At 55.7% G+C, this 57,671-nt stretch carries 49 protein-coding genes and 1 riboswitch (1 of these 50 cut by a window edge); of the genes, 24 read left to right on the top strand and 25 right to left on the bottom strand.

The window, feature by feature from the left end:
• From ACOSDR_RS14275 to ACOSDR_RS14265, 3 genes are all read left to right on the top strand, one after another.
• Positions 1-434: the end of a glucose-6-phosphate isomerase gene (locus tag ACOSDR_RS14275; protein ID WP_420731688.1), read on the top strand. The gene continues 940 nt to the left of window position 1, outside the view; 434 of the gene's 1,374 nt are visible here — the last part of the coding sequence; the start codon falls outside the window, past its left edge; its stop codon occupies positions 432-434.
• Positions 431-2,302, top strand: coding sequence for a DNA mismatch repair endonuclease MutL (mutL, locus tag ACOSDR_RS14270; protein WP_420731687.1), 1,872 nt, complete (start codon positions 431-433; stop codon positions 2,300-2,302). Before ACOSDR_RS14275 ends, mutL begins: the two co-directional genes overlap by 4 nt.
• Positions 2,303-2,549: 247 nt before the next feature.
• On the top strand, positions 2,550-2,981 hold the full coding sequence (locus ACOSDR_RS14265) for a CBS domain-containing protein (protein ID WP_420725411.1): 432 nt from the start codon (positions 2,550-2,552) through the stop codon (positions 2,979-2,981).
• A 15-nt stretch (positions 2,982-2,996) separates the two neighbouring features.
• Here the strand turns inward: ACOSDR_RS14265 and ACOSDR_RS14260 are convergent, their stop codons facing one another.
• The 3 genes from ACOSDR_RS14260 to leuB all read right to left on the bottom strand — a co-directional run bounded on the left by ACOSDR_RS14260 (position 2,997) and on the right by leuB (position 5,699).
• A complete protein-coding gene (locus ACOSDR_RS14260; RefSeq protein ID WP_420731686.1) occupies positions 2,997-3,896 on the bottom strand; it encodes a 1-acyl-sn-glycerol-3-phosphate acyltransferase in 900 nt (299 codons plus the stop codon).
• 64 nt (positions 3,897-3,960) lie between these two features.
• Positions 3,961-4,587, bottom strand: a complete 627-nt coding sequence (locus ACOSDR_RS14255) for a DUF2238 domain-containing protein (protein WP_420731685.1) — start codon at positions 4,585-4,587, stop codon at positions 3,961-3,963.
• Positions 4,587-5,699: a 3-isopropylmalate dehydrogenase gene (leuB, locus tag ACOSDR_RS14250; RefSeq protein WP_420725408.1), complete on the bottom strand. Its 1,113-nt coding sequence runs from the start codon at positions 5,697-5,699 to the stop codon at positions 4,587-4,589. Before leuB ends, ACOSDR_RS14255 begins: the two co-directional genes overlap by 1 nt.
• A 212-nt stretch (positions 5,700-5,911) precedes the next feature.
• Between leuB and ACOSDR_RS14245 the strand changes: the two genes are divergently transcribed.
• The gene (locus ACOSDR_RS14245; protein WP_420725407.1) at positions 5,912-6,352 is read left to right on the top strand and encodes a GFA family protein; all 441 of its coding nucleotides are present in this window, start codon (positions 5,912-5,914) and stop codon (positions 6,350-6,352) included.
• On the opposite strand, the gene ACOSDR_RS14240 is transcribed toward ACOSDR_RS14245, so the two are convergent.
• Positions 6,343-6,624 carry a YrhK family protein gene (locus ACOSDR_RS14240; RefSeq protein WP_420725406.1) on the bottom strand — a complete coding sequence of 94 codons (282 nt, stop codon included), beginning with the start codon at positions 6,622-6,624 and terminating at the stop codon, positions 6,343-6,345. The two genes, ACOSDR_RS14245 and ACOSDR_RS14240, sit on opposite strands and share 10 nt — an antisense overlap.
• A gap of 152 nt (positions 6,625-6,776) precedes the next feature.
• On the opposite strand from ACOSDR_RS14240, the gene ACOSDR_RS14235 reads away from it, so the two are divergent.
• The gene (locus ACOSDR_RS14235) at positions 6,777-7,628 is read left to right on the top strand and encodes a TauD/TfdA dioxygenase family protein (protein WP_420731684.1); all 852 of its coding nucleotides are present in this window, start codon (positions 6,777-6,779) and stop codon (positions 7,626-7,628) included.
• 112 nt (positions 7,629-7,740) lie between these two features.
• Positions 7,741-8,493 (top strand): hypothetical protein, encoded by a 753-nt coding sequence (locus ACOSDR_RS14230; RefSeq protein ID WP_420731683.1) that lies wholly within the window; start codon positions 7,741-7,743, stop codon positions 8,491-8,493.
• Between the two features lie 36 nt (positions 8,494-8,529).
• On the opposite strand, the gene gcvP is transcribed toward ACOSDR_RS14230, so the two are convergent.
• From gcvP to ACOSDR_RS14200, 6 genes are all read right to left on the bottom strand, one after another.
• Entirely contained in the window at positions 8,530-11,454 is a 2,925-nt protein-coding gene (gcvP, locus tag ACOSDR_RS14225; RefSeq protein WP_420731682.1) for an aminomethyl-transferring glycine dehydrogenase, read from the bottom strand.
• Positions 11,455-11,514: 60 nt separating this feature from the next.
• Entirely contained in the window at positions 11,515-11,886 is a 372-nt protein-coding gene (gene gcvH, locus ACOSDR_RS14220) for a glycine cleavage system protein GcvH (protein WP_420725401.1), read from the bottom strand.
• 85 nt (positions 11,887-11,971) lie between these two features.
• Positions 11,972-13,108 carry a glycine cleavage system aminomethyltransferase GcvT gene (gene gcvT, locus ACOSDR_RS14215; RefSeq protein WP_420731681.1) on the bottom strand — a complete coding sequence of 379 codons (1,137 nt, stop codon included), beginning with the start codon at positions 13,106-13,108 and terminating at the stop codon, positions 11,972-11,974.
• Between the two features lie 194 nt (positions 13,109-13,302).
• Positions 13,303-13,393, bottom strand: a riboswitch (glycine riboswitch).
• 42 nt (positions 13,394-13,435) lie between these two features.
• Complete coding sequence (locus ACOSDR_RS14210; protein ID WP_420731814.1) at positions 13,436-14,488, bottom strand: AbrB family transcriptional regulator; 1,053 nt, start codon at positions 14,486-14,488, stop codon at positions 13,436-13,438.
• A gap of 32 nt (positions 14,489-14,520) precedes the next feature.
• Positions 14,521-15,051 (bottom strand): hypothetical protein, encoded by a 531-nt coding sequence (locus ACOSDR_RS14205; RefSeq protein ID WP_420725399.1) that lies wholly within the window; start codon positions 15,049-15,051, stop codon positions 14,521-14,523.
• A 33-nt stretch (positions 15,052-15,084) separates the two neighbouring features.
• Positions 15,085-15,324, bottom strand: a complete 240-nt coding sequence (locus ACOSDR_RS14200) for a CDGSH iron-sulfur domain-containing protein (RefSeq protein WP_420725398.1) — start codon at positions 15,322-15,324, stop codon at positions 15,085-15,087.
• A 174-nt stretch (positions 15,325-15,498) separates the two neighbouring features.
• Between ACOSDR_RS14200 and ispH the strand changes: the two genes are divergently transcribed.
• Genes ispH through rnhA form a run of 3 tightly spaced genes read left to right on the top strand, consistent with a single transcriptional unit; the run spans position 15,499 to position 17,907 of the window.
• Complete coding sequence (gene ispH / locus ACOSDR_RS14195; protein ID WP_420725397.1) at positions 15,499-16,449, top strand: 4-hydroxy-3-methylbut-2-enyl diphosphate reductase; 951 nt, start codon at positions 15,499-15,501, stop codon at positions 16,447-16,449.
• Between the two features lie 49 nt (positions 16,450-16,498).
• A complete protein-coding gene (locus ACOSDR_RS14190; RefSeq protein ID WP_420731680.1) occupies positions 16,499-17,467 on the top strand; it encodes a homoserine kinase in 969 nt (322 codons plus the stop codon).
• On the top strand, positions 17,464-17,907 hold the full coding sequence (gene rnhA / locus ACOSDR_RS14185) for a ribonuclease HI (protein WP_420725395.1): 444 nt from the start codon (positions 17,464-17,466) through the stop codon (positions 17,905-17,907). Before ACOSDR_RS14190 ends, rnhA begins: the two co-directional genes overlap by 4 nt.
• A 16-nt stretch (positions 17,908-17,923) precedes the next feature.
• On the opposite strand, the gene ACOSDR_RS14180 is transcribed toward rnhA, so the two are convergent.
• From ACOSDR_RS14180 to ACOSDR_RS14155, 6 genes are all read right to left on the bottom strand, one after another.
• Entirely contained in the window at positions 17,924-18,397 is a 474-nt protein-coding gene (locus ACOSDR_RS14180) for a MarR family winged helix-turn-helix transcriptional regulator (RefSeq protein ID WP_420731679.1), read from the bottom strand.
• 62 nt (positions 18,398-18,459) lie between these two features.
• Complete coding sequence (locus ACOSDR_RS14175; RefSeq protein WP_420731678.1) at positions 18,460-19,371, bottom strand: arginase family protein; 912 nt, start codon at positions 19,369-19,371, stop codon at positions 18,460-18,462.
• A gap of 110 nt (positions 19,372-19,481) precedes the next feature.
• Positions 19,482-19,901: a SufE family protein gene (locus tag ACOSDR_RS14170; protein ID WP_420725392.1), complete on the bottom strand. Its 420-nt coding sequence runs from the start codon at positions 19,899-19,901 to the stop codon at positions 19,482-19,484.
• A 64-nt stretch (positions 19,902-19,965) separates the two neighbouring features.
• The gene (locus ACOSDR_RS14165; RefSeq protein WP_420725391.1) at positions 19,966-20,613 is read right to left on the bottom strand and encodes a dimethylsulfonioproprionate lyase family protein; all 648 of its coding nucleotides are present in this window, start codon (positions 20,611-20,613) and stop codon (positions 19,966-19,968) included.
• Positions 20,610-21,422 carry a phytanoyl-CoA dioxygenase family protein gene (locus ACOSDR_RS14160; protein WP_420731677.1) on the bottom strand — a complete coding sequence of 271 codons (813 nt, stop codon included), beginning with the start codon at positions 21,420-21,422 and terminating at the stop codon, positions 20,610-20,612. The genes ACOSDR_RS14165 and ACOSDR_RS14160 overlap by 4 nt, the downstream gene beginning before the upstream one ends.
• Positions 21,423-21,475: 53 nt before the next feature.
• Positions 21,476-25,111 carry a DUF3971 domain-containing protein gene (locus ACOSDR_RS14155; RefSeq protein WP_420731676.1) on the bottom strand — a complete coding sequence of 1,212 codons (3,636 nt, stop codon included), beginning with the start codon at positions 25,109-25,111 and terminating at the stop codon, positions 21,476-21,478.
• Between the two features lie 105 nt (positions 25,112-25,216).
• Between ACOSDR_RS14155 and ACOSDR_RS14150 the strand changes: the two genes are divergently transcribed.
• The 9 genes from ACOSDR_RS14150 (at position 25,217) to ACOSDR_RS14110 (ending at position 39,034) form a co-directional block, all read left to right on the top strand.
• Positions 25,217-28,180 (top strand): bifunctional [glutamine synthetase] adenylyltransferase/[glutamine synthetase]-adenylyl-L-tyrosine phosphorylase, encoded by a 2,964-nt coding sequence (locus ACOSDR_RS14150; protein ID WP_420731675.1) that lies wholly within the window; start codon positions 25,217-25,219, stop codon positions 28,178-28,180.
• 34 nt (positions 28,181-28,214) lie between these two features.
• Complete coding sequence (locus ACOSDR_RS14145) at positions 28,215-28,877, top strand: glutathione S-transferase family protein (protein WP_420731674.1); 663 nt, start codon at positions 28,215-28,217, stop codon at positions 28,875-28,877.
• 6 nt (positions 28,878-28,883) lie between these two features.
• Positions 28,884-30,209, top strand: a complete 1,326-nt coding sequence (locus ACOSDR_RS14140) for an NAD(P)/FAD-dependent oxidoreductase (RefSeq protein WP_420731673.1) — start codon at positions 28,884-28,886, stop codon at positions 30,207-30,209.
• A 719-nt stretch (positions 30,210-30,928) separates the two neighbouring features.
• Positions 30,929-33,601: a type VI secretion system ATPase TssH gene (gene tssH, locus ACOSDR_RS14135; protein WP_420731672.1), complete on the top strand. Its 2,673-nt coding sequence runs from the start codon at positions 30,929-30,931 to the stop codon at positions 33,599-33,601.
• A gap of 179 nt (positions 33,602-33,780) precedes the next feature.
• Positions 33,781-34,137: an endonuclease domain-containing protein gene (locus ACOSDR_RS14130; protein WP_420731671.1), complete on the top strand. Its 357-nt coding sequence runs from the start codon at positions 33,781-33,783 to the stop codon at positions 34,135-34,137.
• Positions 34,138-34,257: 120 nt separating this feature from the next.
• Positions 34,258-36,417 carry a type VI secretion system Vgr family protein gene (locus ACOSDR_RS14125; protein ID WP_420731670.1) on the top strand — a complete coding sequence of 720 codons (2,160 nt, stop codon included), beginning with the start codon at positions 34,258-34,260 and terminating at the stop codon, positions 36,415-36,417.
• Positions 36,418-36,429: 12 nt separating this feature from the next.
• On the top strand, positions 36,430-37,317 hold the full coding sequence (locus ACOSDR_RS14120) for a toxin-antitoxin system YwqK family antitoxin (protein WP_420725378.1): 888 nt from the start codon (positions 36,430-36,432) through the stop codon (positions 37,315-37,317).
• A 79-nt stretch (positions 37,318-37,396) separates the two neighbouring features.
• The gene (locus ACOSDR_RS14115; protein WP_420731669.1) at positions 37,397-38,650 is read left to right on the top strand and encodes a sensor histidine kinase; all 1,254 of its coding nucleotides are present in this window, start codon (positions 37,397-37,399) and stop codon (positions 38,648-38,650) included.
• 90 nt (positions 38,651-38,740) lie between these two features.
• Complete coding sequence (locus ACOSDR_RS14110; protein WP_420725376.1) at positions 38,741-39,034, top strand: PAAR domain-containing protein; 294 nt, start codon at positions 38,741-38,743, stop codon at positions 39,032-39,034.
• A 3-nt stretch (positions 39,035-39,037) separates the two neighbouring features.
• Here ACOSDR_RS14110 and ACOSDR_RS14105 read toward each other — a convergent pair whose 3' ends face one another.
• Complete coding sequence (locus ACOSDR_RS14105; RefSeq protein ID WP_420731668.1) at positions 39,038-40,243, bottom strand: NADH:flavin oxidoreductase/NADH oxidase family protein; 1,206 nt, start codon at positions 40,241-40,243, stop codon at positions 39,038-39,040.
• Between the two features lie 376 nt (positions 40,244-40,619).
• Between ACOSDR_RS14105 and ACOSDR_RS14100 the strand changes: the two genes are divergently transcribed.
• The 6 genes from ACOSDR_RS14100 (at position 40,620) to tssA (ending at position 50,131) form a co-directional block, all read left to right on the top strand.
• Entirely contained in the window at positions 40,620-41,750 is a 1,131-nt protein-coding gene (locus ACOSDR_RS14100; protein ID WP_420731667.1) for an SPOR domain-containing protein, read from the top strand.
• Between the two features lie 2 nt (positions 41,751-41,752).
• Positions 41,753-42,277, top strand: a complete 525-nt coding sequence (locus ACOSDR_RS14095; RefSeq protein WP_420725373.1) for a hypothetical protein — start codon at positions 41,753-41,755, stop codon at positions 42,275-42,277.
• A 114-nt stretch (positions 42,278-42,391) separates the two neighbouring features.
• Complete coding sequence (tssK, locus tag ACOSDR_RS14090) at positions 42,392-43,744, top strand: type VI secretion system baseplate subunit TssK (RefSeq protein WP_420725372.1); 1,353 nt, start codon at positions 42,392-42,394, stop codon at positions 43,742-43,744.
• Positions 43,745-43,753: 9 nt separating this feature from the next.
• Positions 43,754-44,746 (top strand): DotU family type IV/VI secretion system protein, encoded by a 993-nt coding sequence (locus ACOSDR_RS14085; RefSeq protein WP_420725371.1) that lies wholly within the window; start codon positions 43,754-43,756, stop codon positions 44,744-44,746.
• Positions 44,747-44,757: 11 nt separating this feature from the next.
• Complete coding sequence (locus tag ACOSDR_RS14080; protein WP_420731666.1) at positions 44,758-48,900, top strand: type VI secretion protein IcmF/TssM N-terminal domain-containing protein; 4,143 nt, start codon at positions 44,758-44,760, stop codon at positions 48,898-48,900.
• A gap of 4 nt (positions 48,901-48,904) precedes the next feature.
• On the top strand, positions 48,905-50,131 hold the full coding sequence (tssA, locus tag ACOSDR_RS14075) for a type VI secretion system protein TssA (protein WP_420731665.1): 1,227 nt from the start codon (positions 48,905-48,907) through the stop codon (positions 50,129-50,131).
• A 110-nt stretch (positions 50,132-50,241) separates the two neighbouring features.
• Here the strand turns inward: tssA and speB are convergent, their stop codons facing one another.
• The 8 genes from speB to ACOSDR_RS14035 form a co-directional block, all read right to left on the bottom strand.
• Entirely contained in the window at positions 50,242-51,207 is a 966-nt protein-coding gene (speB, locus tag ACOSDR_RS14070) for an agmatinase (RefSeq protein ID WP_420731664.1), read from the bottom strand.
• 70 nt (positions 51,208-51,277) lie between these two features.
• Positions 51,278-52,015 (bottom strand): RNA methyltransferase, encoded by a 738-nt coding sequence (locus ACOSDR_RS14065; RefSeq protein ID WP_420731663.1) that lies wholly within the window; start codon positions 52,013-52,015, stop codon positions 51,278-51,280.
• Positions 52,015-52,962 (bottom strand): GTPase Era, encoded by a 948-nt coding sequence (gene era, locus ACOSDR_RS14060; protein ID WP_420725365.1) that lies wholly within the window; start codon positions 52,960-52,962, stop codon positions 52,015-52,017. The genes ACOSDR_RS14065 and era overlap by 1 nt, the downstream gene beginning before the upstream one ends.
• Positions 52,952-53,638: a ribonuclease III gene (rnc, locus tag ACOSDR_RS14055; protein ID WP_420725364.1), complete on the bottom strand. Its 687-nt coding sequence runs from the start codon at positions 53,636-53,638 to the stop codon at positions 52,952-52,954. Before rnc ends, era begins: the two co-directional genes overlap by 11 nt.
• Positions 53,625-54,362: a signal peptidase I gene (gene lepB / locus ACOSDR_RS14050; protein WP_420725363.1), complete on the bottom strand. Its 738-nt coding sequence runs from the start codon at positions 54,360-54,362 to the stop codon at positions 53,625-53,627. Before lepB ends, rnc begins: the two co-directional genes overlap by 14 nt.
• A gap of 99 nt (positions 54,363-54,461) precedes the next feature.
• A complete protein-coding gene (acpS, locus tag ACOSDR_RS14045) occupies positions 54,462-54,899 on the bottom strand; it encodes a holo-ACP synthase (RefSeq protein ID WP_420725362.1) in 438 nt (145 codons plus the stop codon).
• Positions 54,896-55,462: a DUF2062 domain-containing protein gene (locus ACOSDR_RS14040; RefSeq protein WP_420725361.1), complete on the bottom strand. Its 567-nt coding sequence runs from the start codon at positions 55,460-55,462 to the stop codon at positions 54,896-54,898. Before ACOSDR_RS14040 ends, acpS begins: the two co-directional genes overlap by 4 nt.
• A gap of 7 nt (positions 55,463-55,469) precedes the next feature.
• Positions 55,470-57,641, bottom strand: coding sequence for a RelA/SpoT family protein (locus ACOSDR_RS14035; RefSeq protein ID WP_420731662.1), 2,172 nt, complete (start codon positions 57,639-57,641; stop codon positions 55,470-55,472).
• Positions 57,642-57,671: the final 30 nt, after the last annotated feature.

The following is a 57,671-nucleotide window of genomic DNA, read 5'->3' as shown; positions in this document are numbered from 1 at the left end:
AGGGCACAACGCCGGTCTATGCAACAGGACCGGTCGATCAACACAGCCAGTTACAGCTTTGGCTGGATGGGCCTTCTGACAAGATGTTCACGGTTCTAGGGGGCCCAAAAGATCAGGACGGCTATGGCATCGACGCTTCTTTGGCTGATGATCCCAGGCTGGCCTATATGGTAGGCCGGTCGATGGGGGATCTGATGGATGCGTCGCGCAGGGCGACAGCAGAGACCCTGGCACGTCATGGACGCCCGGTGCGCCATATTGAAATGACGCGCATTGATGAAGGATCGATGGGGGCCCTGATGATGCATTTCATGCTGGAAACGGTCCTGGCCGCCGATTTGATGGGGGTTGATCCATTCGATCAGCCCGCTGTTGAGGGCGGCAAAATTCTGATCCGCAAATATCTATCAGAGCAGGGCGGTGGCGCGAAATGACCCCTGCGCCGTCACAAGACAAAGTGGCAGGAACCTCAGTCATCCGCCGTTTGCCTGATACATTGGTCAACCAGATTGCCGCTGGGGAGGTTGTGGAACGCCCGGCGTCTGCGGTGAAGGAATTGGTGGAAAATGCCCTGGATGCTGGGGCAATGCGGGTGGATGTGACCATTCGCGATGGCGGGCGGGCCTTGTTGTCGATCGCAGATAATGGGCGCGGGATGACCCCCGACGAACTCAGCCTTGCGGTGGAACGGCACGCGACTTCCAAGCTGCCAGATGGGGATCTGTTTCATATTTCGACCCTGGGATTCCGGGGGGAGGCATTGCCTTCCATCGGATCCGTTAGCCGCATGTCCATTGTCAGCCGGGCGCGCGACGCGCAAGAGGCTTGGCGGATAGAGATTGAAGGGGGCCGCGTCTTTGACCCTAAGCCCGCCCCAGGTGGCCCTGGAACAACTGTCGAGGTTCGCGATCTTTTCTTCAGTACCCCGGCAAGATTGAAATTCCTGCGCAGCGCCAGGGCGGAAAGCGGGGCAATTCAGGACGTCTTGAACCGCCTGGCCATGGCGCATCCTGATATCGGATTCAGCCTGACCGAAGATGGCCGCGAAAAGCTGCGCCTGAATGCGGCCCAGGGCGAATTACTGGACCTGCGCCTGAAGCGCCTGGGGTCGATTATGGGCCGGGAATTTCAGGAAAATGCCCTGCCGATTGATGCTGAACGCGAAGGGTTTCGCCTGACCGGCTTTGCGGGGGTGCCAACCCTGAACCGTGGTAATGCGGCGATGCAATTCCTGTTCGTCAATGGCCGCCCGGTGCGGGACAAACAATTGATCGGTGCGGTGCGCGGGGCCTATCAGGATTTTCTAGCCAGGGATCGCCATCCCTTGTTGGCGCTGTTTCTGGAATGTGAACCCCGCTCAGTGGATGTGAATGTGCATCCGGCAAAAACGGAAGTGCGTTTTCAGGAACCGGGGCTGGTGCGCGGGTTGATCGTCAGTGCCCTCAAGCATGCCCTGGCGGAGGCCGGGCACCGTGCCTCCACCTCTGTATCCCATGCGGCTTTGGGGGCGTTTCGCCCCGGGAGTCTGCCTGATACGCGCCAGGCCAGCTTCAGCGGCGGTGGATATGCCTATCGTCCCCCCAGCCCACCATCGCCGGGTCTTGCTGCATCGACCTATGCGTTTCAGGGGCCGGAGGGATTTGCGCCTTCCGCGCGGGATGAAACTGTCAGTCAGGTGGATCCTGCCACTGGGGAGGTCACACAGGCCCCGCCCTTAACATCCTATCCGCTGGGTGCGGCGCGGGCGCAGGTGCATGCCACCTATGTTGTATCCCAGACGGAGGATGGCATCGTCATCGTTGATCAACACGCCGCCCATGAACGGCTGGTCTATGAACAGATGAAGGCAGCAATGGCAGCAGGCGGCGTCCCGCGACAGGGATTGCTGATTCCTGAGATTGTGGAGCTTGGGGAACGGGCCGCGGATCGTGTGCTGGACCGGTCCGTAGAATTGGCACAGTTGGGTCTGGTGCTGGAAAGCTTTGGTCCCGGTGCCGTTGCGGTGCGTGAAACCCCTGCACTGTTGGGTGAAGTTGATGCTCAGGCCCTGGTGCGCGACCTGGCCGACGAACTGGAAGCGTTGGGAAACACGTTCTCGCTGAAGGAAAAACTGGAGGATGTTTGTGGCACCATGGCCTGTCATGGCTCAGTTCGTGCCGGCCGGCGATTGAATACGGAAGAAATGAACGCCCTGTTACGCCAGATGGAGGCGACCCCCCATTCCGGTCAATGCAATCATGGTCGGCCCACCTATGTGGAATTAAAGCTGGCTGATATTGAAAAGCTGTTTGGTCGTCGCTGATCGGGCGTGAAATGCTGCACCGCACAGTGACGGGATTGAACCGAATCGCGAAGACAGGGATACTGGTTCCTATATAGCCTTGGTGGCAGCCGCGTCGCTGCCTGATCGGTGCCTCCAACCAGTGCCATATTTGGTCTCTGGATCGGTTTTATCTCTTTTGGCTCCGGCGCGGATCTGCCCCATAGACAGGGGCGGTCGGCAGTTTGATGACCGATACGCCCCCTCTAGACAGAGGAAGGGTTTAGCCATGAGCGTCGCTACATTGCTTGCCAAGAAACAGGGCAGCACCATCACAATTCACGCAGAGACTATAATTGCAGAAGCCGTCAGCATTCTTGCGGATCATAAGATTGGCGCGCTGGTGGTTGTAGATGATGGGAACAAGGTTATCGGCATATTGTCAGAACGGGATGTCGTGCGCGGTCTGGCGGCAAAGGGAGCTTCTGTTCTGACCCAGAATGTCAGCGACCTTATGACGGCGCCGGTCAAGACCTGTACCCGGTCAGAAAGTGCGGATGATGTAATGCGCCGCATGAGCAAGGGTCGATTCCGCCACATGCCCGTCGTAGAGGGGGATAAGCTGGTCGGTGTCGTCTCGATCGGTGATGTGGTTCAAAATCGGATCAACGCGTTGGAACAGGAAGCCGGCGCGATGCGCGATTACATCATGACCGGCTGATCTCGCCCGGTCGCCTTATCGATCATTACTGCCTGGCAACTGACTGGAAAGGCTGTAGACATGGGCGCGCAATGCATCCATCAGCGCATCGCGGTCGCCCGCCATGGCCTGTAACTGTGAATAACGCAGCGGTTCCCCGACACAGATATCCAGCGGTCGATTCAACTGGCGGCTGGCCGCGCCGATGAACAGGGATATCCGCAACCGGATGCTGATCCGACTGACCGCCTGAAAGACAAAGCCGTTCTGGCCCGGAAAATACAGGGGCAGCACCGTTGCCTGGGCTTCTCGGATCAGGCGGGCGGTGAAGCGTTTCCAGGGCAGGTCTTCTGCCGGACCCAGAACTTTAGGCGCGGTTGATACGCCCCCGGCCGGAAATATGACAATGGTTTCCCCAGCCGCCAGGGCAGCCAACGCATCCTTGCGCAATTGCAGGTTTTTCTGCATTGCCTCCCGGGTTTCTGAGAAATCGACAGGCAAAAGATAGGGCTGGGGTTCCGGCACCCTTAACAGGGCCTCATGCACCAGAACTTTGAAATTCCTCCCCAATCTTTCGGCAAGGGCGGCTGCGGCGACACCGTCCAGCAATCCATAGGGATGGTTGGCGATGATGATGCGCGGTTCGTCTGTAGCCACCAAGGGGGGCCATGGCGCCCCGTGCAGACGCAGTTCGACCCCCAGCATCTCAAGCGCTGAGTCCCAGAAGGGAGCGCCTTGGGCATATTTTTCCACCCGCCAACGCTGATACAACCGGTGTATTTTCTTGGATCCGGTCAGGCGTTCAATGACCTTGATCACAGCGCGCATGGCCCGCGAATCACTGGGCAGCGCATAGCTTAGTTCACCACTGGGCTGCAACAGGCGCGGTGTCTTGGGGAGTGCTTCTGACGCGGGGGTTTCAAGGGCTTGGGACACAATCCCTCCTGAATAATGAATAAGCCCTTTTGTATATCAAAGAATTGTTACAAATGCGCGGTTGTCACAGTATTTTGATCGCCCGATCCTGATGTTTGGCGAACATAAACTGTCCGATGATTGCCCCGATAAGGGCGATTGCCATATCTTTCTGGGCGTCCCAGACATCGCCCTGCTGACCCAGGAAGCTTTCGGCATCCCCATCCAGAATTTCGACGCTGAGCCATTCAATCAATTCATATCCAGCACTGATGCCCAGTGTTGATAAAGTGACAATGGAAAACAGCCATGCCCCTGGACGCAAAGGGGTCAGGCGGATCAAAAGTTCCCGCGCGACAAGGGCGGGGACCAATCCCTGCACCAAATGCCCCAGGCGGTCATAGGGATTCCGGCTGAGACCCAGACTGTCGCGCGCCCAATCACCGATCGGGACCAGAGCATAGGTATAATGTGCGCCTACCAACAGGATCACGCAGTGGACCCAGATCAGACAATACAACAGGGGCGTGAGCGGAAAGCGCTGGATCGTCAATGCCAGAAGCGGCACTGCGATCAAGACGGGCAGCGCTTCCATCCACCAGGTCAGGCGTTCATGGGGCGCAATCCAGGACCAGATCAGAACCGGCAACAGCGCTGCGGCTAACCCGATTGGCAGCCGCAGATCTGTGCCGTCCTGATTGTTCTGGGACATTACGCTGACAGCTTGTCCAGTTCCGCCAGCAGGGCATCGCCCATCTGGGCTGTGGACAGGGCCTGGCAACCGGGGCTCATGATATCCAGGGTGCGCTTGCCGGATTTCAGCACCGCCTGTGCGGCCTGTTCCAGCAGGTCAGCCTCATCGCCCATGTCAAAGCTGTAGCGCAGGCTCATTGCGAAGCTCAACAGCATGGCCAGCGGGTTGGCCTTGCCCTGGCCCGCGATGTCGGGGGCGGAGCCATGCACGGGCTCGTACAAGGCCTTGCGGCGACCCGTTTCGTCGACGGAGCCCAGTGAGGCGGATGGCAACATGCCCAGCGATCCGGTCAACATCGCGGCGCAATCTGACAGCATATCGCCGAACAGATTGTCGGTGACGATGACGTCAAATTGTTTCGGATTGCGTACCAACTGCATGGCACAGTTATCGGCATACATATGACCCAGTTCCAGATCGTCATAACCGCCGGATTTGTGCAGTTCGGTAACCGTCTGACGCCAGAAGACGCCGGTCTTCATGACATTGGCTTTTTCAACCGATGTCACCTTGCCCCGGCGTTTGCGGGCCAGGTCAAAGGCAACTTCAGCAACGCGGACCACTTCGTCCTTGGTATAGGATTGGGTATCGATGCAGCGTTCCTTGCCTTCATACATCTGCATGCCGCGCGGTTCGCCGAAATAGACGCCCGCGGTCAGTTCGCGCACGATCATGATGTCCAGACCCTGAATGACTTCAGGTTTCAGAGTAGAGGCATCCAGCAGCGCATCAAAGGTGACGGCGGGGCGCAGATTGGCAAACAGGTCCATTTCCTTGCGCAGGCGCAACAGACCGGCCTCAGGACGCGCATCCCATCCCAGATTGTCATATTGCGGGCCACCGACGGCACCAAAGATCACGGCATCGCAGTTTTGCGCCTTGTCCATCGCTTCATCAGTCAATGGCGTACCATACGCATCATAGGCGGCCCCGCCGACCAGATCTTCTGCAATGTCGAAAGACACCGCGCGGCGCTTGTCCATCCAATCGACGACTTTTCGGATTTCGGTGCAGACTTCGGGGCCAATGCCATCGCCGGGCAGCATGAGCAGTGTCTTATTGGACGCCATAGAATATTCCCTCGCCATTGTGCTTATAGAGTAGGGAAGCGTTTTAGCCCCGCCCATAGGGGGAGAAAAGAAGATTTTCCTGAAATCGCCCGGTCACCACTGGCTGACAGTTGGGAATTGGGGGCAAAAGTTTCTGGCCGGACCCTAAGCGTATTTCCAGATTGACTTTGGAAGTCCCCCGGACAGAGACTTTACGATGAAGGGAGCATGCGATGACGGATACAAATAAGACCGATGGTAAGCCTTTGACCGGGCATTGTCTGTGCGGGGCCGTTCAGATTGAAATAACCGACCCTCAGGGCCCGGCCATTGCCTGTCACTGCACCCAGTGCCGCCGACAAAGCGGAAACTATATCGTCAGCACCTATCATCCCATTGAGACTGTAAAGATCACTGGGGCACAGCACTTGACGTGGTTCCATTCGTCGCCTGACAGACCCAGGATACGGCGTGGCTTTTGTGCCACCTGTGGGTCAAACATGTTTTGGGAAAATGAGGACGGCTGGATCAGTGTGAATTTGGGATGCCTGGATACGCCCACCGGGTTGACCACCGCCTATCACATCTTTTGCGCTGATAAGGGCGATTACTACGAAATTGCGGACGGCCTGCCGCAATATGCAAAAGACGACTACCCTGAGCGTCAGGAGTGAAGGCGGTCGGCCAGATCATCAATTTGCCCGATGCGCCATAAGTGAATCTCTCGACTGAGTTTCAGCGTCGGCTTTATCAGGAAGAAGATCGAGCCTATCACAAAGAACCAGATTGCAGCAGTTTCCAGCGACGCCCAAAAGAACAGCACAGACCCGATGGTAAAACAGATCGCTGCGGCAAAATCGACAGCGGTATGGGCGATTTCGTACAGTGCATAGATACGGCGCGTATCTGCATTCTGTTCCTGATTTTCGCGGTAAAACAGGCGCATTGTGATCTCCAATAGGGTCTTAGCACGGGGAATTCGAAGACCAAGGCTTGCAAATAATGCATGATGATCCAAGCGCTTTTTCCGCGAAAGCGTGATGTCGCAAATTTGTTTTCAGGGTATGCTGATCGCGGGTTCGTATTAGGAGGCTTTGTATGAAAGAACATCCCATCACTGGTGGCATAGCAGCCGAATTGTCCGGCATTGATTTGAAACAGCCGATTTCCGATGATCTGGCGGAGGCATTGCGCGATTCCCTTGCGCGTAATCTTGTGTTGGTGATCCGCGATCAGTTCCTGGATGTCGATCAGCATCGCCGCCTGGCGGAGGTTTTTGGCCCCCCTGCGATCAACCCCTATGCGCCGGGTAAGGGCGATCATCCGGAAATGACCAGCGTGATTAAGGAAGCGTCTGAGCGCACGGGGGTTTTTGGGGGTGGCTGGCATTCGGATCTGACATTCCTGGAAAAACCACCCGGCGGATCAGTTCTGTGTGCCATCCAGATTCCCCCTTATGGCGGGGATACGCTGTATGCCAGTCAACAGGCGGCCTGGGACGCTTTGCCCGAACCCTTGAAGCAATTGCTGGATGGGCGTGACGCCATTCATGTCGGCAAACCCTATGGCGTGAAATGGGCGCCGCCCGTTGAAGAGCAATCCATGAAGGGCTCCACCAAGCGCAATGACCCCGAAGCAGATAAGGAACGCTTTCACCCAGCCGTGCTGACCCATCCAGTGACCGGTCGCAAGGGTTTGTATATCAATGAAACCTATACAATGCGCCTGGACGGCCTCAGCGAGGCCGACAGCGCGCCCATCCTGCGCCAGATTTTCCAGCACAGCACCTTACCTGAATTCTGCTGTCGCCTGCGTTGGTCGCCCGGAATGATCACAATCTGGGACAATTACTCAACCCAGCACTATGCCATCAACGACTATCACGGCCACCGCCGCGAAATGCGCCGCACGACCTTTGAGGGCGACCGCCCCATTCGGGAGTGGGCTTAAAGATTAGGCACAAATCACTAATGCATGTTTGGGTTCTTTTATGCTGTGAATTATCATTGATGGTGGTGTAAAAACATCTACTATTCCTCCGTAATATTGATAGGGGGAAAAAATGGCTATAATTTCAATCAATGATGTGAGGGGCTGTATACTCAAGAGCATTGAGCAAGCAGCAATGAATTTTGAGAAATGGACCCGGAATTATTGGGTTACCGATTACGGTGCAGAAGGTTTGATTCAAGCGCGGGTTGCGGAGAATCTCTTTAACCTTCAAAAAAATAATAAAAATCAAGAGCTGGCGGTTGGCATTGAGATGTCAGTCAGTGATCTCATGTATTACGAGATATCATCATCTCATAAGCGAAAATTAGCATCTGCTGTTATACAGGAAAACAGTCGTCCTGATGTTTGCATGTGGGATAAGAACGGAAATGTTCCCTATATAATTGAAATTAAACGGCGCTGGGAAAACGGCCCTGCTGAACGGGATGTTAAAAGATGTGGGGATTTCCTTCGTATTTTTGCGGGTGAAGGTGGTGCAGGAACCCGAGCTGCCTTTTTTGGGGTGATTTTACACAGAAGCGCTCGAAACCAAGGACGTATGTTCTTTGATTTAGAAGAAGATTTAGAAATTGGCAAAAGGGAAGGCGATCAACTTCTGAAGAAAAGAACGGAACAATTTTTGAAAGAAAAGGCCGAGACGTTCTTGGGGGATGGTCGTCGCGCAACGCTAAAAGTCACAGCCGAAGTTTCAAAATCCCATGACTTTGAACATGATAAAAACTGGCCATACGGCGAAGGCTCTGAAGACTTTGCGGATCAATGGAAATGGCGCGCCGCTGTGGTGCAGATTCAGCGCGCTTAACTCAGAGCATGGCTATAGCCGGATGTTGACCCTATTTCACTCGGCCGCCTCCTGATAGGCCTCCATTGGGGGGCAGGTGCAGACCAGGTTTCTATCGCCTGCCACATTGTCGATGCGCGCGACGGGGGGCCAGTATTTGTCGTCGCGGGTGGCGGGCAGGGGGAAATAGGCGACTTCCTTGCTGTAGGGTTTGGGCCAGGGGTCTGACATCAGCAGGTGATGGGTGTGGGGCGCATCGGTCAGCGGGTTGATATCCCGGTCTGATGCACCGCTTTCCACATCGCGGATTTCCTGGCGGATCTGGATCATTGCGTCACAGAACCGGTCCAATTCCCGTTTCGCCTCGCTTTCGGTCGGCTCAATCATCATGGTTTCCGGCACGGGCCAGGACATGGTCGGCGCGTGGAAGCCATAATCGACCAAACGCTTGGCGATGTCTTCCACGGTGATGCCGCAACTGTCCTTAAACGCGCGACAATCAACGATGCATTCGTGGGCCACCGTACCATTGCGGCCCTTATAGAGGATCGGGTAATGATCCTCCAACCGCTTGGCGATGTAGTTCGCATTCAGAATGGCGATTTCCGTCGCTTGGCGCAGACCCTTGGGTCCCATCATGCGGATATAGGCCCAGACGATGGGTAGAATGCTGGCCGATCCCCAGGGCGCGGCAGAAACGGGGCCAATCGGCTCCCCCTCATGGGCATAGGGGTTCAGGCCTTCAACCATGGGATGGGACGGCAAGAAGGGGGCCAGATGCCGTTTCACGCCAATTGGTCCCATGCCGGGACCACCGCCACCATGGGGGATGCAGAAGGTCTTATGCAGGTTCAAATGGCTGACATCTGCCCCGAATTTGCCGGGCTTACAGATGCCGACCATGGCATTCAGATTGGCCCCATCGACATAGACTTGACCGCCATGGGAATGGATCAGGGCGCAGATATCCTCAATAGTTTCTTCAAACACGCCATGGGTGGACGGATAAGTGACCATGATCGCCGCCAGCGTGTCGGAGTATTGTTCCGCTTTGGCCTTCAGGTCTTCCAGATCGACATTGCCGTGATCGTCACATTTGACGACCTTGACCTCCATGCCCGCCATGATCGCGCTGGCCGGATTGGTGCCATGGGCGGAAGAGGGGATCAGGCAGATCGTGCGCTGGGTATCGCCGCGGGTTTCGTGATATTTGCGGATTGTCAGCAGGCCCGCATATTCCCCCTGACTGCCCGCATTGGGCATCAGGGACAGCGCGTCATAGCCGGTGATTTCGCACAGCCATTCTTCCAGATCTTCAAACAGTTGCTGATAGCCCTGGGCCTGTTCCAGTGGAGCAAAAGGATGCAAATGCGCGAAATGCCGCCAGGTGACGGGGATCATCTCCGTCGTTGCATTCAGTTTCATGGTGCAGGACCCCAGCGGGATCATCGACCGATCCAGCGCGATATCCTTCGCTGCCAGCCAGCGGATATAGCGCAGCATTTCCGTTTCGCCATGATACATGTTGAAAACGGGATGGGTCATAAAGCTGTCTGGCACGCGGCGCATCGCATGGGGGATGATGTCGTCGCCCGCATCCTTGTCCAGGGTGGAGACATTGAAAAGGCTGTCGGCCTTGGATGAAAACACCCTTAACAGGTCTTGGATATTGGCCTTCTTGGTGACTTCATCGACGGAAATTCCGATTGTATCCGCATCGACAAAGCGCAGATTAATGCGGGCTTCTTTCGCCTTTGCCAAAATGCGCGGGGCCTGGCCTGGTATGCGCACCTGGATCGTGTCAAAGAACTGATCATGCACGATTTCATGGTCCATGCGCCGCAGCCCTTCGGCCACGATCTGGGCCTTGCGGTGAATGCGACGCGCGATGCGGTACAGACCGTCTGGACCGTGATAGACCCCGAAGAATCCGGCGATAACGGCCAGCAGGACCTGTGCCGTGCAGATATTACTGGTCGCCTTTTCTCGTCGGATATGCTGTTCACGGGTTTGCAGCGCCATACGCAGGGCTTTCTTGCCTTCGGCATCCACCGACACGCCAATGATGCGTCCGGGGCATTGGCGCTTATAGACATCCTTGGTCGCAAAGAAGGCTGCATGCGGGCCGCCATAGCCCATGGGGACGCCAAATCTCTGGGCGGATCCCACCACGATATCGGCCCCGAACTCGCCAGGGGATTTCAGCATCACCATGGCCATCAGGTCACTGGCAATGACGGCAAGCCCGCCCTTGGCCTGAATCTGTTCGATGGGCTGCGTAATGTCACGCACCTGTCCCGATGATCCTGGATATTGCACCAAGGCACCGAAAACATCGGCTGCTTCCAGATCGGTGAAGGCGTCCCCCTGCACAATCGTCATGCCCATCGCTTGTGCGCGGGTTTTCAGGACCGCTAAAGTCTGGGGATGCACGTCATTATCGACAAAGAAGGCATCGGATTTCGTCTTACCCACCCGATGGGCCATGGCCATGGCTTCGGCTGCGGCGGTTCCCTCATCCAACAGGGATGCATTGGCGATTTCCATGCCGGTCAGGTCGATGATCATCTGTTGATAGTTCAACAGAGCTTCCAGGCGACCCTGGCTCACCTCCGCCTGATAGGGTGTATAGGCCGTGTACCAGCCGGGGTTTTCCAGAACATTGCGCAGGATGACCGGTGGCGTGACGGTGCCGTAATAGCCCATGCCGATCATGGTGGTGAACACCTCGTTCCGCTCAGATATGCGGCGCAGGTCTGACAGGGTGCGGCGCTCGCTGGTGGCCGGGGGCAGGTTCAGCGGCTCGTCCAATCGGATGGAGGCGGGAACCGTTGCCTGCAGCAGGGCCTCAATCGACGGATAGCCCAGTGTCGTCAGCATTTCGCGGATCTGGGACTGACCCGGCCCAATATGGCGACGAATGAAATCCTCCCGGATTTCCAAATCGTCCAGGGTCAGACGATCAAACTGGCTATTGGTCATAAAGACTCTCCTGCAGGGCTTTTGGCAAATGCGGGCCGGAATGGCCCAGTCTTTTAAGGTTTAGTCTTCTATGAAGTCGCCGTATTCGCTCTCCGTCATCAGATCGTCCAGTTCCCCGGCATCTTCGATCTTCATCTTGAAGAACCAGCCGTCCCCTTCTGCATCTTCATTGACCAGGGCCGGATTGTCGGTCAGGGCGTCATTTACTTCCAGGATTTCCCCGCCGATTGGCGCATAGACTTCACTGGCGGCCTTTACCGATTCGACGACGCCGGCTTCATCATCCTTGTTAAAGACGGCGCCGACTTCCGGCAGGTCGACAAAGACGATATCCCCCAATTGCTCTTGCGCGTGAATGGTAATGCCTATGGTGGCGGTATCGCCGTCGATTTCGATCCATTCATGCTCTTCAGAAAATTTGCGTTCGGCCATGACGACTATAGCTCCCCTATTCTCAGGTTGGGTCATTGGTTGTTTGGTAGGCTTGGTTTACCCGATGAACTGTACCTTGAAATTGTTAACCCCGAAAGAATCCGGGCGGTACGAAAGGCATTTTTGTGATGGTGGCGGGCAGGGATTTTCCCCGAACCGACAAGAAAACAGGCGTTCCCGGTTTTGCATAGTCAATGGGGACATAGCCCATGGCAACGGGACCGCCGACCGTCGGGCCAAAACCGCCACTGGTGATCTGTCCAATTTCCGTCCCACCGTCCGCATCCAGAATAAGGGTTCCTTCGCGGGCCGGGGCGCGACCATCGGGCAGAATGCCAACCCGTTTGCGCGTTGCGCCTTCTGCGATTTGTTTTTGCACAATTTCTGCGCCAGGAAAGCCGCCTTCTGCGCGGCGGCGCTTGCCGATAGACCACAGCAGCCCCGCTTCGATGGGGCTGGTGGTCGTATCGATGTCATGACCATACAGGCATAGGCCTGCTTCCAGTCTCAGCGAATCGCGGGCGCCCAGCCCTATCGGTTCGACGGCGGGATCCCCCAGCAGCAGGCGGGCCAACGCCTCGGCCTGGTCATTAGGAACGGATATCTCATACCCATCTTCGCCGGTATAGCCGGATCGGCTGATCCACAGATCGATGCCATCAAATTCGACCACGGTTTGGCTCATGAATGGCATCGTTGCCAGGGCCGGACCAAACAATCGCGCGGCAACACCCGACGCTTTTGGTCCCTGAAGCGCGATCAAGGCGCGGTCTTCCAGGGGCTCTACACGGATGCGGCCTTTCAAGGCCTTGGCAATATGGGGCAGGTCCTGATCCTTGCAGGCCGCGTTCACGACCAGATACAAACGGTCACGGCCCAAGGCGGCGATGGGGCGGGTCACCATTAAATCATCCAGAATGCCGCCTGCTTCATTCAGCAATTGGGAATAGCGTTGTTGCCCTGGCTCCAGGGATTGAACATCCGCTGGCACCAGGCTTTCAAAAGCGATTGCGGGATCGGACCCATCTTCGGCGATCAGCCAGGCCTGGCCCATATGGGAAACATCAAATAATCCAGCCGCGTTGCGGGTATGTAGATGTTCTTTCAGGATGCCAGCTGGGAATTGTACCGGCATATCATAACCGGCAAAGGGAACCATCTTGCCGCCCAATTCCCGGTGCAAGGCGTTCAACGGCGTGATCGCCAATTCCTGATCAGACATACAATCGGCCCCTTCCAAGGTCCAAAACAAAAAGGCGCGTCCCGAAATCAATCGGTGGCGCGCCCCCTCTGTCATGGAACCTGAGAGTGTGACCGATCCCGACATGATGAAGAGGGTGATCCCTCTATCAGTCGGGGTGGCTTACCCCTTCGGTGGATAGGGTCTGAACAGACCGCATCACTTTCCAGATTGTCCTAACCCGCGCGGTCCAGGGGCCTGAGAGATTCCGGGGCGGTTGCTCCTTCGGCGGCGACCCATCGGGTCACACTCTCCCACGCAGGTATAACGAACTATAGCGCGGCGAGAGTACCTGATCCCTTTGCCGTGTCAAGGCGGTGGGGAGGATGCTGGATCGGACTGCTGCGCGACCTTCGCTTTGCCCAGCAAGAAGGGCACGATCAGGCTGATGGCCAGGAATCGGATAATCTGGTGCCCTGCCACAAAAGCCGGGTCCGTATCCAAAGTGAAGGCCAGAACTGTCATGGCTTCCAGCCCGCCCGGCGCAAAGGCCAGCCAGACCTGCATGAAGGGCAGATCCAGAAAGGCCGCTGTTGGCCAGGCAAATAGGCTGGTGATCGCAAGCCCTAAACCGGTCGCGCCGATTCCGGCTTTGGTGCAGGAAATCAGGAATTTTTTTGTGCTGCCTGCGAATCGCGTGCCGATGGTCGCACCACAAATGATCAGCGGCGGATACAGGACGTAGGCAGGAATAGCACCTTCCACCGTGCCTGTCATGAACAGGGCGCCACTGATAACCATTGGGCCTGTAAAATAGGGGGCGGGAATTCGGAGCAAGCTTCCTAATGGAACCCCTAAGTAGGAGAGTGCCAGGACCATCGCAATTTCTGGCCAGCCCAACATTTCCTTAGGAATCGCTGTGGGCAGCGGCGAATGCACATTCGTATAGCCTACAACAATTGGGATCAGCACCATAACGGTTGCCAGCCGCACGGTTTGGATGACGGCAACCCGACGTGTATCGGCGCCGATCTCTGTCGCGACAGCGACAACAAAACTCATCGCCCCTGGGACGGAACACAAGATCGCCGTGTTGCGATCATAATGATGAACCCGGCGCAGATACAGGCGAACCAGCGCCAACAGGATAATCATGCTGATGCCGAGCATGATCAGGGATACAGGCCAGTCTGGGATAGAAGACAGGCTGTTTCGGTCAATACCAGCCCCCAGCAAGGATCCCGTCGCGATAAAGCTGAGATTGCTTAACGGGTTCGGTAATTCCGCCTTGCGCCCGGCGATGACCCATATTGCGACGGCCAGCATGGATCCGCTGAGATAGGCGGCGGGAAGGTCCAAAAAGTCAAAGACGCAGCCCCCCAAAGAGCCGATCAACAGCGTGATAAGGAGGGTCCATGTCAGGTCTGAAAACGGGTTCTTATATTGGAATTGGGTCAGCGACGGCTTTCCTCGCGATTGTACTGTAATTCTTCCTCAGACAGGACCAGACCGATGAAGAGGATGAACGACTTGGCGGATTGTTCTTCTTTCTTCGGGATCACGACAGTCACCGTATCTGCCGAGACAGTCGTGGTGCGATTGCCGTCAAAATTCAGGGTCATATCCATTTCACGCCGGTTCAGGATCTGACGATCTGGCGTTGATACCGCCAGAAACAGACTGATGGGCTCTATACCTGATTTCTGGGCCGGGCCACGCACACCGCGCACCGCGATAGGAAAGGTCATTTCAACTTCCTCATCCTTTACGGTGCATTCCCCAGACAGGAATCGAATTTCCCCACGCATCACAACGTCCGTGATGTCACGCCCGGATCCAGGGGCAAAGCGCGTCACCCGCTCCGTATCCAGTGGGATCAGAATGGGGGGGCAGGGAATAATCTTTGTCGGTTCCGCGCAGGCCGTAAGGACAGTCAGACAAATCCCGAGAAGCAAAAGCCGCATATTCAGTTTAACTCCCTGCATACTGAAAAATCCCATTGTAAACTTCGTGGCATGTTAGAATTTTGAATGCGTACCGTCACACAGTGGTCCGCGATCACTATGCTTGCAGCCACAGAAAAATATCGTGCGTGACTTATCTGCGGTATAGATTTGTGGTGTCATTTTTGTCCCTGTGTGGCTTCCGTCGCAAAAGGGCTGGGATGCAGAACGCCCGCAGGCGCACCAGAAGTACTTTTGTCCCGCCACAACTTCAATGGGGAAGGGTTGTTTCGCCGCGATCAAAGGATCGGTCATCGTGATGTTCCACCATCATGCGGGGCGCGTTGGATGCGCAATTTCACTGTAGGGGGAGACTAATCGACAGGCCCGCCTGGAACAAGCGCCGCGCGGGAATAACTCCTTCTCTGTTGACGGAATTGCCGGAACACGCGACGTAAGGGAATGCAGTGTGGAATGAAAGAATGAAACATGGCTGATGTGAAACCAGATTTGGCGATAAAACTGGCAGGCCCCCGCGGTTTCTGTGCCGGTGTGGACCGGGCTATCCTGATCGTTGAAAAGGCGCTGGAAAAATTCGGCGCCCCTGTTTATGTGCGCCACGAGATTGTCCATAACCGTTTTGTTGTCGAATCACTGGAAAGCAAGGGGGCAATCTTTGTTGAAGAACTGGACGAGGCCCCAACCGACCGGCCGGTGATTTTTTCTGCCCATGGTGTGCCGAAATCCGTTCCTGCCGCCGCACAGGCGCGGGAGATGATTTATGTCGATGCGACCTGTCCCCTGGTCAGCAAGGTCCACCGGGAAGTGGAACGCTATCACGATGGCGGGCATACGATCATTCTGATTGGCCATGTCGGTCATCCGGAAGTGGTTGGCACAATGGGGCAATTGCCAGACGGGGCGGTCGTTTTGGTCGAAACCCTGGCGGATGTGGCGAAACTGGATTTCCCCCCTGATGCGCCATTGGCTTTTGCGACTCAGACCACATTGTCGGTGGACGATACGGCGGAAATCATTGATGCGTTGCGGGTACGCTATCCAGACATTGCCGGGCCAAAGCGCGAAGATATCTGTTATGCCACGACCAATCGTCAGGCGGCAGTGCGGGCCCTGGCGGCAGAGGTTGAGGCCGTGCTGGTCATCGGTGCCCCAAATTCGTCAAATTCCCGTCGGTTGGTTGAAGTCGCGCGGGTTGCGGGCTGCCCAAAGGCTGCTTTGGTTCAACGGGCCACCGACATTGATTGGGACTGGATGCAGGGTGTTTCCCGGCTTGGCATATCCGCCGGTGCCTCCGCCCCGGAAGTACTGGTGGAAGAGGTGATCAATGCATGTCGTGATCATTATGCGGTCACGGTCAGCCAGATCTCCATTGCGCAGGAAGATGTGGAATTCAAGCTTCCCCGTCTTTTAACCCAGTAAACTTTTAACCCAGTAAACTTTAACCAAATCGATAAGCGACGGATTCAGTATGGCGGTTTACACGGATGTATCCGACGAAGATATGTCGGCCTTTATCGCACAATACGGCATTGGCGACTTGGTGTCGGCAAAAGGCATTGCGGAAGGGGTGGAGAATTCCAATTACCTGATCCGGACCACCCAGGACACCTTTATCCTGACCTTATATGAAAAGCGCGTGAAGCGTGAAGATCTGCCGTTCTTCATCGGTTTGATGAACCATCTGGCGGAAAAAGGCCTGCCCTGTCCGCGTCCGATTGAAATGCCGGACGGCACGGCGCTGCGGGATCTGAATGACAGGCCTGCAGCGGTCACCAGCTTTCTGGAAGGCATGTGGGCGCGGCGCATCCGCAAGGAACATTGTGCGCAATTGGGGGCGGCCCTGGCGGATCTGCATGCGGCTGGTGCGGATTTTCCAATGCAGCGCCGCAATGGTCTGACGCTTGGGGATTGGCGTCCCTTATTTGAGAAGTCAGAAGCCCGCGCCCATGAAGTTCATAAGGATATGGCACCGCTGATCCGCGCAGAACTGGATTTTCTGGAGGCGAATTGGCCAAAGGACCTGCCCATAGGGGTGTGTCATGCCGATATGTTTCCCGACAATGTGTTTTTCATCGGGGATCGGCTGTCTGGCGTGATCGACTTCTATTTCGCCTGCACGGATTTCCTGGCCTATGATTTGGCAATCTGTTTGAACGCCTGGTGTTTTGAGCGGGATCGCAGTTTCAACGTCACCAAGGCCCGGGCCTTGCTGTCCAACTATGCGCAGCATCGTCCGCTGACATCGGCGGAAATTGAGGCATTGCCCATTCTGGCGCGAGGGTCGGCGATGCGATTCTTGCTAACGCGATTATATGACTGGTTGAATTGCCCACCAGGAGCCTTGGTGCGTCCCCATGACCCAATGGACTATTTTGACAGGCTGCGATTCCATCAGGGTGTCTCCGCCGCCAGCGCATACGGATTTGATGGGTCATGAGCGAAAAGACCCTGGTTGAGATTTTCACTGATGGTGCCTGCAGCGGCAATCCTGGTCCCGGCGGATGGGGCGCGGTCATCCGTTGGGGTGCCCATGAAAAGGAAATCTGTGGCGGCGAGTTGGACACAACGAACAACCGTATGGAATTAATGGCCGCGATTGCCGGGCTGGAGGCGCTGACGCGCCCCATGGCTGTACGCCTGACGACAGACAGTACCTATGTCAAAGACGGCATTACCAAATGGATCCATGGCTGGAAAAAGAATGGCTGGAAGACGGCGGCGAAAAAACCTGTGAAGAATGCGGATTTATGGCAGCGACTGGAACTTGCCGTGGCCCGGCACAAGATCGAATGGGCCTGGGTCAAGGGGCATGCCGGACATCCAGAAAATGAACGAGCCGATGAATTAGCCCGTCAGGGCATTCCAGGGCGTGGTTAACGGGTATGTAACATTTCTAGCGTTCTTTTGACGCCGCACCGCGTTCAACCGGACAGTCCAAGTCATCACCACAACATTCCTCACGACACAGTCTGCACATTGGATAGGCGTCTTTCGGGTGATGCACCAGGTCAACCAATATGGTTTCGACCATCCGTTCCAACTGGGAGCGTTGCGTGCCGGTAAGGGGCGTCAGCGCATTGGTGATCAGGGCTTCGCGCGCGTTGAGAATTGACTCGGCACAAGCAGTTCCAGACTCGGTCAGTATTAGCTGCATGGTCCGCCGGTCCGAACCGGCCCTCTTTGCCACCAGTTTGCGTTGCTCTAATTGCTGTATGGCCCGAACAATTGTGGATTGGCTTTTATTCTGTTGTTTGGCGAGATGCTCAATCAATAATCCAGGCTCGCTGCGAATTGCGATCAGGATGGAGGAACCGATTCCGCCAATCCCGGTAACTTCTTCAGCTTCTGCCGTTATTCTGTCGGCCAAAGTGAGCGCCAGTGCGCCCAGTATATTTTCAAGCCTGGAGTCTTGTGGATTTTGAATGGGAATTACTCCTCAAAGGCGCATCTTAGAACATCGATGATGCGTCTTCCATCGCGAAAGTCCTGATCCTTATCTGGATTGTAACATGCCGTCGTCATGCCGACGAGCATGGGCGATTGAACGAGAGGCCGCAGGAGTGCTGAGAGTTGCGCCCAGGTCAATCCGTTAGGCATAGGATAATCAGACGATGGAAAGTCCACTTCATCGAGAACATCCCAATCAAGATGAAGCCAGAATTTTGATGCGACACCTTGCTGATAGCGGAGAATTTTCTGCGCGATGACCGCAGGTGTCGATTGGTGAATTGCGTCCGCGTCAATGAGCTGGGGCGGGATAGGGAAATCTTCTGGCATTAGGGCGCTTTGGCGCAGGGCGATATCCCGATCCCGGAAGCCGACCAATGAAACAGTGTGCGGTGCCAAGCCGGGCCAGCAATCCATTTCAGGCCCCAGGGAGGCGTTGCCTTTGCCCAGAATGAAGTTCATTGGCATGTCAGCGAAATCCCCGGTTGGCGAGGTTTTGCCATCATAAAGATCAAGATGCCCATCGATATAAACTAAGCCGATTTGGCTGGACTCCTGATCCGAAACTTGGGCGGCAGCGGCAATAGCCCCGACAATATTGGTGCAGCAGCCACCGATCAAAATCGGAAAAGTACCCTCGTTCAAAAGACGTGTAACCTGCTTATGGGTTTCGCCAATCACATGCCGGACATCGTCTAGCGCTTTGATGCCGGAGATTGGGTCTCTCTGTGTTCCGTTGATTTCGACGGGAAGATCGTTTGAATCCTTGAGTTCCGGCAGCGCTTGGAGAAGTCCCAGACGCCTAAGGATGGTTGGGGCGCGCGCTGTGCCACCGGGTATTCCTTCGCAATCAACCGGCACGCCGAGAAGAGTTATGTTTAAAGGGTCGCGCATGATAGACATCTATATTAGATCGATGATGCATTAATCTATTTGAATTTTAGAAAGTGTCAATTCGCAAAATCTGTTCATCGAAAATGCGCTAGTACTAGTATAAGGGGATCTTAGCTGTGTGCCTGTGCTTCTGACTTGATGCGCCCGACCATGGCGACAAAACCGTTGCGGCGGTTTGGCGACAGATGGCTCTCCAGGCCCAGGCGCGTCAGGGCTTCGGTCGCGTCCAGTTCCGTGATTTCCTGCGGGGTGCGCCCGGAATACAGTTCCAGCAGGATTGCAATCAACCCCTTGACGATAAAGGCATCGCTGTCGGCGCGAAAGGACAGGGTGCTTGGCTCTGTGCTGTCATCGACCTGGCTGGTCATCCAGACTTGCGACATGCAGCCCCGCACCTTGTTGTCTTCGATCTTCTCGTCTTCCGGCATTGGCGGCAGTTTTTTGCCCAGATCCACGATATAGCGATAGCGCTCTTCCCAATCTTCGAAGAGTTCAAAATCCTCTACCAAATCATCAATGCTGCGCGCCATTTCGACCTCTGTTTTTATCTATGCCTTCCCGCGATATAGGCGGCCTGGGCTTCAGGGTAAAGGTCTAGCTATGATACAGGAACGGGCCACGGATATCGCCCAGCCAGGCCCAGGCCAAGAGAATCATATGGTCGCCCGTCCAGATCGCATGGGGGGTATCACCTGGAATCAACAGGCATTTGCCGGGATCGCGCACCTTTGGTGGGGTTGATCCAATCTGCATGGTCGCGGTTCCGGACACGGGCAGGTAAATCTCATCTGCCGCATGGGCGTGCAGGGGATAGAAGCAATGAGCATCGATCAACAGCAGGCCGACGCGCAGCCGTGTCGTTGGAACCCGCGCATCCTCCCCCACCAGGGTGCAGAAGGCGTGGCGATAGTGAAAGTCGGTCTGTCCATTATTAACATTCGGGTTCCCCGGTGCGCGCTGCCACGACAGTAAGGGCTTCATGGCTGCAATTGCGCCCCTCAGATAGGCGGTTTCCTGAGGGCCTTTCGCCAGGCAGGCGTCCAGTCGGGCGACGACGGGTTCGCTGGATGGATCCCAACTGCGCCGGGCGGGCCCCAAAGCATCCAGTTCAGACACAAGCGTATTGCACAGACGCCGCCCATCCCGGCGCAGCGTTTCCATAAAGGTGGTCAGAAAGGCATCTTCGGGCCTTTTGTTGGTGCTGCTCCATCCTGCAGAGAGAAAGGGTCTGTTTAGTGTCACGCTGCACCAACCGATGGACGGGGCCAAAGCACGGGAAACCAATCGTCCCGAAGGCGCTGGCCCGCCTGCATGCTATGCCCCGGATAGGGCGGAGAGGTACGCCCTGGACGCTCCACATATCGGGCATCATCTCCAACCCAGCGCATGGAAAATGCTCTGCGTCGATGGGGACCCTGATTGGCAGGCGCACCATGGACGGTGCGGTAATCAAACAGGATGGCGTCGCCCGGCTGCATGGTCCACGACAGCAGGGTATAGCGGTCGGGCTCTGCATCCGGATTTGGAACGGGTAGATAATCGTCCTTGTCTGGATAAAAGCCACTGTCATCCAGCCAGCGCACCGGCAGGACCAACTTGTCCCATAAATGCGAACCCTTGATGAATTGAGGACAGGCATCAAGACCAACCGGATCGACGGGTACCCAAATGCTGACGGTCTGACGGCCTTCGACAAAGTAATAGGGGCTGTCCTGATGCCAGGGTGTCTTTTTTGACGTACCGGGCTCTTTCACCAGAACATGATCATGGAAGAATTGCGCTGTCCGACTTTGCATAATCTGTGCGGCGGACTGACCAGCTGGCGAGTCCCGGATGATTTTTTCAAAAGCGGGTATTCGCGGCCAGTTGCAGTAATCGTCAAAAAACCGGCCGGTATCGGTCGCAGTTGTGTTTTCCGCTGCATAGGGGCCAGGCTCTGCCATGTTCTGGTCGATGCCCTGTGCAATGATATCCACCCAGTCGCGCAATAGTCCGCGCACCAGAACCACCCCGTCGGCAGCATAGGCATCAATGTGATTTTGCGTGATCATGGGAAAAATTTATCCTGCAGTGGGGGGCCTGACAAACGCAAAACAGCAGGGCTTCAGTTCCCCCGCTGGCTTTGAGGAGTATCGGCATTGGGTCCGGTTTCCTCCGTCACTCCGGTTGCGCCAAAAACCTTGCGCAGGAAACCCGGAGCAATAACAGACAGGGGATTCACATTGACATCCGGATCATCTACTGGCCCGGTCATTCGGTAGGTTACCCCAAATAAACCATCCCCCAGCAATAGATTAATCCCCGGAATAGCGCCGATGGTATTGGAGAAAATGCCAGCCACGGCAATGTCACCGCCGATATTCAGGGTATCTTCCGTGCGGTTGATCGCACCCGTTGCGGTCACGCCCATGGCATTGCCCCGCGCAACACCGTCCAGAATATCGAAGCTGTCAGGGGTCAGGCTGAAATCCACGGTCATCGTGTCAAAGGCCAGGCCTTCATTGTTCAAGGCCGCCAAAATGCCGGTTACAGAAATAACCTCCAGGATTTTGGTCAGGCGCGGCGCATCCAACAGTTTGAAATTGCGCATCTCAATGCGCCCCAGCATGGGATCATCGGCAGTCTGGCGCAGGCCCGTAATTGTCAGCTTTCCGCCTTCCAGTCGACCGGTGATGTCTGCAATGGCCAGGGCCAGACCGGTATCGTCCGCAGTTACATCCAGACTGTGTCCTCCATTGGGCGTTGGCAGATATTGGATGTTCACACTTTTATCTGCCCCCAAGGATCCCAGGACATTCAGGCGGTCGACCTGTTCCCCTTGCAAATCCAGCCTAAAATCGACGTTGTCGACAGACCGATCAGCACTTAGGAAGACTGACTCAACGCTACCTGATATCTGTATCGCAGGTTCCAGAACCGGTGGCGCATCCCTGTCCGTTGTATCGGTTTCATCCAGATCAACAAACGGGGTGATATCCATGCTGGGCCCATTCAAGGTGACCTGATAGATGCCATTAACATCTTTCACCGTGCCGGAAATATTGGTGTTGCCATAGCGCAGGGTTTCGATGGTCGCATTGGTAATACGCTTAAAATCCGCGTTCGCTTGCATTTGACCAACCAGCCGGTGATCCTGACCGCCATCCAGTACGATGTTATCAATGCGATAGCCATTGGTTGGATCAATTCCGATCTTCAACGCCAGGGAACTGGGCGTACCCGGTTCTTTACGCCAATCGACCATATCCACCATCAATGTCGAATGTGTCAGATCGGCCGCCAGATCAATAGTCTGACTGCCTGACTTGAAGGTCGTATAGGTGGCAGACAGGCTGGCCGGGCCTTCCGCTATACCAGCCAGCGGCAGGTTAAAACGACGCAATTCTGAAAGATCCGCAGTGGTGGTGATGGCCAATTGGGTTTGTTGATCCCCCTCGTCTGCAAAGTTTTCATTCCAGATAACACGCGCGGGCGTGGTATCGATGCGAACATCACCTTCCAATACAAGCTTGCCCGGTCGCAGGCCAAGCGCGACGCTTTCTGCAGTAACAACAGCGTCCAATTCCGGACGGGGAACAGAAATCTTTCGCAGCACGGCATCGGTTTCATAAACGATATCATCTGCGTTCAGGTCTGCCAGAAGGGGGAATCGAAACCGCACATCTGCCACTGCGTTCCCGGTAATCCCAGCAGGATTAAGACCAATCCGGGAAATATAGTTGCGGGGACTGGTGTCCAATAGCTGCAAGGCGGTAGAGAGGGGAGTCGCAATCGACAGTCCGATATCAATGGCTTCATTATCGCCGTCCAACCCGGATATCAGGATCTTTCCATCGGTTAACTTTGCATCTTTCAGCACCCCGGCGGTGATATCGATATCAAATGAGGTATCGGTAAATTCAGCCAGTCCGGCAACGCCTGTCGCGGGCGGCAGGGGGCGCAGGTAATGCACCTGCGCCTGATCAAATTCTATCCCGCCGCTCAGGCTGTTTATCGTTATCTGTTGGGGATCCATATCGGGAATGGACAGGGACGCGGCTATTCCGGCCTGATGCACATCGGCTTCAGGAATATTGTCCGTTACCCATTCGCGGGGATTTGGGGCCAGTGTTTCCGGCCAAAAAGCGGGCAGCCGGTTCATCGGCAGGTCCAGCACAAGCCCATTCAGGTCGATATCCATTCCGGTCTCAGCCGGTCGCGCGGATCCGGTCAGTGAGATACTGGGTCCGGATATGTTTTCCTCTGGATTGCTGAAATCCAGGGTCAGATTTTCCAATGTGATGACATTGTCATCCGGGGACAGGCGGGCTGCCAACCGACCCCACAACAGGTCCGGCACAGTTTCCATCACATCCGGGATGCCTGGCAGTTGCCCGGACCCGAAATTGATATCAACGCGCCCGGATAGGGGCTTCATTTGGGGGTCCAGCGCGAAATCGGCACTGCCATCAACCCGCACCGTCACACCATCCAGCAGGCCCAGTTTAGGGGCGGTTTGAGAGATCGTATCCGCGTCCAGGCCGGTAAATAGGATGGATCCCGTCAAGCCGCCGGTTTCCTCGGACGGCTGTGCTGTCAGGGAAATATCGCCAATGCGCGATGTCAGTTCGGCGGTGATATCACGGGGCAGTCCTTGATCGTTTAATTGTGTCGTGGCCGTGCCCGAAATTGGAACGCGCGGCATATAGGCGACGACATTTTCCACATCGTATAATCCCCCTAACCAGACGGCGGCATCAAATGCATCAAATGTTGCATTCAGGGTTGCAGCGGGCAGGGCGCCGTTTGGCGTTGCGTCCAATTCGATCGATCCTGCCGCGCTGTTCAATCTGGAGGTTGCCCGGATGGGCTGGCCCTGGAAATTGAAATCGACACCCAATTGGCCGCTGATGGTCATATCCGGAAGGTAGAATACCAGATCCGGCAAATAGCGGATTGGCAGGTTGGTATCCAAAGGTCCGAAATTTAGTTTTGTTTCAATCCGTTCCGTGTCCCGAAAGACGGAAACCGATCCTGAAATATCGGTATTTTCCGTAGGCGTTTCCAGGGTGCCATACAGCGTTGCCAACAGCCCCGCTGGGGATCGTGACACCCCTAAATTGGCATTATGCAGCATTAGGGACTCCGCAATGGCATGATCGCGAATTTGGATTTCGGCATCAATAATGCTGAAGGATTGCAGGCCAGCCAGAAATGTCTGGGGCTGGGTTTTGCCTGTCAGGGCATTCAGGATCGGCTCTGGAATAAGGGTATTACTGGCTTTTTGAGGGAGGGCGATTTGCGTGCCGGGTTTTGACCCGTCATCCGCGCTGTCGCCGTCCAGCCCGTCCATGGATAAAACCAATTGTCCATCTGGATGGCGGTCCAGTTTTAGGGAAGGGCGGATTAAGTCCAGTTTCCTGACCCGGATGTCACCGGATAACAGGGCGGAGAAGGATACTTCCACAGAAACCTGGGGCAAAACCGCCAGCGGGGCCTTGTCCGCCTCCACCACGGTGACATTGGTTGCGATAACGTCGACCGCCCGGTCCCATCCGCCCCAGATTATTTGCGTATTCTCAACCTTGACCCTGTAGGGCGAACCTTCGACATTAAGCGCATCTTCAAGGATAGGGGTCAGCGCAGATATTGAGAGTGGGCCCCGCGATAGGATATAGACCCCTGCGGCACTTAAAAGGACGGTGCCCAGGAGAAGGCCGATTGTGGCCTCTAAAACAATACGCTTGGCTCGCTTATTCATAGTGTCCTTGGTTCAGGAGTACAGCGACTGCCATAAGGGAAGTCGAAGGGTCATAATAATCGGTTCGCACGGCATTTAAACGCCGCTTTAAGGAATAGTTTGAAAATGGGGATGGTATCCTTTCTTAGCCACATAAATCCGGATGATTTACCGATCCCGGAGGGCGCACGACCTGCTGATAAACCTGTTCTGGCGCAAGACCACCCTGATCATGCGCTTGTGGAAGATTTCTATGCAGACCCCCGTGGGCGTCATTTTCTGAATTTCATCTCAGCCCACAGCGATTTTCTAAGCGCCCTTATTCGACGGGATACAGATGTGTTTGCAGACATTTTGCGGTGCGGGCCGGATGAGGCCGTCGCCCGTCGGATGGCGGCATTACCCAATTTGGATCAGACGGCGACCAATGACAAAACCCTGATGGTAGAGCTGCGCCGGGCAAAGCGTGCGGTTGCCCTGGGCGTTGCAATTGCCGATTTGCTGGGCTTGTGGTCATTGGAGAAAGTGACAGGCACGCTGGCAGATTTAGCCGACAGCGCGCTGGAACGGGCCAGTCGGTTTGCGCTGCGCACCTGGCGGGGCGGCGCAGACGGCACCGTGGGAAATGATACTGATGGTTTTGTTATCCTGGGGATGGGGAAACATGGTTCGCGTGAGCTGAATTATTCATCGGATATTGATTTGATCGTCTTATACGATACCCAGCGCCTGGCGCCGGATGATCCAGATCAGTTGCGCCAGGATATGGTGCGGGTCACCCGTCAGATTATCCGCCTGATGGAGGAGCGCACGGGGGAAGGGTATGTATTCCGCACGGATTTGAGGCTGCGCCCGGATCCCAGTGTCACCCCGTTGGCAATGTCTGTCCGTGCAGCGGAAACCTACTACGAAAGCGTCGGTCAGAATTGGGAGCGCGCCGCGATGATCAAGGCGCGACCTGTTGCCGGTGATCACGTCCTGGGGGAGGAATTCCTGACCCATATCCGGCCTTTCATCTGGCGAAAATTTCTGGATTTCGCGGCCATCCAGGATATTCATTCCATCAAGCGCCAGATCAATGCCTATCGCGGGGGTGCAGAGATTGCCGTTGATGGTCACAATATCAAAATCGGTCGCGGCGGCATTCGGGAGATCGAATTCTTTGTTCAGACACAGCAATTGATCTGGGGCGGGCGTCAGGTTGAATTGCGGGAGAAGCCGACCTGCCTGATGCTGGATCGACTGGCAGAATTTGGCCATGTTCTACCGGAAACCGCCGCAGAGATGAAGCAGTCCTATCACTACCTGCGCCGCCTGGAACACCGGTTGCAGATGGTGAATGACCAGCAGACCCAGACCATGCCAAAAACGCCAGAGGGCATGGCGGCAATCGCCCAGTTCATGGGCCATGCTGACCTGGATGCATTCCGCACGACACTGCGAGAGACCCTGACCACAGTTGCTGGTCATTATGCACGGTTATTTGAGGAATCGCCGGACTTGGGGGGCGATGGTTCTCTGGTCTTTACCGGCAGTGAAGATGATCCAGACACCTTGGACACCTTGTCGCGGATGGGCTTTGAAAATCCATCCCATGTCGCAGAGCGGATCAGGGTGTGGCATCGCGGGCGCTATCGTGCGACCCGCAGCGAACGCAGTCGGCAAATCCTGACGGAGTTGATGCCCCGCATATTAAAGGCTTTTGGTGACACGGCCAGCCCGGACGAAGCGCTTCAGCGGTTTGATAATTTTCTTTCCGGCTTGCCGTCTGGTGTTCAGCTTTTTTCACTGTTTCAGGCGCATCCAGTCCTGTTGAACCTGGTTTCTGAAATATTGGGGGAAGCGCCGCGCCTGGCCGACTGGTTGTCGCGCAAACCGATCCTTCTGGATTCCGTGTTGGGCGAGGACTTCTTTGATCCAATCGTGTCTGATGCTCCCTTTGCTGTGTCTGACGATGATGATTTATCCTCAGCATTGGCGCTGTGTCGCGATTTTCAGGATATCCTGGATGCGGTGCGGCGTTGGGCCAATGATCAGAAATTCCGGATCGGTGTTCAGTTGTTGCGTGGCGTTGCCGACGGGGATCGCATTGGCCCTGCCTATAGCGCCATTGCCTTGCGGGCGCTGCATGCGATCCTGCCCGCCGCATCGGAAGAGTTTGCAGAGCAACATGGCCATATTGACGGTATGGGGATGGCGGTCATCGCCTTTGGTAAATTGGGCGGTGGTGAATTGCTGCCCATGTCTGATTTGGATCTGGTCTTTGTCTATGATTTTGCAGAGGGCGTGACCCAATCGGATGGTGCAAAACCGCTGGGACCACAGGTCTATTATCTGCGCCTGTGCCAACGCCTTGTGACCGCGATTACCACAGAAACCGGGGAAGGGTCCTTGTACGAGGTCGATACGCGGTTGCGTCCATCGGGCAAGGCCGGGGCTCTGGCGACACAATTGGCGGGTTTTGCCAATTACTACAATTTGCCGGACGGGGAGGCCTGGACATGGGAGCATATGGCCCTGACGCGTGCCCGGCCGGTTTATGGCAGTGCAGCGCTGCAGGCGCGCCTGACGGACGCCATTCATACCGCCCTGGTCCAGCCGCGCGATCCAAAGAAATTGTTGGTTGATGTAGACACAATGCACAATCGAATCGCGCGGGAATTTGCGCCGAAATCAGAATGGGATGTGAAGTATCGCCAGGGCGGTCTGGTCGATGTCGAATTTACTGTCCAGGCATTGCAGTTGGCGCATGCAGCGGAAAATCCTTCTGTTCTGTCCACCAATACCGCAGATGCACTGGAGCGATTGCACGCCGCAGGATACCTTACCGAACCCGCTTTCACGGCATTACGCGAGGGGTTGCGCCTGTGGCGGCAGGTTCAGGCGGCAATCCGGTTGACCGCACCGGGGGGTGGGTTCGATGCAGCCAATGCGCTGGAAGGACAGAAGCGGGCTTTGGCGCGGGCTGCGGGGGTAGACGCATTTGAAGATTTAGCACCGCGGATGGAAAAAGTGGCGCAGGCAGTACGGGACCAGTATGAGGCATTGATCGCCACCCCCGCTGCGGGCTACCGTAAAGACCTGACCTGATCAAAGTCTTATCTATCCAAAGGAATTGTCGATCATGCTGACCATATGGGGACGCAAGAATTCCAGTAATGTCATGCCGGTCTTATGGACGGCGGATGAATTGAGCCTTACTTATGACCATAAAATGGTGGGGGGTTCCTTCGGTGGCATCAATACGGATACCTTCAAGGCGATGAATCCGAATATGCGCGTGCCTGTACTGCAAGATGGGGATTTTACGCTGTACGAGTCAAACGCCATTGTCCGCCACCTTGCACGGGCTCATGGTCAGGGCAGTTTGTTGCCTGACAATCTGCAAGAACAGGCACATGCGGATCAGTGGTTGGATTGGCACAAAACGACCCTGACCGGACCCATGATCGATTTGTTCTGGCGCACGGTGCGATGTGAACCGGATCAGCGAAACCCGGATTTGATTGCCCAGGCAAAGGTTGCGACGGAAAAGGCGCTGGCACTTCTGGATGCGCATTTGGCCGGTCGCGACTTTATGGTCATGGATCGTCTGACCATCGCGGATATCCCCTTGGGAACGCTGATCTATCGCTATTACAACATTCAGGTTGATCATCAGGATTTCAAGAATATCAAGGCATGGTATGCCCGCTTACAGGACCGCCCTGCCTATCGGAAAAATATCATGATTCCGTTCGGAACGACCCTTGCGGAATGGGATAAACTCGAACGGTCTTTGGTGTAATCAAACATGTCTCCTCCTGTTGATCCCGTCGCAGCGACACAGGTCCTGCCAAAGAAAGTGGATGTCGTTGTGATTGGCGGCGGCATCATTGGTGTCTCTGCCGTCTGGCATTTGGTGAAAAAGGGCTACAGCGTCGCCCTGTGCGAAAAGGGCGTGATCGGGGGGGAGCAATCTTCTCGCAATTGGGGCTATTGCCGTCAGCAGGGACGTGACCCAAAGGAAATGCCGCTGATCCAGGAAGCCCTTAGGATATGGCGCGGTCTTGATAAGGAGATCGAGGCTGAAACCGGCTTTGCGCAGGCGGGCGTCATTTATGTTGCCAAGACTGAAAAGCAGATGGCCTCTTATGAGCGCTGGGTGGATATTGCAAAACAGTATCAATTGGATACCAGAACCGTTACCCCTCAGGGGTTACGCGATTTGTTGCCAGGCTATGAAACGGGTTATCCAGGGGCGCTGTGGACGCCCAGCGACGGGCGCGCAGAACCGCATAAGGCCGCCCCAGCCATTGCAACATCGGCACAGAAGAAGGGCGCAGCGATTCTGACAGGCTGTGCCGTGCGCGGTCTGGAAACATCGGGCGGGCGTGTGTCTGCTGTGGTCACGGAAAAAGGTGTGATCGCCTGTGACTCCGTCATCCTGGCCGGGGGTGCGTGGTCGTCCCTGTTCCTGAAGCGCCATGACATTGCGTTCCCGCAATTACAGGTCAAATCATCTGTGTTGCGCACAACGGCTGGACCGGAAGTGACGCCTGGGGGGCTTTCCACCCCCGATTTCGCGATCAGACGCCGGAATGATGGCAAATATTCCCTGTCGCGAGGATTTGATTCGACCTTTTATCTGGTTCCAGATGCGTTTCGCTGGATGGATAAATTCTGGAAATCCTTCATGGCGGAACGCGATACGATCAAGCTGCGCCTGGACGGTCGTTTCTTCGAACAGCTTATGCAAAACACCTCCTGGGATCTGAATTCGGAAAGCCCGTTTGAACGAACACGCATTCTGGACCCGGCGGCGGATCGCAAAATTCTGGACAAGGGCTTCGCCAGCTTCAAGGCGGCCTTTCCTGTCCTGAAGGATTTGCAGGTGGAGGAATATTGGGCCGGCATGATCGATACGACTCCCGATGCCGTTCCCTGCATCGCCCCGTTGGAGGCATTGCCCGGCCTGACGCTGGCGTCAGGTTTTTCCGGACATGGCTTTGGCATTGGTCCAGGGGCTGGCAAGCTGGCGGCCCAATTGACGGTTGGGGAACCGCCCTGTGTTGATCCAGAACCCTTCCGGTATACGCGCTTCTTCGACGGCACATCCCTGGCCCCGGCGGAGATTTAGGGGTCGGTTTTGTTATGTTGGGTTTGATCTGAGAGTCAGTGCGACAGGCGCGTTTGGCACGTTTGGCCCTGGATTCCCGCCTGCGCGGGAATGACGAGAGTTATAGGCTAGCGTCACCCCGGACTTGAGGCGGGTTCGATTGGCATGGGTGGTGCAGAATTACCACCTGGGCGCTCCTCAAATTGTTCCATTCTCATCCTGAGGAGGTGCGGTAGCGCCGTCTCGAAGGAGGGGCTGTAAGTAGGGTGCTTGCAGAGGGCCCACCCTTCGAGACGCTACGCCCCTCAGGGTGAGGAGACACTTGCTTAATGCACCGTCACCCCGGACTTGATCCGGGGTCCAGGGCGGCGGGCGCGATTCGCGTGGGTGGTGCAGGAATACCACCTGGGCGTTCCTCAAATTGTTCCATTCTCATCCTGATGAGGCGCCAATGCGCCGTCTCGAAGGAGGGGCTGTAAGTAGGGCGCTTTCAGAGGGCCCACCCTTCGAGACGCTTCGCTCCTCAGGGTGAGGAGACACTTGCCTAATGCACCGTCACCCCGGACTTGATCCGGGGTCCAGAGCGGCGGGCGCGATTCGCGTGGGTGGTGCTGGATTCCCGCCCTCGTGGGAATGACAGTATAAGCATTTCGGTTCCGCATGTCTGAATCCCGTCCCTTGCGCGAAATCTCGAATCGCGACGGAGTCTTATCCGTTGATCGGGAAGGAGCGCCGCGCGCATGCAGTTGGATATGAAAACCCTTGTGGGGAAGCTGAACCCCGCCTGTAAAAAGGCGTTGGAAGGGGCGGCCCAGTTGTGTGTGCAGCAGACCAATTTTAATGTCGAAGTCGAGCATGTCCTGCTGAAATTGCTGGATCAGACGGACACGGATGCGGTGCAGGGTCTGAAGGCCCATGGTGTTGAACTGTCCGACCTGATTGCCGATTTGCAAGGCGCTGTCGAAGGATTCCGACGCGGCAACACCAGAACCCCCGCCTTGTCGCCCCAAATTGCTGATCTTTTGCAGGAAGCCTGGGTCTATTCCTCACTCAGCCTGGGCCAGAATGCGACGCGCTCTGCGGCTTTGCTGCAGGCCGCGCTGGACACGGAATCAATTCGTGCTCCCCTATTCGATGGCGCCCCTGCCTTTAAGGCGATCCCTGCTGCGGGCCTGCGCGACAGTTGGTCTGAAATTCTGCGCCAATCGCCAGAGGTAATGCCCAGTGCGATTGAGGCCAGCAAGGCCGATGCAAAGGCGGCGAAGGAACGGCGCAAAGAGGTCCAACAGGCGAAAGCCGGTGCACCAACGGAAGAAGAACAGGCGGCACAGGCTGCCGCCACCGCCAAGGCGGATGCGCTGGAGCTTTATACGATCTCCCTGACGGATCAGGCGCTGATTGGTGCAATTGATCCGATTGTCGGGCGTGATGGAGAGATACGGCAAATGGTCGATATCCTGATGCGCCGCCGCCAGAACAATCCCATCCTGACCGGTGAAGCCGGGGTCGGGAAGACAGCCGTGGTCGAAGGGCTTGCCCAGCGGATTGCTGATGGCGATGTGCCAGAACCTTTGCGGGATGTGGATTTGCGTGTTCTGGACCTGGCCCTGCTGCAAGCGGGCGCATCGATGAAGGGGGAGTTTGAAGATCGCTTGAAAACCGTCATCGATGCGGTGAAATCCTCCCCCCGTCCGATCATTCTGTTCATTGATGAGGCTCATACGCTGATTGGTGCTGGTGGCGCTGCGGGGCAGGGAGATGCGGCCAATCTGCTGAAGCCTGCCTTGGCACGGGGTGAATTGCGCACCGTCGCTGCGACAACATGGGCGGAATACAAAAAGTATATTGAGAAAGACCCCGCGTTGGCCCGGCGCTTCCAGGTCGTTAAAGTGGACGAGCCTGATCCAGAACGCGCAGTCGCGATGGTGCGAGGCCTGGCACGGCGTCTGGAAGAACATCACAAGGTGCGCATTCTGGACGAGGCGATTGCAGAGGCTGTTTCGCTGTCGGCCCGTTATATCACCGGGCGGCAATTGCCTGATAAGGCGATTGGCGTTTTGGACACGGCCTGCGCCCGGGTCGCGGTCGCACAAGGGGATCGTCCGCCCCAGGTGGAAGCGGCCATTCGTCAGGTTGAACGCCTGTCGGTGGAGCGTGACATTCTGCATCGCGAAAGGGTGCTGGAAGGGGATCACGCCGCCCGGTTGGCCAAACTGGATGCCGCGCTTGCGGAGGCTGAAACCCAACGCGATACCCTGACCGCCCGCTGGGAAGAAGAGCGCGCCGTTGTTGAGGAGATGATGGCGGTCCTGGCAAAGCGCTTGCAGGGCGAACCGCCGGGTCAGGCCTATGCAGATCTGAACGCCAAACTGGTGGCGCTGCAAGGTGATACGCCGATGGTCCCGGTGGAGGTTAATGGCGATACCGTCGCCAGTGTGGTTGCCGGATGGACGGGCATCCCCGTTGGCCGCATGATGCGCGATGACATTCAGGGCGTGATTGATCTGGAAAGCCGGATGAAAGCCCGCATTGTTGGGCAGGATCACGCGCTGGATGTGGTGGCCCGACGCATTCGCACCTATCGCGCGGGTCTGGATGATCCCAGCAAGCCAGTTGGGGTCTTTATGTTCGTTGGCCCCAGCGGTGTCGGGAAGACGGAAACGGCTCTAACCCTTGCGGAATTGTTGTTTGGGGGGGAGCGTAATCTGATCTCCGTCAATATGTCGGAGTTTCAGGAGGCCCATACGGTGTCCGGCCTGAAAGGCGCACCGCCAGGCTATGTCGGCTATGGCACGGGCGGCGTTTTGACGGAGGCCGTGCGCCGCAACCCCTATTCAGTTGTGCTATTGGATGAGGTGGAGAAGGCCCATCCCGATGTGATGGAACTGTTCTTTCAGGTGTTCGACAAGGGCATGATGGAAGATGGTGAAGGCATCGAAGTCGATTTCAAAAATACGGTGATCATCCTGACCTCCAATCTGGGGGATCGGGTCATCATGGATGCGGCTTTCAGTGGAGAGCCAATGTCGCTGGATGGCCTGGTTGCCAAGGTGCGCCCGGACCTGCTGAGCCGCTTCAAGCCAGCCTTCTTGGGTCGCATGGTCATTGTTCCGTACCTACCGCTAGGTCAGGAAGAGATTGCCAATATCGTCCAGTTGAAACTGGATCGCATTGCCAAGCGGTTTAGTGAAAACAATGGTGCCACTCTGGTACTGGACCCTGCCATTGCGCCAACCATCGCAGCGCGATCTGCAGAGGTGGAAAGCGGCGCGCGGGCGATCGACAATGTGGTAACCCAAAACCTGCTGCCAACCCTGGCCGAAGCCGTTCTGTCGCAAATGGCAGAGGGTAAGAGCTTTCAACAGGCCCATGTCTCCCTGGACGGCATGGGCTTTTCCGTGCGGTTTGAATGATCGTGGGTGTGGAATGAGGATTACAGCGATCACCCCCCTCCCAACCTCCCCCCCTCAAGGGGGGAGGGGTAAAATATGGGGCTCCCCGTTGAAGCGTTTCGCTCCCTCCCCCTTGAGGGGGGAGGGTCGGGGTGGGGGTGATCTTTCCACCGGCAGCATAACTGCGCTACGCTCATCGTATGAAACCAAGAACCCTTCGGGCCAATCCAACGAAAGCAGAACACCTGCTTTGGCAGATGTTACGGCAACGCCAGGTCGATGGTCGGAAGTTCCGTCGGCAGCAATTGATCGGTCGTTACATCGTCGACTTTGTGTGTCTGGAATTCAGACTGGTTGTAGAAGTCGATGGCGGGCAACATGCGGATTCACAGTCGGATGTAAGTCGAGATGCCTGGCTGAAATCCGAGGGTTATCGGGTTTTGAGATTATGGAACAACGACGTGTTGCAGAATTTGGAAGGGTGTGTCGAAGCCATTCGATTGGCGCTTGCATCTCTCCCCCCTCCCAACCTCCCCCCCTCAAGGGGGGAGGGGTAAAATATGGGGCTCCCCCCCTCAAGGGGGGAGGGGTAAGAGATAGATCTCCCTCCCCCTTGAGGGGGGAGGGTCGGGGTGGGGGTGATCTCTCGTCTCGCACAACTGGGGGGGGGCGATTCCATGGCTGATCCGGTCGGTTTCTCCCAGGAGAACCAATATCTGGCTGTGACGACGCCATTGGGGGATGATGTCCTGATCCTGCAGGCGGTGCGCGGGACGGAAGGGTTATCGTCGCTGTTCCGATATGAATTGGAGATGGTGTCGGAAGACCCGGAGATCGACTTTACTGCCATTGTTGGCAAGACCGTCACAGCAGCGATTTATTCCGCTGATGGACAGACCAGTCGCTATGTTGATGGTCTTGTGACAGATTTTTCTCAGCATGATTCAGATCCGCGCTTGTGGACCTATCGCGCCATCATTCGTCCGAAATTCTGGTTGGGGACGCGCAAGACAGATTGCCGCATTTTTCAGGATGTGTCGGTTACGGAAATCATCGAGCAACTGCTGGGGGAAATCGGGGTTACGGATTATGCGTTGGAAACAACGTCTGCCTATCAGAGCCGAACCTATTGTGTTCAGTATAACGAAACGGTGTTCGATTTCCTGAACCGGTTGATGGAGGACGAAGGGATCTTCTATTTCCATCGGCATGAAGAGGGTAAACATACATTGGTTCTGGCCGATGATGCTGATGCCCATGCGACCTGTCCCGGAATAAATCGTGCCACCTACCGCCCGACCGGACAGTCCGGGCGCGAGGATGAAGATGCGGTGCATCAATTATCCTATTCGGAACGGGTGGTCAGCGACCATTACGCCACCGATGACTATAATTTTCAGACCCCTTCTACGGAATTGATGGCCAGCGCCGATGGCGATGGCAGTGGGTCTGATATGGAAGTGTATGAATATCCGGGCGGTTACATGGCGAAAAGCAATGGCGACAGTCGCGCCAGCCTGCGCATTCAGGAATTCGAAGCCCTGTCTAAGTCGCTGGAGGGGCGGTCCTCCATGAAATCCTTTATTGCGGGTTATGCCTTCTCCTTGATCTGGCATGGGCGCGATTCCCTGAATGCCGATTACGTGTTGGGGGAACTTTCCATTCGCGCCGACAAGGACCGGTATGAGAATGGCTTTGTTGCCTTTCCCAAGTCGCTTGCTTATCGCCCGCAGCGTAAAACCCAACGCCCGCGCATTCACGGGACGCAAACTGCGCTGGTGACCGGCAAAGCGGGTGAAGAAATATGGACCGATGAATTTGGCCGCGTGAAGGTGCAGTTTCATTGGGACCGGGAAGGCCAGAAGGACGAGAACACGTCCTGTTGGGTCCGGGTTGCCCAGGGCTGGGCTGGGAAAAGCTGGGGAACCTGGTTCCTGCCGCGGATCGGGATGGAAGTCGTGGTGACCTTCCTGGAGGGAGACCCGGACCGCCCGCTGATCACAGGCTGTGTCTATAACGGCGAACAGGTGCAGCCCTATACACTGCCCGACGATCAAACCAAGGCGACGATGAAATCCAATTCATCCAAAGGGGGCAATGGCTATAACGAGTTCCGTTTCGAGGATCTGGCCGGCAAGGAGGAAATATTCCTGCATGCCCAGAAGGACTGGAATTCTGTTGTGGAAAATGCCCGCACCACGACTGTGAAAGATGACGATGATACTGTCACCATTGAAAAGGGAAACCGCATCTTTGAGGTTCAGACCGGGGATGAGACTCATTCGGTGAAGGGGGATCGCAAACTGACGGTGAATGGCTCTCAGACCCATAAGACAGATAACGGCTTCACCCATACCGTGACCAAGGATTACAAGCTGACAATTTCTGGCGACCTGATCATTGATGTGGGCGGCGATATAAAAATTACGGCGGGCAAGAATATCAACAGCGAGGCCGCTCAGAGCATTACCAATGATGCCGGGATGAATTATGAAACGACGGCTGGTCAGAATATTACAAATTCAGCTGGCACCAATATTGATAACGAAGCCAAGATGAACCTGACCAATAAGGGCGGCATGAATGTCACCGATGATGCGGGAACGAAGCTGACTTTGAAGTCTGGCATGACCACGGAATCCACGGCGGGCATGTCCCTTAAGGAAGAAGGCGGAGTTTCAATGGAGATGAAGGGCGGTATGAGCCTGACAGAAGAAGGGGGGCTGACACTGGAGTCTAAGGGCGGGCTGTCAGGCACCTATGAAGGGGGTACGACGGGCACGTTCAAAGGGGGCGTGATGGCAATCCTGCAAGGTGCCATTGCCAAGATCAATTAAGGATCGCATCTGATGACCGACGCAGCTGCTGCGCAAAAAACCGGCCCGCAACCCAAGGACGGGATTTACATTGATCGCGACAAGGCCGGGAATCCCAAGGCGGAATATACTATTGCCGATGGTAAAATTGATGGCGAGGCGCGGTTCTATCAGGACGGTGTTATAACGCAGCAGGGCACCTTCAAAGCCGGTGTGCTGCATGGCGAAAACCGCTTCTATAAAGACGGCGAGTTGTCGCAACTGTCGACCCATCACAATGGCAAACTACACGGCGAATATACCGAATACAATCAAGGGCAGGTCACGGCACGGCACCATTTTACCCATGGTGTTCTAAATGGTCCGACTGAATTCTATAAGAATGGACAGTTAAAGCAGCGCACGATCTATGTGGATGGCTATGTCCATGGTGAAACGGTGTTTTTTGACGAAAATGGGGATGTTCAGCAAACCGTTCCGTTTCACCGTGGACGAAAAGAAGGCTTGTCCACCTTCTACGAAAAGGGCCGCCGCCTGATGGATGTAGAATTTCACAATGATCTGCAGAATGGCTGGCTGACCACCTATTCACCCACCAATAAACCGATGGCAAAAATTCCTTATAAGGATGGCAAAAAACACGGCGAAGCCCGCTATTATGATATGGAAGGCAATGTCGTACGACGTGAGACTTTTTTTGCAGGGAAACTGGACGGTGTTGCCGTGGACATGATGCCAAATGGTACGATTTTAAAAGAAAGTCCCTTTAAGGGTGATCTGTTGCATGGCTGGACCATTGAATACAACCATAAGGGTAAGGAAGTGGCGCGCCAACAGTTCCAGGAAGGGGAGCCGGTTTCTGCAAAGCTGGAAAAAACCCGGTTTGGACATCGTGAGAAAGATGAGTCAAACGACGATTGATTTAAGCATTAAGTAAAATTTAACCAGTTAAACATATAAGCTATTAGCGCCTTGGTTGTTGCTTGAGGGCTAAAAGCCTATGTGGGATCTCTTTTCGATAGATCGTTATCTGCCGCATTCTATCTGCTTGGCAGAAAACTCGTCATTGTTGGCAACGATGGCGGGGTCAGACGCCGTTATAGCCTTCTCGTATTTTTCGATTCCGCTGGGCATTATGTATTTTGTTAAAGAGCGTCAGGACCTGGAATTTAAATGGGTCGCGAATCTATTCATTCTCTTTATCCTTTGGTGTGGCATTACACATGTCACGGATCTTGTGACATTATGGATCCCGATTTACGAATTGCAGGCGACCGCGAAATTTGTGACGGCGCTGGTATCGGTTTTAACCGCCGTGATGATCTGGGTCGTAATTCCCAAGGCATTGGCGCTGCCGTCACCGGAGACCCATCGGCGTGCCAATGAATCCTTGCGGCGTGAGGTCGAAGAGCGGCGGGAGGCGGAGCAGAATCTTCGGCTGGCCCGGGATGATTTGGAACAGCGCGTCGCTGATCGTACAGCGGAATTGATTCAGTTAAACCATCAACTAACTGAAGAAATCAGAATGCGCGAACGCGCACAGCAAGACCAGGCTGACTACGCAAAACGTTTGGAAATAAGCAACAAGGAGCTGGATTCTTTTGCCGGGACGGTATCGCATGATCTGCGCAATCCGATTAATTATGTAAAAGGATACAGTGAGTTACTTCTGACGGATGCAGTTGAATCCAGTGAAAAGAGAGCCGCTTATATGACCATAATTGTAGACGGCATTGATCGTTTGGATCACATGATTCAGGATTTGTATGAATTTTCCAAGCTGCACCAGAATGTTGCGTGTTCCGATATTGTCTCTCTGCAATCGATTATCGTTGATCTACGCACGACCATGGCGGCTGAATTGCAGGATTTGGGGGCATCGCTGCATTATCAGGATACCTCTACCCAGATCGTTGGGAACCGAACGCTGTTGTTGCTGCTATTCCAGAACCTGATTGAAAATGCCCTGAAATATCGATCAGAAAAAGCACCGGAAATTTGTATCACGGCGGAACAGTCGGGCGCGCAAACCACGGTGTCGATTGCTGATAATGGACGGGGTATCCCTGAAGGTCAGTATTCCAGGGTTTTTGAAATCTTTTATCGCATTGACCCGACCGTTGATATCGAAGGCAGTGGTATCGGCCTGGCCACATGCCGACGCATTGTTGAACGGCATAATGGCAAAATCTGGTGTGAGGCTAATCCGGATGGCGGAACCACATTCCGATTCACGTTGCCCACGGCTGTGTGAGGTCTGTCCATGGCAGACGGTGAGCAGACCTTTCCGTACGAGGCGAAGCGGTTTAATCTAAATCAGTTCTGATCAACTGGGGTATCTATCATGGGAATGCCCGCCGCTGCATTAAGTGCCATGCATGTTTGCCCGATGGTGACGCCGCCGGGGATTCCCCATGTGGGCGGTCCCGTTTCTGCGCCGTCCTGTCCGACCGTTCTGGTTGGTGGTTTGCCTGCGATTGGACCGGGCAGCATGGCTGTGTGTGTCGGTCCGCCCGATGCTGTTGCGATGGGGTCGCCGACGGTTCTGGGCGGGGGGATCCCTATGTCGCGGGTTGGCGATACCTGTTCCCATGGCGGGGCGATTGTGGTCCCTGTGCCGACGGTTCTGTTGGCCTGATCCCTATTTAGGGGTGGTCTGATGGAAATGAGAATTCCACAACGCGGTGCGGGCAGTGTCTCTGGCCTCATAGGCGCGAATGGCCGATGGCAGGTCGGTTTCCATCTCGGCTTCCCGATCCTCTCCCAGGGCGGTCAGTCGCATCGTGTACCATGCCGTGACACCGCCTTCGGGGGGATTGGAAAATCTTGGAAATTCGGGTGTTTCTAGTGTCTCGTCGCGCCATTTGTTAGGCAGGGTGGGCGCCAGAACCAAGGCACGGGCCAGGCCAATGACATCAACTTTTGATTCAGAAACAGCGGCTTTGGCCTGTTGCAGGGTTTTAAACCCGCCGGTCACCATCAGGGGCTTGTGCGTTAAGGGCCTGGCACTGGTGGCAAAATCCAGGAAATAGGGGCCACGTGCGGGTGCATCGGATGCCGATCGCGCGCCTGGAAAATAGGTCCCGCCGCTGATTTCAATCAGGTCAATGCTGGTCTGGTCAAGTGCGGTGATGACGCTAAGCGCGTCATCGGTATCCAGGCCCCCTTCAAGCTGATCTGTCGCATTCAGCTTAATGCCGATTGGAAAGCGAGGGCCAACCTTGCTGCGGACCGCCTCAAGGATTTCCAGGATCAAACGGACCCTGTTTTCAATCTTGCCGCCATAGCGATCGGTACGCTTGTTGAAAAGCGGGGATAGAAACTGGCTGAGCAGAAATCCGTGGGCCGCATGGATCTCAACCCCGCCAAACCCAACTTTTTGCGCCAGTTGCGCGGTGCGTGCGAACGTCTCTGGCAGCCGCGCAATCTCCTCAAGTGTCAGGGCCTCACAGGACAGGCCGGGAATATTAAGCGCGCTGGGGCCTTTGGGCGCGCTGATCGGTGGGTGTGCCATGGCGCCCGCATGGCCAAGCTGTATCCACAATTTTGCGCCGTTGGCAGATCCTTGGGCAGCGAGCGTTGCGAAATTGTCCAGATGTGAGTTTGGGTCAAGAACAAGGTTTCCTGGTTTCTCTGCATAATCCGGGGTGGGCTGTACCTCCCCAATTATGGCCAGGCCCAGTCCCCCTTTTGCCCAACGGTTATACAAATGGATCTGTTCCTTGGTTGGATTGCCCTGACCGTCGCCAAGGGAGTCAGACATCGCAGCCTTTGCGATGCGGTTCTTGAGAATTTCCCCACAGGGTAATTCAAGCGGTCGGAACAGCGCGTCCTGAGTGTTCGGCATGGGAGATCCTTGATGGGGGCTGGCAGGGGATTTTTCTATGCAGGCATACTAGCGGGTGTTGCGCCATTTGCGAAGGCATCAAGGACAGCCTCTTTCTTAAGTATTGTTAGATGAATCCTGCCGAAATGATTTATCGTCAGGACGACTCTATTTTGTTCTCTTTGGGCTCTTTTTATGGATCGGATATACTGTACTCAGTCTTAAACCAAACACTATATATTGATCTATAAATACTTGTTTTTTCTTGCATTTCCTTTCTTGATCCTTGAATCCACTGGATGTTACAATGGATGGTGTGCGGGGGGTATTTTGTATGCCCTGCACGATCTTGTACAAAATGTTGTAGTTGTTTGGGTTTCAGCGTGAAAGGTCGTCCATGACCGGCAGATATGGTGGCAGACAAATCGGACGCACGGGGCCCCGCATTGGGTTGCCTGTGGACGTAGACGGACGGGGACGTACAAGCCCCGTGATGCGTCATGCTGGGTTGCGTCCGGCCGCCGATGCGCCTGCGTCAGGTACCGTTCTTCAACAGACCTGGACGATTGACCCTGCCAATGGTCCCGATCATCGTCGGGCAGAGGCTTCTGTTTGGCGCAAGCCGTCCCATGAGCGTCTGAGCATTTCAAAACTGTTTGAGCACATGGATCCCCAGCCCCGCAGCTATCGGGATGATGCGTATGAAGATGCGCACAAGATCACCCATACCGCGCCACCGCGGCTGGTGATTTCTCCCGGTACAGTAAGCGCCCTTGTTGCTGGCAGCATTGCCACTTTGTTTATTATATTTGTTGCGGGGTTCCTGTCTGCGGTGCTGATATTCGGGGAACCAAATGCCGGTGGGGAATTGGCGATTTTGCCCAGCCAGCCGCAACAATCCAGCCAACCAGTGCCATCGGTACCGCAAGATGGTGCCGCTATTGGCGATACCGCGGCCCAATCGGTGCAGGAAACACGCGCGACGATCCCACAACAAACGACCCGCGTTTCGGAAGGGTTGGTGACATCAGCAACGGCAAATCGGGATCAGCAGCTTGCGCCTTCGCCGGAAATCGCGGCTGCAGAATCCGCACGTGATACGGCCCTGCAAAGTCCTCAGCCAGTTTTTACTGCGCCGCAAACACCATTACAGCCCTCTGTCAGCCAGCCGGGACCTATGGCGACCATCGCGACGGATACGATTATCTATCCTGGTGCAAAGCCATCCCAGCCCGCCCGGTCTGATGTGGCATCGGCGGAGACATCGGTCCTTGGTGGCCCAGGGGGGAACTACTCCCTGCAATTCGGGGCATTTCGCGATAAATCAAATGCCGCTGCCTTGGTTCGTGAATTGCAATCGGCTGCAAAGGCCGGGATCGTGGCAGAGCAAGGGGCGACTGGCGCACCGCTTTTCTATGTGCGGGCCGGGGCTTTTCAAACACGGGCCGAAGCGCTGGAGGCGGTTAAGTCTCTGCGTGGTTCGGCTGGCATTGTCACCTTTGTTCACGCCAATCGTGGGACGGGTTGATTGTGATGGGGGCAATGGTGGGGGCGGCCCAGTCGCGGTTGTTGAGCTTTGGCGCAGTGCTTTCTGTAATGGTAATGTTGACCTTGACGGCCTGTGGACTGGTCGGCGGCAGTGGCGCACCTGTATTTCAGTTGGAAACCGTTCAAGTGCGGGCATCTGCGGATGCTAATACGTCTTCTGCGACCGCAGTGGATATGGTTTTTGTCTATGACCCCACGGTTATAGACGTTTTGCAGGCGGTGCCCGCATCGGACTGGTTCAATCGCAAGCGTCAGTTCTTGCTGGATTACCCAAAGGGCATCAGCGTGATGAGTTGGGAGATTGTGCCAAGCTCAGTTTTGCCGCCCTGGACGGTGCCCGATGACATGCTGTCAAATGACGCCGGGGATGATGCGACGGCTGCTTTTGTATTTGCGGATTATCTGTCACCGGGCGCACATCGGGCACGGCTGGAAAGTGGTGTCGGCATCCGGATTGACCTGGCCCGTGACGATTTTACGCTCAGTCCTTTTAATACGGACAATTAACCCCGACTCCTGCACTGGAGCGGGGGTGGATTCCTTGACCTTGATACAGGAATCTAGGACTGCTTAACTGTCTGACTTGGACGTCAGGCTAGGGGAGCCAGAAAGGACATCGAAATGCCGCGATCCGCCCGAGAATTGCCGGATGCCATTCAGTGGCATGAGGGCATGCTGTTGGCACCGCAGCATTTCCAGCAGTTGGGAGTGCGTGGTGAGGAACTGATTGCCTATCACACCGCGACCAGCAGCCCATTCCATTGGGGTATTCGCCATCTGAAGGTTGATCCGGTGCAGTTGGTCAGCGGCATCTTCCGGGTGCTGGAATTGGAAGCTGTGCTACCAGATGGTCTGATCGTCAGTCATGTTCAAGGCGATGACGTGCCCCTGGAACTGGATCTGTCTGAGCAACAGGGGCAATTGATGGGCAAGCCTGTGCCGATCTACCTGGCCGTGCCGGTGCGCCGCCTGGGCGGGCGTGCAACACGGGGGGATTTGCCCCGCTATCAGGAAGTGCCAGGGCTGCCGATTTCTGATGAGCATACCGGCGAGGGGGAAATGACAATCCCGCGCCTGAAGCCCCGCTTGTCGTTGCATCTGACAGACAGTCTGGCCCAGAAATATGTTGGCTTTCCCATCGCGCGTCTGATGCTGCGCGAAGAAGCCTTCACAATGACGAATTTTGTCCCGGCGCAACTGAGCATAACGCGGGTTTCCGCCATTGGGGAAATGTGCCAGGCAGTGGCAACGCGCCTGCGCGAAAAGGCGATGTTCCTTGCAGAACGGGCGCGTACCCCGCTGGGCCAGACCGACAAGCCAATGTTGCAGCAATCCCAGACCGCGATCCATGGTTTGGTCGCTGGTCTGCCGATGTTCGAAGCGATCTTAAAGACGGATCGCTGTCATCCGTTTCCGTTGTATCTGAGCTTGTGCCAGATCGTCGGGCATATGACCGCCGTGGGCGGGGCCCTGGTGCCGCCGATGCTGCCATCCTATGATCATAATGACCCAAAGGCGGCGTTTTCGGCCGCCTGTGATTTTGTCATTCAGATGCTGGACCGTGTGTCTGAAGCCTATACCGCCATTCCGTTTGAAGAAGCCGATGGCGTGTTTAGCCTGAAGATTGATCCGGCATGGTGTGATGATGACCTGACGATTGGCGTGCGGGCCCGGGCTGAAATGACCGAAGCCGATGTGATCGCCTGGATGGATGTCGCGCTGGTCGGATCGGACTCTGTGATCAAGCCAATGCGGGAACGCCGCGTCCTTGGTGCGCCACGCCATCGTATCGATCGGGAACAGGCGCTGGATGTGGTTCCGACACGGGGTGTGGTGCTATTTAAAATCGAGGTGAATTTCGACGACATCGTTCCGGGCGAAAAACTGTCCATCCTGTCTGGTGACCGGGGTCGGCGGGAACCGCCGCAGGAAATCGTCCTGTATGTCCGAAATCCATCCGGCGACGATAGGTAAGGCCAGGCGATGGCTGTTCAGCCTGTTTCTCCCATGACAAAGGCGCATCGCAATGCGGGCGTTGGCGGTAGCAGTGTGGGTGGTGGTCCGTCCGCCGGGGGGGCCGGTGCCTATATTCTGGATCAGTTTCGAGAGTTTTATGATGAGGTTCTAACCCTGCGGGAAGAAGCCTTGTTAAGTGGTCATGCAAGAACCGCTGCGCTGCCCAGTTTTGATGAGGCCATGGCCTATGATCCAAACAGGCCGAAGCCACCGCCTCTGCCAGGGTTCAATGCACCTCCTCCATTGCCGGGGGAGGCAGCGCCGCCAGACTATGATCTGGAGGATCATCCGGTAGACGATGACGACGCACTGTCTGGATCAAAAAGGGATCACCATGGCGTCGGATTAAAAGCGGAAGAGGCGCTGAGACGCTTGCAGACTCTGTTGGAGATGCAAGCCTTGGAGGCAGGTCGTCGCGGCGGGGAATACGGCGTTTTGTATTATCGCGAAGCGCAATATGTCATGGCGGCGCTGGCGGATGAGATTTTTTTAACGCTGGATTGGCCCGGGCGCGATTTCTGGCGCAATGACTTGCTGGAGACCCGGTTGTTTGAAACCTACAATGCCGGGGATGCTTTCTTTAAGCGCATGGAAAAGCTGCTGAAAACCGGGGATCGGGTGCAAGCTGAAATCGCCATTGTATATCTGCTGGCGCTGACATTTGGGTTTCGGGGGCGCTATGCCGGAGGGCGGGATGAAGCCCGGATCTCGGAATATCGCAAGCAGCTTTACTATTACATCTATCAAAAACGCCCAAACCTACCAGATCCCAGCCATCGTCTGGCACCAGAAGCCTATCAGCACACACAGATGAGCACCCTGGCGCGCTTGTTGCCCTCACCGGGTCGATGGGTCTGGCTGTTTGTTGGTGTTGTCGCGCTGTACAGCATCACCGCCCATTTCATTTTCAACGATGCGCTAGCGCCTTTGCTTGAGGCGCTTGATCGCGCCGGTGGTTAGGGGCGGGGCAGATGAGCTGGCTGGATTTCATCCGCGACTTACTCTATCGACTGACGCCTTATTTGCCGGGGATCGTCGGGTTCCTGATCGTAATATCCTTTATCCTGATCGGCGCCCTGCTGTTTGTGGTTCGCAAGACGCGCAATTCCAAAAAGGCGGCTGGCGCAGAGGAGGATTCGCCCCGGCATCTGGATGAAGATCCGGATTATCAGCCTTTCGCCGCAGAGCCGGAAGACCTGCCGCTTCTGCCAATGCGAAAAAGCTTCAAACATGCGCTAAAAATTCTGCGCAATCACGTTTCTGGCCGTGATTGGCGTTATGCGATCCCCTGGTATCTGATGCTGGGGCCGGAAGGATCGGGAAAATCCACCCTGATCGCCCATACCGGCATGGACCTGCCTGTAGGTCAGCCCGCAGAAGATTTCGAAGATCTGCGCCCGGCCTGTAAATGGTGGTTTTTTGACCGCGGTGTCGTGCTGGATATGGCAGGAACCCTGGTGCGGCAACGCGATGGGCGTGGATCCAATTCTAAGGCATGGCGCAATTTTCTGGGGTTTCTGGATCGGTATCGACCCCGCCGTCCGGCAGATGGTATCATCCTGACCATTCCGATAGAAGATTTCCTGGATGACCAGGGCGCGGTGCGACCGCCGGAGGATATCACCCAGCGCGCCGATGCGATTTACAAGAAATTGTGGCAGGCACAGGCCCGTCTTGGTCTTGCCTTCCCGGTCTATGTGATTGTCACGAAGATGGATCGTCTGCCGGGGTTTCAGGCCTTGGTATCAGAACTGCCGGATCACAGCCTGGCTGATATGCTGGGGTGGGCCAGCCCGTACAGTTTCGATACAGAATTTCGTGAAAGCTGGGTCGACGAGGCGGTCGAAACGGTCGGGCAGGGGTTACAGGCGGCGCAGATGGAAATCTTTGCCATGACGGGCGACCCTGCGGCCGCCGAAGATATCTACCAATTGCCGGCTTCCTTTGAAGGGCTGCGGGAGCCGATGCGGCTGTACTTGCGGCAATTGTTCAAGCCCAGCACGTATCACGAAAGTTTTTCTCCCCGCGGGATCTGGTTCACCGGGGATAGCGGCATGGAAGATTTGGTCGTTGATCGCCCGGTACCTGTTTTGTCCGGGGTCTATGGCGGCCCCCGGGCGCGGGCGGCTTATCCGGTATTTTTGCAGGACTTGTTCGAGACCAAGATTTTTCCTGAAAAGAACATGGCGCGCCCGGTTAAACGGACTCTGATTCACAGCAATAAAATAGCGACGACAGCGCAAGCGGCCTCAATCGCCGTTGTTGTCTTAGGGGCATTTTCACTGTGGTTGCTGCACACGGATATGCATCAGGATGTTGCAACCGTCACACCGTTTATTGAACAGGTTGGACAGGATATAGACAGCGTTCAAGCCGCAAACCGAGCCAATCCGTCTGATAATCCTGTGGGCAGCTTTAACCGTGAACGTGCCTTGCGTTTGTTGGAGGGAATGGCAGCCCTTAAAACCGGGTCTTTCTTCTCTATTCTGATGCCGTCGTCTTTCCTCGCGGATGTTGATAGCCGCGTGACCAACGTCACCACAACCGCATTTAATTTATTCATACTACAGTCAATGGGGGCTGCTCTGGACGAGCGGGGCCAGTCTATCGGCAATGGTCGTTTGCCGCCGGAAGGCGCGTCTACGGGCACTCTGCAAATGCGATCTAATCTGCCGTCAGGGGCTTCCGCGCTGTTAAACAATGAAACACCGCGCAGTGAAGAATTTGAGCTATTGCGGCGGTATGTTGGATCCGTTCGCGATTTTGAATCGGCGATCAATCGTTACAACCAACTCAGTGAAACCAATGATCTGGAAGATGTGCGCCGGTTGGTATCGTACCTATTCCAGGTGCGTCTGCCGGAAAGCTTCCTGGAGAATTCAGACTTTTATTCTGAAGCGCTGAGTGGCGCAAATTATCGGACAATTCCGCTGGATGCCTATCAACGTGATATGCAGGCAAAGTATCGGGAATTGATGGATAAGGCTGTGGTTTCGCTGTATTCGAAAAATGCCCTGATGATCAAGTTGCGGGACCTTGCCCAGACATTGGACGATGCCGCAAACAGCAGAACCGCGGGTCTGGGCGAATTGGATCGTGTTTTTAATCAGATTAAGACAATCCGCGCCTGGTTAGATGATCCGAAATATACTTGGATGGATGACCCGGCATTTGACCCAACCATTGCCTATGCTGATTTGCAGGAACGCATTGGGGGATCTCAGGTTCTGGGGGCCGATCTGGCAGCGGCGTTTGATGCGGCGAACAAAAGCGGATTGAAGACATTACAGCAGGAATTGCCAGATCTGAGATCCGTTTCTATTGGGCCTATTCTGGCACGGGATGGTGACAGAACCGTGCTGCGGTTGTCTCCGACAATCCTGGACTTCTACAGCGTTCTGGAAAGCCTGTATCAGCAACCGTTTATGCGGGACGGGCGGTTCCAGGCGATGCCCGCTCCGCCGTCACTTGGCAGCGCCATTGAATGGGATGCGGGCGCGCTGGAGGAGGGGATAGCCTTCATTGATGACTATGATAAATTCATAGCATCAGAAATGGATCGTGTCCCACGGGCGTTGCACCCGCTGTTGCGCACGGCCGGTGGGCATAGTCTGGAACGCCATGTAAATGATCGGATCGCGGCGGCAATGGTGGTGCCGCGTGGTCGGTCCAGCACCTCACTGCAATCCGAGGAATCTTTGCGGCGGGCGGTCGTTACCTTCAATTCAGCAGGGTCGGCCTTGCGGCAGATATTGGGCGTCTATGACGACCTGGGGCTGGAAGACAGTTATCTGGACTTGCTGGATCTCAGCACCAGCAGCGCTATTGCATTGATACAGGCGGCGGATTCTTTGTTTAATTCCAGTTCGCTATACGTGCCGCAGGGGGGAGACTTTGATTGGTGGCGTGGGGATCCCAATATGGCGTTACAGGCCTTCCGGGCGCGCGACGTCTTTGGCTTACGCGATATCCTGGCGCAACAGCGGGGTCGGATTTCCATCATTGCGACTGGCTATGTGAAACCAGTTGCCGATTTCCTGAATGCATTGAATGCCAATCTGTCGGATCAGGAACAGGGGCTTCTGTCCCGCTGGACAGGCATCATTGATGAATTGACCAAGTATGACCTGCAGCAGGCAGATAATACCGTCTCGGATCTTGAACGTTTCATCACGGGCCCAATGATGGATGTCACCTTCGCCAATTGCAGTGAGACATTGGACGGCGCGACGATCAATGCGCGTCAGGCTGATTTCTTTGTCGAACGCATCAATATGCTAAGTCGGGGCATCCGTGCCCGGTGTCTGACCCTGGCCGGGGTGCAGGCGCAAAGCGCCTATACCGCCATTGCTGATAGTTTCGATGATGGATTGGCCGGGCGATATCCGTTCACATTGACCCCGTTTGAATCGGATATGCGGGAAGCCAGCCCCAGGGATTTGCGTACATTCTTTTCGGCCTATGACAGGGATGTCCAGAATGCCCGTTTGGCGTTGGAACAGGCCGATGACCTGGGGTTTGGACGAGATCAAGCGCTGGAGTTCATTACTCGGATGGATCGCATCCGTGCTTTCTTCGACCCCTGGCTGTCTTCGGCCAATCGGGAAGACTCCCCGTCCTTTAATCTGGATGTCGCGTTCCGGGTCAACCGGGACCGTGAAGTCGGCGGCGATCAGATTATTGATTGGCAGTTCGCGGTAGGCCCGGACGCAACCACTTTGCGCGGTGAGAAGAAGACACTACGATGGTCCTTGGGGGAGCCGATTTCTCTGACCTTGCGCTGGGCAGAAAATTCAACGCGCATTCCGGCGGCCGCGGTTGGGCGCCCCCAAATTCAAGTTCAGGGGCGGACGGTTACGATAACCTATGCTAATATCTGGTCCTTGATAGATTTGGTGCGGCGTCACCGCTCAGGTTCAAATGATTTTGCAGACTTTATCGACCCGCGCCCGCATACCCTCAGGATCGATATTCCCACCCGCCCGACGGCCGGGGGGGCGATTGAAACGGCAACGGTGTTTTTGCGGGTTGAGATTTCCGGTCTGAAAGAAGGACAGCCCGTGCCGCTGTTGATTACGCCATTTCCTTTTGAAGCCCCGCAGTTGGAGCCCTGATGCGATGACTGGAACGCCTGCCTTGGAAGAACAGGACGCTTTGGATGATGAGGGTGCCGGGACAGACAAGCCGGTGACCCCGCCGCCTGCTGTCGTTGAAGATGGCCCTGCAGAAGATCTGCTGGCGCCGCTGGCGGGGGATGACCCGTGTGGGCCCAGCCTGCGGTATGAGGGGACTTTTGATGCTGTGCGGGACGCCCGGCGGGATGAGGATCCAAACCTGCCGCAGGGTGTTTGGGAAACAGATGTTAAACGCGCAGACTGGCCCGCGGTCGCAAGACTGTGCGAAGACGCGCTGGCGACAAAAAGCAAGGATCTGCATCTCGCATTGTGGCTAACGGAAGCCTGGACCCATATTGAGGGACTGCGCGGATTCAGGCGGGGCCTGGATCTGACATCCAGCCTGTGTGAGGAGTATTGGCGCGATATTCATCCTAAAATCGATGAAGATGGGGATTTGGACTATCGCCTTGGACCGCTGCGCTGGGCGTCGGATCAATTTGCAATCCTGCTGCGCCTTGTGCCGGTGACCGCGCCGACATCCGGGGATGTTCACCCCATGCGCCTGAAGGATTGGGAAGATGTGCTGCGGCTGGAAAACCTGCATCAGCGCGATGCAAAAGCAGCGGCACGGGAACAGAAACGCTATGCGACGCGGGCTCAGTTCGATGCGGCTGTCGATTCAACGCTGGTAGACTATTACATCGATCTGGTTCCCGTGACCGAGGCCTGTCTGGGGGAGTTGGAGCGGCTGGACCTGTTCCTGGAGGAACATTGCCCCAAGGATGCGCCATCTCTGACACGCATTCGCACCGTATTGCAGGATATTGAGACCCGCGCGCGCAATTGGATGGAAGCCAAGGGCGGCACTCTGCCGGGCGATCCTGAAGATATGCCAGAAATGCCAGACGACGCTGTTGAAATCCAGGACACGGATGTCCTGGCGCAGGAGGGAAATATCATGACCCAGGCCCCACAGGCTGCCGCCCGGCAAGTGTCGGCAGGACCGATTCAAAGCCGCGCAGAGGCCTATAAACGCCTTGGGGAGGCGGCGGACTATCTGATAAAGGCGGAACCGCACAGCCCCGTTCCCTATCTCGTGAAACGCGCCGTCGCCTGGGGAAATATGAGCTTTGGCGAATTGCTGGTCGAACTGGTCGAAGGTGGGGGGGATCACCAGCGGGTGCTGCGCCTGCTGGGATTGGATGCGATGGGGAAGAAGAAAGAGTAAAGGTAAATTAGAGCATCATGCGTTCGCATGAGCTCACACATAATACTCTAACCATACCTTTTTTCAGCAAATACGTCGTCGCAAACGATTCCGTTTGCTCGGGATTTGCTCTAAGCGGACTTCCCTTTGGCGTGGAAAATGAAGCCCAGTACATTCATCAGCAGCTGGGCGGCCAGAAAGGCGGTCGATCCGCTATGGTCATAATCCGGTGCGACTTCCACCAGATCAATCCCCACAACGTCGCCCATTTGCGTTAATCCCTGTAAGATTTCCAAAACCTCATAATACAAGAACCCGCCATGACTGGGCGTTCCCGTGCCAGGCGCGATGGAGGGATCGAATCCATCGATATCGATGGTCAGATAGTATCGTTTTCCCTGTGGAATCTTTGCCAGAACCCCATCGCGCCCCAGGTCACGGCAGTGACGGACCGATAGAATGGTGGACCCTGCCCGCCGCGCGGCGTCGTAATCACCCCGATTGGAAGAGGAGACATTGCGAATGCCAAGCTGGGTAAAGCCGGTCACATGGTTCATTTCAGACGCGCGGCGCAAGGGATTGCCATGACCATAGCGCACGCCATGGCGTTCGTCGACGAAATCCAGATGGGCGTCAATGTGGACAATATGAACAGGCTCCTGGTCATCGAAGGCCCGAATACAGGGAATATGGACAGAATGATCGCCCCCCAGAACCACGGGCAGAGCGCCTGCCTTCAAAATTTTGCGCACGCCATATTCTATGTTGTCGTGGCTTTGGATCGTGTCGGTGTGAATGATATCGGCATCGCCAATATCGACCATGCGCACCTTATCAACAGGCAGATAGGTGACGTCATCTTCAAAATCGTATGCGCCGCCATGACCAAATGAAAACAGGGTGGATGCCTCGCGGATGCCGCGCGGTCCGAAACGTGCCCCGGCGCGATACTGGGTTCCCATATCGAAGGGCGCACCCAGCACGGCAATATCGGCATCAATCGCATCCCAATCCAGACAGACAGGTTGCTTGCCAAAGGTACAATGCCCAACGAATGGCAGGTTCAACCGCCCACCTTCATACCCATTCTTTGCCATACAGTTCCTCCTTAGGCGGCATCCTAGCGCCGATATTCGGTCTGTGAAAAGACGGAAGCGCGTGCGTTCGCTATTTCCGTTCCGGGCCTGCGCGGCGCAGGGATTCTGTTATGCCATGCAGGGTGCGGACATCCTGATCGGTCAATTGGGTGCGTTGGAACATCAGGCGGATGTTGCGCATGACGGTAGGGCGCATTTCAACGGAACGAAAAAAGCTGCCTTCATCCAGACCTCTGCCCAGCCGCTCAATAAATATTTCCACCTCGTTCTGGGTGGCGGGGCGGGCATCCCGGATATCACGGGTTTCACTGGGGGTCTGGTCCCCGGCTGTAAACCATTCATAACCGATTAACAGAACCGCCTGAGCCAGGTTCAAGGATCGAAAATCAGGGTTCAGCGGCACACGAATAATCGCATCTGCCTTGGCGACATCATCATTGGTCAGGCCGGATCGTTCCCCCCCGAACAGGACGCCGGTGCGATGCAAGCCGCTGGCGGTCGCTGTGCGCATATCTTCAGCCGCAGCACGGGGGGTCAGGACATATTCCAGCAATTCGCGGGTACGCCCGGTCGTGGCATAGATCCGTGTCAGGTCCGCAACAGCCTCTTCGGTCGTCTGAAACACCTGTGCGTGATCAACAACGTCCTGTGCCCCGGCAGAGGCATCCTGAGCCTTTTGATTGGGCCACCCATCCCGGGGGCGCACAAGGCGCAAATCCGTCAGGCCGCAATTCAGCATGGCCCTGGCGCACATGCCAATATTTTCCCCCAATTGCGGGTCGATCAGTATGACGGCGGGCGCAGTCATCAGGCCTGAAAATCCAGATTCCAGACGCGATACCGTTCAGGGTCTTCCTGCCAACGGTCGCGGACCTTCACATAGATAAATAGATGCACAGGGGTCTCAAACATCTCGGACAGTTCTTCGCGTGCAGCGGTGCCAATGGTACGCACCTTGCTGCCATTCTTGCCCAGAATGATGGATCTTTGGCTCTCTCGCTGCACATAGATTACCTGTTGAATACGGATCGAGCCATCTTTCTTGATGTCGTAACTTTCCGTTTCAACAGTCAGCGCATAGGGCAATTCCTGATGCACGTTGATAAACAGCTTTTCGCGCGTAACTTCGGCCGCCAACAGCATCTGAGGCATATCGGATAATTGATCTTCGGGGAACAGCCATGGTCCCTTGGGCATCATGCCTGCAACATGGTTGATCAGGTCTTCCGTGCCATCGGATTTTGTCGCGGAAATCATGAAAATCTCTGTAAATTGCCCGGTCTTGTTCAGGCGATCCGCCAGCATCAGCAGGCTGTCACGCTTTACCAGATCAATTTTGTTCAGCGCCAGAATGGCCTTACGTCCAGCCTGTTCCAGGCCTTTCAAGATCGCTTCCACTTCGTCATTCATGCCAATCACACTGTCGATCAGCAGGACCGTCGCATCAGAATCCTGAGACCCTTGCCAGGCGGCGGACACCATGGCGCGATCCAGGCGACCCTTGGGCTTGAAGATACCCGGCGTATCGACAAAGGCGACCTGTGTCGCGCCGCGCAGTGCGATGCCCAGAATGCGGGTGCGGGTTGTTTGCACCTTATGGGTGACGATGGATACCTTGGCCCCGACCAGTTCATTGACCAGGGTTGATTTCCCAGCATTAGGGGCCCCGATGATGGCGACAAAGCCAGCGCGGGTCTCTGTCATATCGACAGGGCTGTCGTGATCTTCCGGCAATTGGGTGACGTCATCCGTCATTCTTCAGACTTTCCAGTAACTGTTCGGCAGCAGATTGTTCCGCATGCCGTTTGATCCGACCTTCAGCCTGGGCCGATCCATGTTTGGGGATCGTCACCCGCATGGTAAAGATCGGGGCATGATCCGGTCCGCTGCGCGAGACCTCTTCATAATGCGGCAAACCAAGTCCACGCGCCATGGTCCATTCCTGCAGCGCAGATTTTCCATCGCGCGGCGGGGTTGGATCGGCTTCCAACCGTTTCTCCCAATTGCGCAGGATAAAGGCGCGGGCCGTTTCCAGCCCCGCATCGCGATACATTGCGGCAATCAGGGCTTCGCACACATCCGACAGGATGGCGGGGTTGTCCGCCCCATCGGCTTCTTCATATTGCCCGAACCGAATTTCGCCGCCCAGATTTAAGTCCCGCGCCACATCCGCCAGAGTTTCCCGGCGCACCAGTGCATTGAACCGTCGGGACAGATGTCCTTCCGGATCTTTTGGAAACCGTTGCAACAGCATATCGGCGACGATCAGGCCCAGGACCCGGTCCCCCAGAAATTCCAGGCGTTCGTAGCTGCCTTCTGCCAGCGCTCCTGCGCTGCGATGGGTCAGGGCGCGATCCAGCAGTCGCTTGTTGCTGAAAACATGGCCCAGGCGCTGTTCCAGGGCTTTGAAATCGGCGTCACTTGATGACATCGAAAAACCGGTCGAAACGGGGGCCCGACTCACCCCAGGAGAAGAATATGATTGTCGCCTTCCCGATGAAATTTTCAATGGGAATGAAACCGACCTGACTTAGGACACGGCTGTCTTGCGAATGGTCGCGGTTATCGCCCATGGCGAAATAATGGCCAGGGGGCACGACATATTCCGGCGTATTATCCAGTCGACCCCGGTCCCCCATATCCTCAATGATATCATGTTCAACGCCATTGGGCAGCGTTTCCAGATAATGGGTGACGCGGGTTCTCATGCGCTCTTCATTTTCCGGCACATAGTCTTCGATCTGGCGGCGCTTCACGGCCTCGCCATTGATATGCAGCACACCATTGATCACTTGAATGGTATCGCCCGGCAGCCCGATAATACGCTTGATATAGTCGATATCGGTTTCGGTGGGCTTGCGAAAGACTGCAACATCACCGCGTTCAGGGGCGTCTTCCAGAATGCGACCCGAAAAAGAAACCGGGCTGAAGGGGAAGGAATACATCCCATACCCATAAGAGAATTTCGATACGAACAGATAGTCACCAATCTTCAAGGTCGGCAGCATCGAGCCGGATGGGATGTTGAAAGGTTCATACGCAAATACCCGGCACCCGATGGCAATAACGGCCGCCCAGAACAGGGTCTTTACCGTTTCCCAATAAGGCGCAATGCGGTCCTTAAAGCTGCCTTTTTCTGTGACATCTGTTTTCATTGGTGCGCGCCTTGTCTGTGCTGCGGAAGAATGGCGGGATATGGCCCTCCGGCGTGGTTGGTGTCAAGCCCAGGGGGCCGGTATGGCGCTTCTGCGGGGTTATGCCTCACGCAGGCTTTTCGCCAGGGCCAGTTGTTCTGCGGGCAGGGCTGACAGGATAACCATGGCATGGGCCAGCCCGGCCTCATCCGTCAGGGAAACATCAACCAGTGGCACCGTGCCCGGTGGCATAAGGCTTTCGGCCCGTTGCTTTGCGCCACCATGCAGCACCAAAGTCGGTTTGCCGCTGGGCAGGGACACAACTTCCATATCGCGCCAGAAAACCCCTTTTCGGAAACCGGTTCCCAAGGCCTTGGAGCAGGCTTCCTTGGCCGCAAACATCTGCGCATAACGATCTGCGCGCTTGTTGGGACGCCGATCAGCGCGGGATTGTTCCAGCGTCGTGAAGCAGCGATTGGTAAAACGATCTCCAAACCGCTCCAGGGAGGCGGCGATGCGAGAAATCTGGCATAAATCCGTGCCCGTGCCGATGATCATGCTTGTTTCTCCGCTGCCTGCTGTCGTTGCAATTTTGCGCGCCGCTGCCGCTTTGCAAAACGGCTGTCACGAAAGCGCTGTATCATCAGGCGCAAGGGAAAATAGACCAGCGGAAAAATAATGACAGACAGAATTGCCCCGCCCAGAATCATGGGAATTAAAACGTCCCCGATATTATCTATCAGATAACTGAATGACAGTGTTTCCTGAGGAACGCCCTTGCCTGCATTATACAGGACGTTGCTGCCCAACTCATAGGTGGCAATCCAGATGAATGGAAATGTCCAGGGATTGCCAACCAGTGTACCCAGTGCGGAAGCGACCATATTGCCGCGAATGAAATAGGCCAGCAGTGCCCCCAAAACAAAATGGAACCCCATAAAGGGCGTGAAGCTGACGGCGGCACCGGACGCAAAACCAGCGGCGATGCTGTGTGGTGTGCCTGGCAGGCGCGCAACCCGACGTTTATAATAGCTGCCAATCCGGCGCAGGCTCATTGTCGGCCAAAGAAACCTTAAGATGCGGTCGGCACGGGTCGTTGGAATGCTGCGGCGGAAAAGCATGGAAATGTTATGCCCGCTCTACTGAATTGACATATTTGGACGCGCGCAGGGCAGCCAGAACATTGTTCAACTGTTTTGCGTCGGTCACTTCGATATCAATCAGCATTTCAAAGAAGTCCTCACTTCGGCTGGTAAATTTAAGATTAGAAATATTGCCGCCGTCTCGTCCAATCACGCCTGTAAATTCTGCCAGGGCACCGGGTTCATTTATCAATACGGCCCGAATCCGTCCTGTAAATGCGGTGCCGTCAACAGCATCGGCATCCCAGGACACATCCAACCACCGTTCCGGCATGTCGGAAAAGTTTTCCAGGGTCGCACAATCAATATTGTGGATCGTCACGCCTTTTCCAGTCGTAACGATGCCAATTATGCGATCGCCGGGCAAGGGATGGCAGCATTTCGCAAAATGAATGGCCATATGAGGAATCAGGCCGCGAATGGGAATGGCCCCACCCGCTGTTGGATCAATCTGTCCAACCGAAACGCGACGCTTGGGGGGGCCGCCCTTTTCCTTATCTTTCTCTTTCGCACCTGGATAGGCTGCGAACAGGACTTCGCGTGCCGTCAGGCGGCCTTCTCCGACCGCAGCCAGGATATCTTCCGCTGTCTCCAATTCAAATCGGGCGGCAATTCCTTTCAACGCCTTTTCGGTGGCGTCATAGGCAGCAGCCTTAAAGGTGCGTTCCAGAATTTCCTTGCCCAGGCGTACATATTGTTCCCGCTGAACAGAGCGCACAAAACGGCGAATGCAGGCCCTGGCCTTGCCGGTAACGACAAAGGTTTCCCAGGCCGGTGAGGGGGTCTGAGCCTTAGAGGTGACGATTTCAACCTGATCGCCATTGCGCAATTGCGTCCGCAGCGGCACCAGTCGCCCATTGACGCGGGCTGCGGTGCAGCGATTGCCGACATCGGTATGCACAGCATAGGCGAAATCGACCGGTGTCGATCCGCGCGGCATGGCGTGCAGGTCCCCTTTGGGGGTGAAGATGAATACCTGATCGGCAAACATCTCCATCTTTGTGTGTTCCAGGAAGTCTTCCGGGCTGGAGGCATTGTCCAGAATTTCCAGCAATTCGCGCAGCCAGCGATACTGCTTGCCCTCGGTCAGTCCCAATTCCTCATCGGACAAGCGTTGAGATCCGGTTTCCTTATAACGCCAATGAGCCGCTACCCCCAATTCAGCAATGTCGTGCATATCCTGGGTGCGGATCTGGATTTCATTGCGGCGGTTTTCCGGCCCGATAACGCCGGTATGGATGGAGCGATAGCCGTTGGGCTTGGGCAGGGAGATATAGTCCTTGAACCGGCCTGGCACCATTGAATATTTGCCGTGCAGTGTGCCCAGCGCCTTATAGCAATCTTCGACGGAATCGACGACGACCCGAAACGCCATGATGTCTGACAATTGCTCAAAGCCGATATTCTGGCGCTGCATTTTGCGCCAAATGGAATAGGGCCGCTTTTGACGTCCGCTGACGTCTGCCGTAATTCCGGCCTTTTCCAGGTCTTTTTCCAGCGCGGCCTGGACCCGTTTGATGACATCGCCACCAGCTTCTTGCAGAAATTCCAGGCGCGCGACGATAGAGGCCCTAGCATCGGGGTTAAGCTCCTGAAACGCAATATCTTCAAGCTCTTCCTGCCAATCACGAATGCCGATGCGTTCTGTCAGGGGAACATAGATATCCATGGTTTCCCGGGCGATCCGGCGGCGCTTTTCCGGGGCCTTGATAAAATGCAGCGTGCGCATGTTGTGCAGGCGGTCTGCCAGTTTGACGATCAGGACACGGATGTCCTGAGACATGGCCAATACCAGTTTGCGGAAGTTTTCCGCCTGTTTGGTTCGGTCGGATTGCAGTTCCAATTGCGACAGTTTGGTCACGCCATCGACCAGGGCGGCCACTTCTTCGCCAAAAGTGGCGCTGATGTCTTTGACGGTGACATCGGTATCTTCAACGGTATCGTGCAACAATCCTGTGATGATGGAGGCGCAATCCAGCCGCTTGTCGCTTAACAGGCCTGCGACTTCGACCGGATGTGAAAAATAGGGATCGCCGCTGGCGCGCTTTTGATTGCCATGGGCCTTCACGGTGAAGACATAGGCGCGGTTCAGTGCGTCTTCATCCGCACCGGGCTCATAGGCTTTTACACGTTCGACCAACTCGTATTGACGCATCATGGCGCGGGGGACGTCCTACAGAACTTACAA

Origin of the sequence: Hwanghaeella sp. 1Z406 (assembly GCF_048892425.1) — a bacterium.
Taxonomy (GTDB): Bacteria; Pseudomonadota; Alphaproteobacteria; order UBA8366; family Aestuariispiraceae; genus Pacificispira.
The sequence above is the reverse complement of the archived record's forward strand: the minus strand, read 5'-3'. Positions and strand labels throughout refer to the sequence as shown.

Excerpts from the sequence above, each read along its gene's own strand:
- mutL (WP_420731687.1), top strand. The coding sequence starts at position 431 with ATGACCCCTGCGCCGTCACAAGACAAAGTGGCAGGAACCTCAGTCATC.
- ACOSDR_RS14265 (WP_420725411.1), top strand. The coding sequence starts at position 2,550 with ATGAGCGTCGCTACATTGCTTGCCAAGAAACAGGGCAGCACCATCACA.
- ACOSDR_RS14255 (WP_420731685.1), bottom strand. The coding sequence starts at position 4,587 with ATGTCCCAGAACAATCAGGACGGCACAGATCTGCGGCTGCCAATCGGG.
- leuB (WP_420725408.1), bottom strand. The coding sequence starts at position 5,699 with ATGGCGTCCAATAAGACACTGCTCATGCTGCCCGGCGATGGCATTGGC.
- ACOSDR_RS14245 (WP_420725407.1), top strand. The coding sequence starts at position 5,912 with ATGACGGATACAAATAAGACCGATGGTAAGCCTTTGACCGGGCATTGT.
- ACOSDR_RS14240 (WP_420725406.1), bottom strand. The coding sequence starts at position 6,624 with ATGCGCCTGTTTTACCGCGAAAATCAGGAACAGAATGCAGATACGCGC.
- ACOSDR_RS14235 (WP_420731684.1), top strand. The coding sequence starts at position 6,777 with ATGAAAGAACATCCCATCACTGGTGGCATAGCAGCCGAATTGTCCGGC.
- ACOSDR_RS14230 (WP_420731683.1), top strand. The coding sequence starts at position 7,741 with ATGGCTATAATTTCAATCAATGATGTGAGGGGCTGTATACTCAAGAGC.
- gcvP (WP_420731682.1), bottom strand. The coding sequence starts at position 11,454 with ATGACCAATAGCCAGTTTGATCGTCTGACCCTGGACGATTTGGAAATC.
- gcvH (WP_420725401.1), bottom strand. The coding sequence starts at position 11,886 with ATGGCCGAACGCAAATTTTCTGAAGAGCATGAATGGATCGAAATCGAC.
- gcvT (WP_420731681.1), bottom strand. The coding sequence starts at position 13,108 with ATGTCTGATCAGGAATTGGCGATCACGCCGTTGAACGCCTTGCACCGG.
- ACOSDR_RS14205 (WP_420725399.1), bottom strand. The coding sequence starts at position 15,051 with ATGCAGGGAGTTAAACTGAATATGCGGCTTTTGCTTCTCGGGATTTGT.
- ACOSDR_RS14200 (WP_420725398.1), bottom strand. The coding sequence starts at position 15,324 with ATGACCGATCCTTTGATCGCGGCGAAACAACCCTTCCCCATTGAAGTT.
- ispH (WP_420725397.1), top strand. The coding sequence starts at position 15,499 with ATGGCTGATGTGAAACCAGATTTGGCGATAAAACTGGCAGGCCCCCGC.
- ACOSDR_RS14190 (WP_420731680.1), top strand. The coding sequence starts at position 16,499 with ATGGCGGTTTACACGGATGTATCCGACGAAGATATGTCGGCCTTTATC.
- rnhA (WP_420725395.1), top strand. The coding sequence starts at position 17,464 with ATGAGCGAAAAGACCCTGGTTGAGATTTTCACTGATGGTGCCTGCAGC.
- ACOSDR_RS14175 (WP_420731678.1), bottom strand. The coding sequence starts at position 19,371 with ATGCGCGACCCTTTAAACATAACTCTTCTCGGCGTGCCGGTTGATTGC.
- ACOSDR_RS14170 (WP_420725392.1), bottom strand. The coding sequence starts at position 19,901 with ATGGCGCGCAGCATTGATGATTTGGTAGAGGATTTTGAACTCTTCGAA.
- ACOSDR_RS14160 (WP_420731677.1), bottom strand. The coding sequence starts at position 21,422 with ATGATCACGCAAAATCACATTGATGCCTATGCTGCCGACGGGGTGGTT.
- ACOSDR_RS14155 (WP_420731676.1), bottom strand. The coding sequence starts at position 25,111 with ATGAATAAGCGAGCCAAGCGTATTGTTTTAGAGGCCACAATCGGCCTT.
- ACOSDR_RS14150 (WP_420731675.1), top strand. The coding sequence starts at position 25,217 with ATGGGGATGGTATCCTTTCTTAGCCACATAAATCCGGATGATTTACCG.
- ACOSDR_RS14145 (WP_420731674.1), top strand. The coding sequence starts at position 28,215 with ATGCTGACCATATGGGGACGCAAGAATTCCAGTAATGTCATGCCGGTC.
- ACOSDR_RS14140 (WP_420731673.1), top strand. The coding sequence starts at position 28,884 with ATGTCTCCTCCTGTTGATCCCGTCGCAGCGACACAGGTCCTGCCAAAG.
- tssH (WP_420731672.1), top strand. The coding sequence starts at position 30,929 with ATGCAGTTGGATATGAAAACCCTTGTGGGGAAGCTGAACCCCGCCTGT.
- ACOSDR_RS14130 (WP_420731671.1), top strand. The coding sequence starts at position 33,781 with ATGAAACCAAGAACCCTTCGGGCCAATCCAACGAAAGCAGAACACCTG.
- ACOSDR_RS14125 (WP_420731670.1), top strand. The coding sequence starts at position 34,258 with ATGGCTGATCCGGTCGGTTTCTCCCAGGAGAACCAATATCTGGCTGTG.
- ACOSDR_RS14120 (WP_420725378.1), top strand. The coding sequence starts at position 36,430 with ATGACCGACGCAGCTGCTGCGCAAAAAACCGGCCCGCAACCCAAGGAC.
- ACOSDR_RS14115 (WP_420731669.1), top strand. The coding sequence starts at position 37,397 with ATGTGGGATCTCTTTTCGATAGATCGTTATCTGCCGCATTCTATCTGC.
- ACOSDR_RS14110 (WP_420725376.1), top strand. The coding sequence starts at position 38,741 with ATGGGAATGCCCGCCGCTGCATTAAGTGCCATGCATGTTTGCCCGATG.
- ACOSDR_RS14105 (WP_420731668.1), bottom strand. The coding sequence starts at position 40,243 with ATGCCGAACACTCAGGACGCGCTGTTCCGACCGCTTGAATTACCCTGT.
- ACOSDR_RS14100 (WP_420731667.1), top strand. The coding sequence starts at position 40,620 with ATGACCGGCAGATATGGTGGCAGACAAATCGGACGCACGGGGCCCCGC.
- tssK (WP_420725372.1), top strand. The coding sequence starts at position 42,392 with ATGCCGCGATCCGCCCGAGAATTGCCGGATGCCATTCAGTGGCATGAG.
- ACOSDR_RS14085 (WP_420725371.1), top strand. The coding sequence starts at position 43,754 with ATGGCTGTTCAGCCTGTTTCTCCCATGACAAAGGCGCATCGCAATGCG.
- ACOSDR_RS14080 (WP_420731666.1), top strand. The coding sequence starts at position 44,758 with ATGAGCTGGCTGGATTTCATCCGCGACTTACTCTATCGACTGACGCCT.
- tssA (WP_420731665.1), top strand. The coding sequence starts at position 48,905 with ATGACTGGAACGCCTGCCTTGGAAGAACAGGACGCTTTGGATGATGAG.
- speB (WP_420731664.1), bottom strand. The coding sequence starts at position 51,207 with ATGGCAAAGAATGGGTATGAAGGTGGGCGGTTGAACCTGCCATTCGTT.
- ACOSDR_RS14065 (WP_420731663.1), bottom strand. The coding sequence starts at position 52,015 with ATGACTGCGCCCGCCGTCATACTGATCGACCCGCAATTGGGGGAAAAT.
- era (WP_420725365.1), bottom strand. The coding sequence starts at position 52,962 with ATGACGGATGACGTCACCCAATTGCCGGAAGATCACGACAGCCCTGTC.
- rnc (WP_420725364.1), bottom strand. The coding sequence starts at position 53,638 with ATGTCATCAAGTGACGCCGATTTCAAAGCCCTGGAACAGCGCCTGGGC.
- lepB (WP_420725363.1), bottom strand. The coding sequence starts at position 54,362 with ATGAAAACAGATGTCACAGAAAAAGGCAGCTTTAAGGACCGCATTGCG.
- acpS (WP_420725362.1), bottom strand. The coding sequence starts at position 54,899 with ATGATCATCGGCACGGGCACGGATTTATGCCAGATTTCTCGCATCGCC.
- ACOSDR_RS14040 (WP_420725361.1), bottom strand. The coding sequence starts at position 55,462 with ATGCTTTTCCGCCGCAGCATTCCAACGACCCGTGCCGACCGCATCTTA.
- ACOSDR_RS14035 (WP_420731662.1), bottom strand. The coding sequence starts at position 57,641 with ATGATGCGTCAATACGAGTTGGTCGAACGTGTAAAAGCCTATGAGCCC.